The sequence below is a fragment of the Candidatus Enterococcus leclercqii genome, assembly GCF_009933135.1.
Lineage (GTDB): Bacteria > Bacillota > Bacilli > Lactobacillales > Enterococcaceae > Enterococcus_C > Enterococcus_C leclercqii.
Genome location: NZ_MAEH01000006.1, coordinates 57672 through 114903, shown reverse-complemented (window position 1 = coordinate 114903; position 57232 = coordinate 57672). Strand labels below are relative to the sequence as shown.

Genomic DNA, 57232 nt, shown 5'->3' with positions numbered 1-57232 from the left:
CGAACCCCGTTTTCCGCTTTTAATGTCCCACTCACGCCGGGGTGGCGGAACTGGCAGACGCACAGGACTTAAAATCCTGCGGTGAGTGATCACCGTACCGGTTCGATTCCGGTTCTCGGCATTAATTTTATTATGCGCCCATAGCTCAACTGGATAGAGTGTTTGACTACGGATCAAAAGGTTAGGGGTTCGACTCCTCTTGGGCGCGTATTATATCGGGAAGTAGCTCAGCTTGGTAGAGCACTTGGTTTGGGACCAAGGGGTCGCAGGTTCGAATCCTGTCTTCCCGATCAAATTTCAAAAGGGGCCTTAGCTCAGCTGGGAGAGCGCCTGCTTTGCACGCAGGAGGTCAGCGGTTCGATCCCGCTAGGCTCCATATCATTTAAATAAATGATTTTTTCGCGGTGTAGCTCAGCTGGCTAGAGCGTCCGGTTCATACCCGGGAGGTCGGGGGTTCGATCCCCTTCGCCGCGATTTTTTCGAGCCTGGACCTTTAGCTCAGTTGGTTAGAGCAGACGGCTCATAACCGTCCGGTCGTAGGTTCGAGTCCTACAAGGTCCATCAGGATCATAGGTAGGCATTCGGAGGATTACCCAAGTCCGGCTGAAGGGAACGGTCTTGAAAACCGTCAGGCGGGTAAAACCGTGCAAGGGTTCGAATCCCTTATCCTCCTTAGTTGAATAGAATATTATTGTTCAACCCTTTTATTATCGCGGGATGGAGCAGTCTGGTAGCTCGTCGGGCTCATAACCCGAAGGTCGTAGGTTCAAATCCTGCTCCCGCAATTAAAAACTAAATATGGTCCCGTAGTGTAGTGGTTATCACGCCTGCCTGTCACGCAGGAGATCGCGGGTTCGAGTCCCGTCGGGACCGCCACGCGGGTGTAGTTTAGTGGTAAAACCACAGCCTTCCAAGCTGTTGTCGCGAGTTCGATTCTCGTCACCCGCTTTTAGTTTTTATATGGGCCTATAGCTCAGCTGGTTAGAGCGCACGCCTGATAAGCGTGAGGTCGATGGTTCGAGTCCATTTAGGCCCATTAAAATCAAAATAGCATTTTTGGTTTTGGGGAAGTACTCAAGTGGCTGAAGAGGCGCCCCTGCTAAGGGTGTAGATCGGGAAACCGGTGCGAGGGTTCAAATCCCTCCTTCTCCGTTTTGCTGGTCCGTTGGTCAAGTGGTTAAGACACCGCCCTTTCACGGCGGTAACACGGGTTCGAATCCCGTACGGATCATTTTTTGTTTTACCGGAGGATTACCCAAGTCCGGCTGAAGGGAACGGTCTTGAAAACCGTCAGGCGGGTAAAACCGTGCAAGGGTTCGAATCCCTTATCCTCCTTAGTTGAATATTTTCAACCTTTTTATTATCGCGGGATGGAGCAGTCTGGTAGCTCGTCGGGCTCATAACCCGAAGGTCGTAGGTTCAAATCCTGCTCCCGCAATTGAACTACACTGGTCCCGTAGTGTAGTGGTTATCACGCCTGCCTGTCACGCAGGAGATCGCGGGTTCGAGTCCCGTCGGGACCGTTGCAGTTTTATGGCTCGGTAGCTCAGTTGGTAGAGCAATGGATTGAAGCTCCATGTGTCGGCAGTTCGATTCTGTCCCGCGCCATTTTTTTACGGGCCTATAGCTCAGCTGGTTAGAGCGCACGCCTGATAAGCGTGAGGTCGATGGTTCGAGTCCATTTAGGCCCATTAAAAGAATAATATACGGTCCGTTGGTCAAGTGGTTAAGACACCGCCCTTTCACGGCGGTAACACGGGTTCGAATCCCGTACGGATCATGAGATACTCATTTGAGTATCTTATTTTTTTTGCGTTTTTTTTGGACGAGAATTGAAACTTTTATGGTACATAGATTGTCTAATAAGTATATACGGATGGGATGAAACGATTTGTAAAAGTAGAGAAGTAAGGCAGACGAAGGAGTAAATGGATGAAGGACAGGGAGATTCGATGGGTCAAAAAGGCAAAAAACGGGAATCGACGCGCGTTAAATAAGTTGATGAAGTACCATTATAAAAGTATCTACTTGTTGGCTTACAGTTATGTAAAGAACGAGTCGGATGCGCTTGATGTGGTACAAGATGCTTCTTTGAAGGCAGTAGGTCGATTAGTTCAGCTGCAGCAGGAGGAATACTTTTCAACTTGGCTGAATCGAATCGTAATTAATGAAGCAAAATATTTATTAGTAAGACGTAGAAGAGAACAGGATCGAGTTGTAGCTGATGAAAATATGATGGAGAATATTGCTGGAATGACTACCGTATCAAAAACGGATCCTGAATTACTGAAAACTATACATCAGTTAGAAGACAGGTATGAAGAAGTACTGATGTTGTTCTATTTTAATGATCTGTCGATTAAAGAAATTGCCTGTCTACTGGAGATTAACGAAAATACTGTGAAGACACGGTTGGTACGAGGCAGGGCACAATTAAAATTGCAATTGACAATTTCAGGATATGAAAGGTAGGAGATGATATGAAGGAACAGGATTTGAAGCGTGACTTGCTAGTGGAGCGACAAAAAGTGAAAATTCCTAAAAAGGCAATTTTTCATGCAATAGATGAAGGGATTCAACAGGCCAAACCAGACATATCTAAAAGATTTAGTATTCAAATAGTGGCTGCCGTTGTATTAGTTGGGATAATCGGTACTGGAATCTCTGGAGTAGCAGACGGATTATTTGCGAAAGAAGAGCATCCGATGGAAGTCGTAAGGTTTTACGATGGAATGTCTATATCACCGGAGAAAAATGACAGAGCAAAAGCGTTTGTTATGGAGAAAGGGATCGGGTACTGGGCAAATGGAGAAAAGTCGGTAGAAGCAGATCCAAAAGAGGAAGATATCCTAATTGAACCGGGGATTTATGATGTGAGTTTATCGGAAGGGGAAATTGGCGAAGCAATGGGTAGAGGTGTATTACTTCCGGGAGAAACATATTCTGGATACTTTTTTGGAGAAGGTAATTATGGGGAAGTTGTCTGGGGGGATGCGTCATTACAATTTACACCTGCTGTTTTTGAGCCATTAGAAAAAATTGGAGAACAGTATGTATTGAAAAATAAATTTGGAGAGTTTGAAGTAGGAGCAGCAATCGAACCAGGAATCTATCAAGTTGACGTTGAAGATGCATCGGCTTTTTCAATGGGATGGAGCGTATCTGTCTTCACAGAACATACGATGAAAAATGGTGATACCTTCAGTGATGGGGCCACATTTTCCCAAAAAGAGTTTGGTGGACGTGTCATAGAGTTGAGGGTGGGGGCTTTGCTGAGGATTGCAAGAAAATATCAGTCAGAAGATAAGTCTGAAACTGCTTCTTTAAGCGGAAATTATGAAGGAGTTCCCCCTCAAGTAAAAATAACTATGAAATTAATTGAAGAAGAATAAAATGTAGTGAAATAGTAAAAGTAGCTTTTTTGACAAAGAAATATAGAGAAAAAATTTTATCGATCCTTTCGAAAAAACTGAAATAGTATCGTTGAATCAGTTGGCTTTTTTGAAAAATGCAACTAAAACTATCTGATACCGATAGTTTTTCTGTCTTAAATTTTTTGAAATTTTCATGAGACATTCAGGGAGAAAGCAAGCAAGTTACCTGAAAATCTGTTATACTGTCAATCGTTGCAAGTTCCCGATAGGATTCGTTATTCGAAGATGCCTTGTAACCGAAAAAAACAACATGCTGCTTGCTTCATTTCGACAAGACTGTGAACAAGTATGCTATGTAGGGGGAATCATCATGACAGAAAGACATTTATTTACTTCGGAATCTGTCTCCGAAGGCCATCCGGATAAGGTGGCAGACCAAATCAGCGATGCAATTTTGGATGCGTTGCTGGAAAAAGATCCTTATGCTCGTGTGGCGTGTGAGACCTCCGTTACCACTGGTTTAGTCCTGGTATTCGGAGAAATTTCTACAACGGCTTACGTGGATATCCAAAAGATCGTGCGTAAAACCATCAATGAGATTGGCTATACTCGGGCCAAATTTGGCTTTGATGGCGACACGGTAGCTGTGTTAGTGGCGATTGATGAGCAATCACCTGATATTGCGCAAGGGGTGGACGTGGCTTTAGAAGCGCGGGAAGAAAAGAAAGATCCATTGGATGAGATTGGAGCTGGTGACCAGGGGCTGATGTTCGGCTTTGCCTGCGATGAAACTCCTGAGCTGATGCCGTTACCGATTTCACTGAGTCATAAATTAGTTCGTCGTCTGGCAGAACTGCGTAAGACGAAAGAACTCGCTTATTTGCGACCAGATGCTAAGTCACAGGTCACAGTGGAATATGATGAAAATGGTCAGCCGCAGCGAGTGGACACGGTAGTTATTAGTACGCAACATGACGATGCTACGGACAATGAGACGATTCGCCATGATGTTATTGAAAAAGTCATCAAAGCCGTGATTCCAGCGACACTTCTGGATGAAGAAACTAAGTACTATATCAATCCTACTGGCCGCTTTGTGATTGGTGGACCACAAGGAGATGCCGGTTTGACAGGCCGTAAAATCATTGTAGATACTTACGGTGGTTATGCTCGTCATGGCGGGGGCGCATTTTCTGGTAAGGATGCAACGAAGGTTGACCGTTCTGCGAGTTATGCTGCTCGTTATATCGCAAAAAACATCGTTGCAGCCGGTTTGGCGAAAAAGGCAGAAGTTCAACTGGCCTATGCGATTGGTGTGGCGCAGCCAGTGTCTATTTCCATCGATACGTTTGGAACAGGGACGGTAGCCAATGATAAATTGGTGGCAGCTGTTCGTGAAAACTTCGATCTGCGCCCAGCGGGAATCATCGAAATGCTGAACCTACGTCGCCCAATTTACAAGCAAACTGCGGCGTATGGACATTTTGGTCGTACAGATATCGACTTACCTTGGGAAGCAACGGACAAAGTTGACGACCTGTTGGCAAGTGTGAAGGAGTAACCGAGGCGACCTCTGTGAGTCAGTCAGGCACTTAACCTGATTGGCAGCAGAGGTCTCTTTTTATGCTGTTTTGCAGCTTTTCAGCTGGCGACTAAAATGAAACCTAATGATGAGTAAGACAAGAGCAAGCGGTAAACTCAAAATGAGTGATGCCTGCTGTTTTTGACATGATTTTACGAAAAAATAAATGACTCGCTAATGAAGAACAAAAAAGGAGCTTAAAATGACGACGAAACAAACAAATGTAAAACTGGTAACGGCAGCCGTTTTTGTTGCCACCTTTATGACGGCTGTGGAAGGAACGATTGTGACAACTGCGATGCCAACCATTGTAGGTTCACTTCACGGCATTGAAATTATGAACTGGGTATTTTCTATCTACTTGTTGACGAATGCGATGTTGACTCCAATTTATGGCAAATTGGCGGACCGAATCGGCCGAAAACCGATTTTTATTTTCGGGACCCTCTTGTTTATTATCGGATCTGCCTTGTGCGGCTTTTCAGATACGATGCTGACTTTAATCATTGCTCGGGGAATTCAAGGGATGGGGGCCGGCGCAATGATGCCGGTGGCGCTGACGATTATCGGCGATCTCTACTCTATGGAAAAGCGTGCGCGAGTGCTGGGGTTAAACAGCACTGCTTGGGGGATTGCCAGCGTGATTGGTCCTTTGGCCGGCGGAATTATCGTGGATACGGTGGGGTGGCATTGGATCTTCTTTATCAATGTACCTATCGGAATTGTATTGATTTGGATGATCTGGCAATTTTTAGTAGAACCTCAGCGGCAAACTCAGCAAAGTACTGGGAAATTCTCTGAATCTGAAATAACCGGTGATCCTGCTAGCGGCGGGAGTTCAACAGCGGCTTCCGTTGCGAACAAGCCGATGGATATTGCCGGCAGCTTCTTTTTGATGTTGACGCTTTTGGCACTGCTTTTGGCGTTCCAATTTCTAGGGGACAATGGTTTTGATCTAACTGTGGGACTGTTACTTGCCGGTTTTGCAATTGGGCTCTTTTTGTTTATCTTTACTGAAAAGCGCGCAGCAGATCCGGTAATCAGCTTGGAGCTGTTTACCAGTCGTTTGTTTGTAGTAGTGAACCTAGTGGCAGCTTTGGGGAGCGGCTTTTTGATGGCAGTGGATGTCTATATTCCCATGTGGATGCAAGGCGTCTTGGGGCTGCCAGCAGGAATCGGCGGGCTGGTGTTGGCTCCATTATCGGTTTTGTGGATGGTCGGTTCCTTTTTAGCGGGACGCTGGTTGGTTCAGCATACGGTGAAAAAGGTATTGCTGATAGGCTTGAGTATCACATTAGTCGGCGGGGCCAGTCTCTTTTTGATTCCGATGGCTGCAAGCTGGCTGTGGTTTTTTGTGATTTCGACAATTTTGGGAATCGGCTTGGGGGCAGTCACAGTGACTTGTACTGTCAGCGCCCAAAGCAGCGTATCCCACGATCAATTGGGGGTTGCGACGTCGTTTAATACATTGGCCCGCACTATTGGCCAGACGATTATGGTTTCTGTTTTTGGGATCCTGATGAACGGAATCACCAAAGCTCAGTTAGCACAAGCCAGTTTGACCAATGACCCGGATATCATGAACAAATTGGTAAATCCGCAAACGGCAAAATTACTGCCGACGGAACAACTTGAACCGCTACGAAAGATCTTGTTTGCCGGATTACATGGTGTTTTCGGTGGAGCATTATGTCTGATTGTGTTGGCACTGATATTGACTGTCGTGATTCGTGACAAATCTGCTACAATAGAAGGTAGAGAAATCTGAGTTGCTGTTGCTTTAAGGAAAATAAAAGCGGCAATTGACGGGAAAACTCAGACCATAAAGGAAATGCTGATCGGCGGCTGCTACCGGATAAAAGGCGCAAGGTCGGAGAAACGGGGATGAAAATGGCATTTTTACAAGTGAATTGTTATTCCAATGTGTTGGAGATGCAGGTCATGTTGAATGTGATCTTACCGCAACAAACGAAAAAGCGGATTGGTACCGATTCTGTCGGAGCTACCACGGACGTACCGGTTCTCTACCTGCTTCACGGAATGGGAGGTAATCACAGTATCTGGGAACGGCGGACTTCTGTGGAACGCTACGTGGATGAGTTGGGACTGGCAGTAGTGATGCCTTCTACTGATCACGGCTGGTATACGGATACCACCTATGACATGAAGTATTGGACGTATGTTTCTGAAGAACTGCCACAATTGCTGCAAGAATTTTTCCCGCAGCTGAGTATTAAGCGGGAAAAGACCTTTGCTGCCGGATTGTCGATGGGCGGCTATGGTGCAATGAAATTGGGCCTGCGCTGTCCGGAACGCTTTGCTGCTGTTGCCAGCTTATCAGGAGCGCTGGCTTTTACCAATGATCCAGCACCACTGTTGGCTTTACGAGAACGGGCCTATTGGGAAGGTATTTTCGGTCCGCTGGAGGAGCTGGGAAATTCGCCGGAAAATCCTCTGTATTTGCTGTCACAATTGGATCCAGCCAAAGCACCGAAACTGTTTGTAGCTTGCGGGACAGAAGATGATCTTTATCCGGTCAGCGGCTACTTTGCCAAAAAAGCAACGGAAAAAGGCTTTGATGTAACTTACGATGAAGGTCCCGGCATCCATGATTGGAAATTCTGGGATGAATGGTTGCCACGGGTTTTGGCGTGGCTGCCGCTGTAGCATAGCATTTCAATGCTGTGACAGCAATCGTTTTCTAAATGGTGAATGGCAAATATTTCACGAACTAAGCAAGAAAACATATGTCAGCAAATTGTGGCGACAATCCTTGTGTCAAAGTCTGCAGAAGGAACAGTACCATACGTAGGAAGAGAAAAAGTGAATGACACTAACTCAGCTTGATGAAATCATAGAAAGTCTACGTTTGAAATTTTTAACAATGAAAAGAGAAGTCACTTCCATTAAAAACAGTGGAAGTGACTTCTCTTTTGCGTATGACTCACGTTTGGTACTGTCTGCTTCGGAGGAAGGGGACTGGATGCTTGCTACAACCCTTTTCCTACGATTAAAAGCTCAAACTGGCTTGCTTTCGATGCAAAATAGGATAGGTGGTTGATTTTTTTGGTTGATAAACTGGTAATTCAAAACGTTGTACTGTTCCTGTGGCAAGGCTTCGCAGTAAGCTCGCACACTGGCCAATTCTTCGGGGCCACCTGCATGGCCGTAATAACAGACGAGAACAATCCGGCCACGAGGAGCTAAACGCAGCAACAGCGCATCCAATGCCTGTCGGGTCGTAGCCGGTAGTGTAATCACCGACTTGTCACTTTGAGGAAGATACCCCAGGTTGAAGATGGCGGCTTTTATCGGCTGTGTTTCGGGGATATATTGTGACAATGTTTCGTGTCCCCCATGGATCAAGGCAGCTCGATTTGTCAGGCCAGCTGCGGCTAGGCGGGTTACCGTATTTTCTAGGGCTTGGGCCTGTAAATCAAATGCATACACATGACCAGTTCTCCCCACCAATTCTGCTAAAAAACAAGTATCGTGTCCGTTGCCCATAGTAGCGTCAACAGCGATGTCCCCGGGCTGTAAGACCTCTTTCAACAAGGTGTGACTGTAATGGAGTGCTGTAGCCAACATCAGTGGTGCACCTCGATTTTGCTTCGGGTGCTGTTTTCTATAGCAGATCCTAAGAGCATATGTGGACGACCGGAAACCATCTGGATTCCATTACTCTTACGCACATCGTATTTGCCTTGCCAACTGTCTCGTTGTTTTAGTTCTTCATCAATTGCATTCAAAACTTCCCACTTTTTAAGGCTCCATTTTGGACCAATCAGAGAATCCCAGGGGGCATCGCCGGTTAGCCGGTGGATGACCACCTCTGAAGGAATCAATTCCAGCTGATCACAGATAACGGAAACGTATTCTGAACGACTCATCAGCTGCAAGCGCCCCTCTTGGTAATCCCGCAGCATTCGCGTGTTGCGCATCAGATGCAGGAGATGCAGCTTGATTCCCTGAATATCTGAATCGAGAATCGTGCGGCGTACATTTTCCAGCATCATTTCTGGTGTTTCTCCCGGCAGTCCGTTGATTAGGTGGGTACAGACTTGAATATTGTGTTTGCGCAGACGAGTGACTGCATCTAGATAGGTGGGATAATCATGGGCTCGATTGATAAGCTCACTAGTGGTTTCATACGTCGTCTGCAGACCCAATTCTACCCAAAGATAAAGGCGCTGATTTAATTCAGCTAAATAGTCCACGACTTCTGGAGGCAGACAGTCCGGACGCGTCCCAACGGAAAGACCGACGACACCTGGCAAATTGACGACCTGCTCGAAGCGTTCGCGAATGACCTCCACTGGTGCATGAGTATTGGTAAAATTTTGGAAGTAGACGATATATTGATCAACTGCCGGCCATTTTTGATGCATCATGTCGATTTCTTTTTGAAACTGGGAGGAAAGGGGATCTGTCGGTGCAACAATCATGTCGCCGGAGCCGGACACACTGCAAAACGTACAGCCACCACGGGCCACCGTACCGTCACGGTTAGGACAATCAAAGCCACCGTCCACCGGTACTTTGAAGATTTTTCCTCCAAAAGTTTCCCGGTAGGCTTGGTTCAAAGAATAGTAGCGTTTATTTTCTGCAAAAATCATAGTCTGCCTTCTTTCAAATAATGTGTTGCCTTCAGCGCTGTTTCCCTTGAAAGCGCCAAATGAAACGGCGTTCATCAAAAATCGGATAGCTCAAAAGCAACCAGCCGGCTCCCAAACAGAAACCACCTAGGATATCTGATGGGAAATGGACGCCTAGATAGATTCGACTGATCCCAACGCATAAAATCAACATACCACAGGTAACTTGCAACAGCAGGCGTAATGGTTTGTTTTTGATCAGTCCTGGCAGCATCAAAAGGAGTGTCCCCCAGAGGATCATACTGCCGGTGGAGTGACCACTGGGAAAACTGTAACTGGTTTCGGTGACCAGATGCTCCAATGTCGGTCGCTGCCGCATGAAGGCCAGCTTAATCAACGAGTTGCCAATTCCCGCAATCCCGATGACGTTGATTGCCAACCAGAGAGTTTCAGTGTAGCGCCGACGCCAAAGCAAGAGTGCGACAGCAACTACAGCAATTCCGGCGATTACTGGAGGATTGCCTAATTTGGTGACAGTTAGGTAAATAGTGTTCCAGTCAGGATAAGGCCCTCGGATCAATTGAGTGAAGAAGCTATCAAAGCCGCTAAGCCATTGGGGATAAAATTTGACCACGTAGCCTAAAAAGACGAAGACCAACAGAAAACAGCTGCCGGCGAATTGATAGTAGAGTTTATGTTTCATTTACAGGTCCTTTCTTTTACGGACAGTCCCCAAAGGCTGCTGAGAGCTGTCGCGAGTCAGTCAAGAGGTATTATAACACGCCTGATCTGCTTGTGACAGATTGTGGAACAATCGCAAACAAACCCTAAAAAAGCTGGAATTCAACTTGTTGTAATATGATTGTAAAAAAACATTTTTTCCCAAAAGTGTTATTCAATTAATCTGCTGTTTGTGAAGAGAAAGGTAACGGTCCCTTTTTTTATTTTCCCTGATTGATAGAACTGTGTTGTCATTTTATAACTATTGATAACTTATGTTACAGTCAGCTAACAAATGACTTCCATAACTGGTATTATGTTTTCGTTTGCGGTGGGAACAAGGTATACTTAAATCATAAAGATTTTTTAAACATGAAATCAGGCCCACAGCAGCCCAGCCTGCTGCTGGTAATCCTTTGTTTGGCAACCGGTTACTTTTACACAAGCAAAGAAGTCGATGGAAAAGGGTGTTTTTTTTACCCGCAGGATCAAAAATTTTCCCAAGACTTCGTGAAACATTTTCGTGAGGAGGAAAATAATGGAAAACGTTGGACAGTTGGTTTCCCGCAAAGAGCGGCGAAAATTGGAAGAAAAACGGCGGTGGTCCCGTCAAATGAAAAAAGGTACAGCAATTGTAGGCACGACTTTGACTGCCTGCTCACTGGTGGCTCCCTTAGCCCAACCGGTGGAGGCGGAGGCTGCTGTAGCTGGACAGTCGAGTAGAGCAACAAACACTAGTGCATTTATTGCTGAAATTGCAGCCCATGCGCAACCAGTGGCACAAAAAAATGATTTGTATGCTTCTGTTATGATTGCACAAGCCATTGTCGAAAGTGGCTGGGGACAGAGTACCTTGGCCCGAGCACCTTACTATAATCTTTTTGGGATTAAAGGCAGCTATCAGGGACAAAGTGTTTATATGGATACGCAAGAATATTTGAATGGCAAATGGGTCACGATGAAAGAACCATTTCGGGATTACCCTTCTTTCCAACAGTCTTTTGAAGACAATGCGAGTGTGTTACGCAATGTTAAGATTGGCGGCCAGTACTATTATCGTGGAGCTTGGAAGAGCAACTGTTCTTCCTACCGAGATGCTACCGCTTGGTTGACTGGACGTTACGCTACCGCACCTCATTATGCGACAGCACTGAACAATGTCATTGAAAGTTATAATCTGACACGCTTCGACACACCGGCTAGCGGAAGTGCCGGCGGTGGCGCCAGCACCGGCAGCAGTAACAATAATACCGGCAACAATAATAGCAGTGGCGGCTCTTCAAGCTCTTCGACGACTACCAACAGCTACTACACGGTGAAAGCCGGTGATTCGGTATGGTTGATCGCCAATAATCACGGAATTACGATGGCGCAGTTGGTAGAATGGAATGGCATCAAAAATAATCTGATCCATCCGGGCCAAAAACTGATTGTGAAAAAAGGCAGTGGCTCATCTTCCAGCAGCGGTAGCAGCTCTGCAGGAAATAGCACGAGCAAACCTAGTACCTCTAACCCGTCTACCAGCAAACCTTCTACGGGATCGGGTTCAACGACAACTACCGCTAATACGTATTACACAGTGAAAGCCGGTGATTCGGTGTGGTTGATCGCCAATAAATACGGCATCAGTATGTCACAACTGGTTTCTTGGAATGGCATCAAAAATAATTTAATCCATCCAGGCCAAAAGTTGATTGTCAAAAAAGGCAGCGGCTCGTCTTCCAGCAGCTCAACAGGTAGTACGACTAAACCAAGCACGAGTACGAACAATAATACGGGGTCCAGCTCAGGTACAAATACAACTGGAAATACCTATTACACTGTTCGTTCCGGTGATTCTGTCTGGTTTATTGCCAATAAATATGGCATCAGTATGGATCAATTGGTTCAATGGAATGGCATCAAAGACAACTTTATCTATCCTGGTCAAAAGGTCATTGTGAAAAAAGGTAGTGGCTCTGCAGCAACGACTGGAAATACTGGCAGCAATGCAAGTACGACGAAAAGCTATAAAGTCGTCAGTGGCGATTCGCTGTGGGCGATTTCAGAAAAATATGGCATGACTATCAACCAATTGAAGGAACTGAACAATTTGAAGTCTGATATGATTTATGTTGGGCAAACACTGAAAGTTAAATAGTCAAAAAAACCGACATCTCACCAGGTGTCGGTTTTTTTGGTAGGCAGACACCAGCTAATTAATGAGAGCGGTTATCCTAGCTGTTTTTGTAATTACAATCTTGTAAAAAGATTAATAGCAGTGAAGCAGTAAAGTCTGTGGTCCTTTTTTTACGTAGCTAAAGAAATCGGTGATTGAGTTTGCGAAGTTTACTTTTGCCAAAAGGAGAGATTACTTTTGACAAAGTCACGGAATGTTCGTGGCTCTTTCCCCATTACATCGTAAAATCCATGAGTGACCTGCTTGGCTCCGCCTAATCGTGTCATCAAGTACAACATACCCATTACTGTGACATATTCTTGATCTAGTCCACGAACTTCTCGCCAATATTTTTTTGCAAAAGATGGCGTAGGATCCGCATAAGTAATGTTACGTCCCAATTCTTCGGACATAATTTGAGCGACTTCTGGGTAGCTGATTGCTTCTGGACCGGTAACAGAATAAGCTGAGTTTTGATGAAGTGTGGGTTCTTCCAAAACGGTTGCAATCAGCTCACCGATATCTTGTGCATCAATAAAACTGGTGACAGCTTTTTTGACGGGTACTAGAATGCGATCAAAATGTTTTATTTCAAAGGCGTGAACGCCACTGATGTTTTGCATGAAGAAGCTGGGGCGAATATGACAATAAGGAAGTTCTGCAGCCTCAATAAATTTTTCAATCTTATGATGGGGTGGAATTGGATTTTTTTCGACACCTAAGAGAGATAAGAAGGTAACTAAACGAATCTGTCCACTTTGTTTCAGAAATTCGATAAAAGGTTTCAGATCTTCGGGCTTTCCTAGATGGGGTGGGCGCATGATAAAAACACGATCGACCTCTTTTAAAGCTGTTGGAAAGGTAGCAGGATCGGTGAAATCAAAGAAGACGCAATCCGCATCTTCAAGATAACGTTGTTTTAAGGCTTCTTGATTGATATCACCGCAAACAACCGCTTGGCCTTTTTTAATCAAGTGTTGAGCGACATAGCTGCCGACGTTACCTAAAGCACCGGTTACTAAAATTTTTGACATAATGTTTCCTCCAAATGTTTTTTTGCTAAGGGATTAATTCATTTGTTTTGTAATAAAGCGGCGTTGGCTTCTTTTAAGAGTGCCAATAATTCCTTGAATTTTTCAGTACCCAAACTATTCAGTAGTAGTTGCATATCTTTGAAATACTCATCATAAACGGTTTCTGTCAGCTGTGTGGCTGCTGCTGTGGGCTGTAAGATATAACTGCGTTTGTCTTCTGTAGAAGGTTTTTTTTCCAGATAACCAGCAGCTACCAATCGTTTCACCATAGTAGCAATCATCGGTTTCGAAACTTTAAAGTAGTCTGCCGCTTTTAGTGGCGTTACCGGTTCTGTTTCTTTAACGGTATAAATCAATAGCCCAATCTCACTGGAGCGCAGGGGCAGTTCTTTTTTTGCATGAATAGTCAGCCGGCAAAACAAAGAGATGATATCTGCGCCTTGAACAAGTAGTGATTCCTGCATGTACTCAAATCCTTTCTAAATAAAGTTAACTTTATTAACGATATTTTAGTTAATGAGATTAACTTTGTCAAGAGGAAATGAAACAACTCATCTTGCTAAGCAACAGAATTGGGTCAAGGGCATCGAATTGTTTAGTTTCGGGGAAATCTCCTTTGATTTTTCTGGAATTCTCTGTTAGACTATCAGTCAAACAGCATATTGCACATTGACGAGGAGTTAGTAGTAAGTCCCCTGATTCAGAGAGCGCATGGTGGGTGAAAATGCGTACAGGAGCTTGTGAACTGGCCTTGAGTGTTGCTCTTTTGAAAACGCCTATATATTAAGGTGTAAATAGAAAGACACGGTGACGATCGTTAACACGTTTGAGATTTGCCAGAGTTCAAGCTGTTTGTGAGCCTGATTTTGGTGAATAAAAATAGGTGGTACCGCGTTGACAACGTCCTATGAGAGCTGCAAGCTTTCATAGGGCGTTTTTTGCTTTGGAAAGTGAAAATTAAGCAGACATCAGTTTTTACTTCTTGGCAGCTTCCTTGCAGGGACAAGTTTTGATGAAACTTTTCTTAAACGGTTGAAATAATTTGGCAAGCAGTGAGTCGCTGAGTTGTTTTACAGTTTAGCTTGGTTTTAGCTTTAGCGGGTATCCTTAGTTTAATTTTTATTAGCTATCCAGTCGGATTATTCCGGCTTAATTTAAAGGAGGAGACTGTATCGTGTATTACGATCATAAAGAAGTCGAGAAAAAATGGCAGAAATTTTGGGCCGCAAACAACACCTTCGTGACCCACGAAGAAAATGACAAACCGAAATTCTATGCGCTGGACATGTTCCCTTATCCATCAGGGCAAGGACTGCATGTCGGCCATCCAGAAGGGTATACGGCGACAGATATTTTGTCTCGTATGAAACGGGCACAAGGGTACAATGTTTTGCATCCGATGGGCTGGGATGCGTTTGGATTGCCGGCGGAACAATACGCGCTGGATACCGGTAACGATCCGGCAGAATTTACCGAAAAAAATATCCAAACCTTCAAGCGTCAGATCAATTCCCTAGGCTTTAGTTATGACTGGAACCGTGAGCTCAATACCACGGACCCGGAGTATTACAAATGGACACAGTGGATCTTTACGAAGCTGTACGAAAAAGGGCTCGCTTATGAAGCAGAAGTACCCGTAAACTGGGTGCCGGAGTTGGGGACTGTGATCGCCAATGAGGAAGTCATTGACGGCAAGTCTGAACGCGGCGGCTATGATGTTATTCGTAAACCCATGCGTCAGTGGATGCTGAAAATCACCGCCTATGCCGACCGCTTGTTGGATGATCTTGAGTTGGTGGATTGGCCGGACAGCATCAAAGAAATGCAGAAAAACTGGATTGGTCGTTCGGTAGGGGCAAATGTAACCTTCCAAATTGCCGGTACGGATGAAAACTTCACGGTCTTCACTACTCGTCCAGATACGCTGTTTGGAGCAACTTATGCTGTTTTGGCACCAGAGTTGGAACTGGTACAAAAGATTACGACACCGGAACAAAAAGCTGCCGTGGCGGCTTATATTGATGAAGCAGAGAAAAAATCTGATCTGAATCGGACGGATCTGTCCAAAGAAAAAACCGGCGTCTTTACCGGTGCGTATGCAATCAACCCGGTAAATGGCAAAGAAATCCCAATCTGGATTGCGGATTATGTTTTGGCCAGCTACGGAACTGGAGCGATCATGGCAGTGCCAGCCCATGACGAGCGGGACTTCGCCTTTGCTCAAAAATTTGGCTTGGAAATCATGCCTGTACTGGAAGGGGGCGATGTTGCTGTCGCACCGTACACAGAAGATGGCCCACATATCAATTCGGGTTTCCTGGATGGTCTGAACAAAGAAGAGGCGATTGCCAAAATGAATGCCTGGCTGGAAAAAGAAGGTGTCGGTAAAGAAGAAGTCAGCTACCGTCTGCGGGACTGGTTGTTTTCTCGCCAACGTTACTGGGGCGAACCAATCCCAATCATTCACTGGGAAGACGGCACAGTGACCACCGTTCCAGAATCTGAACTGCCGCTGCGTCTGCCAATTACCAAAGACATTAAACCAAGCGGAACCGGGGAATCACCACTGGCTAACATTGAAGAGTGGGTCAATGTCGTAGATCCAGTGACTGGCAAAAAAGGCCGTCGGGAAACCAACACAATGCCGCAATGGGCCGGCAGTTCTTGGTACTACCTGCGTTTTATTGATCCTCATAACAAGAACGAATTGGCCAACTATGAAAAATTGGAACGCTGGCTGCCGGTAGATATTTATATCGGCGGTGCCGAACATGCGGTATTGCACTTGCTGTACGTTCGTTTCTGGCATAAATTTTTGTACGATTTGGGTGTTGTCCCTACGAAAGAACCTTTCCAAAAGCTGTATAACCAGGGGATGATTTTGGGCGGAAACAATGAAAAAATGTCTAAGTCTCGAGGCAATGTCGTCAATCCTGATGATGTAGTAAATCAATACGGTGCCGACACGCTGCGGCTGTATGAAATGTTTATGGGCCCATTGGATGCCTCCATTGCTTGGAGCGAAAATGGTTTGGAAGGCTCTCGGAAATTCCTGGATCGAATCTGGCGCCTAATCGTCGATGAAGATGGCAAGATGCGGGATCGAATCACCAATTTCAACGACGGCAAATTGACTAAGATCTACAATCAAACCGTCAAAAAAGTCACGGAAGATTATGAACAGCTCCATTTCAACACTGCAATCAGTCAATTGATGGTATTTATCAATGAAGCTTACAAAGTTGACGCCTTGCCGTATATTTTTGTGGAAGGCTTTGTGCAGCTTCTGGCACCAATTGCTCCTCACTTTGCAGAAGAGCTCTGGGAAATCTTGGGCAACGAAGGCGGGATCAGCTATGTTCAATGGCCAGCTTATGACGAAGACGCACTGGTAGAAGATGAGATTGAAGTTGTCTTCCAAGTTAACGGTAAAGTCAAAGCCAAAGCGAATATTCCGGCAACAGCTACCAAAGAAGAAATGGAAGAGTTCGCAAAAGGACACGAGTCCGTTGTCGGTCTGTTGGAAGGCAAAACGATTCGTAAAGTGATTGTCGTACCTGGAAAACTAGTAAACATCGTAGCAAACTGATTAAAAAGGCACTGGACTTGTATCAGCGAAAACGGATAGATTTCACTGAAAGTCCCGGATATTAAAAAAAAAGAGACGCAAGCAGCTTTCAAATTGGCTTGCGTCTTTTTTGTGCATGTCATTTACGAGCACCTCTTAATCTTTTATTGCTGAAGTTCCATTGAGAACGGGAACCATAAAAAAGGAAGGACAAAACTCTAGAAAAATTACGATGCGAAGAGGTATCTATCTTGCGGGTCTTTAAGTGATAATAGCAAAATGAGAACGCTCACAATTCTTAAAAAAAGTATGTCATTTTACAAAAAAAGTGCCTTTTGTTTTTGTTTTTCGGCAGAGGGTGGTATGATACGGGTTGTTAAATAATGATTGAACAAAAAAGGGGTAATGAACATGATCACCAAAAAAATCGCAAGTATCGCAGCAATGGGTCTGTTAGCCGTAACTTTAGGCGCCTGCAGCAGCGACAAAACAGCAGACAGCTCAGCTTCCAGCAGTTCAGCAGCTACGACGGAACAAACTTCTACTAGCGCACCAGAAGTTGTTTCTTCTGCTTCTGTAAGTGCGGATCCATCAGTTTTGGAAAAAGCATTGAGTGCTGACGGAAACTGGATTATCGGCGTGACTGGCGATGTAAACTTTGACAAAGATTTGACCGTAACTGGTGAATTCCATGACAAAGGGGAAGCAGCGAACGATATCTACCGTAAATTGGCATTGTATTCTCAAGATGCCGACCGCAAAGTGACTGCTGAATACACAATCACCGTACCTCAATTGGTAGTTGAATCAGAAAATTTGAACATCGTACATGGTACAGTCAAAGGTGATGTCTTGGTCAAAGCAAATGGCTTTGTTCTGGACGGCGCAACAGTAACTGGCAAAGTAACTTTTGAAAAACAAGAATACAAAGATTCTGCTAAACTTGACGAAAACGGCGCCAAAGTCGAAGGCGACGTAACTGTCAGTGAATAAGTATTGAGATAAACCAATCACTTGAGTAATCAGTGAAAAAAGTCCCGCACATTTTATTATGTGTGGGACTTTTTGTGATTGCGAGTAATTTAGGCGCATTCTTAGATCCGATAAAACACTTTATAAGGTCGGCCGACTTTGGTGTAGATTACGTCGCTGCGTATCGCATGATGTTCTTCCAGATAGGTTACATATTTGCGCACTGAGACATGGGAAAGACCAGTTTTTTCGGACAGTTGTTGAATGGTAAACGGTTCTTTGAAGGTGTGAATACCTGTCTTGATTCTTTGCAGGGTATCTGCTGAGAGCCCTTTGTCCAAAAAATTAGCCGCCGCTCCCGGGATCGTTTGCTCGGTAGCTGCTTGTACGAGGCGATCGATGGTTTCTTGCTGCAGATTGTCTTGTTCCAATGCTTGCTGGCGTTGTTGAAACAAGGCGATACTCTGTTGAAAACGTTCGTTTGTAAAGGGCTTGATTAGGTAATCGACTACGCCCAGATGGAGACCTTCTTTGACCGTTTGGGCTTCATTAGCCGCAGTAATCAAAATAACCTCGGTGCCGTGATCAGATTTTCGCAGGCGAGTCAGTAATTCAAGGCCGTTGCCGTCTTTAAGATGGATATCCAGCAAAAGCAAATCCACCACTTTATCTGCCAAAAGATGCTCAGCTTCTCTGATTGATCCGGCGGAATAGATGTTCTGAAATTGCCCTCCTTTTTCCAAATAATTACGATGGATGAATTCCACCATCGGATCATCTTCTACAATTAGGACATTCATTTTGTCACCTCTTTATAATGAGTCAACAGTTGCAACGTAATGACGCTGTGCCGGAGTTCTAAACGAAAATGAGCATCTGCGGTCAGTAGCATTTGCTGAAAATAGTGATTTTCAAAACTGCTTTTAAGCTGAGGATATTCTGTTTGAGGGAGATCGAGAACATAGATTGTCTCCAAAGTCTGATTCTCGTAATGGATTGATAAGCGCAGCTCTTCAGCTGGCACAGTCTGTAATAAAATATGATGGATAAAGCGGTATAAATCAATCAGGCTGCGGGTATCCTGCTCAGTAGCCGCTTCGGGAATCTCGGGTGTAATCTCGATTAGCAGTTGGGTCTTGCGCTCAGAAAACTTCTGTCGCTCACCGATCAAAAAACCAGCAATCTGGGGATTCTGTACTAAAAAGGACAGCCGGTGAGAAAATTCCCGTTCTGGCGTGAGAATATCGTTTAAATAAATTCTCAATTCATCGTAAGCTTTCAAGTCTGCCAAACCATAGACTACATGCAACTTATTCATGAACTCATGCGATTGGGACTGCAAGGCACTGGCATAAGCGGTCGTATTGGCCAATTGATCCATAACAAATAACGACTCGGTGGCGTTGCGCAAAAAGATAATCCAACCGATATGTTTTCCTGAAACGACGATCGGTGCTGCGGAAAATAAGTAATCCTGGCCATTTTGACGATACAGCTGTTCAACATTACGCTCTAAATCAACGGCTTCAGGTCTCAAGACCAGATCTTTCAGAGGATGATCGACGAGGGAGTCCTTGTGTCCGCTATTTTTTCGATATAGATCATTAGCCGCAATATTGGCTAAATTGATCTGGAGCTGCAGGTCTGTGACGACTACCGCATCTTTGGTTTCTTCCAACATGGCATTGCGCTCTTCAAAAAGACGGGAAATCTCCATGGGTTCCAGGTTATGAAGCTGCCTTTTCAAGTAAAAGGCCAGTGCTGAAGCTGCAAGAAATCCAATAGCAATACTGATCAAAAGTGCCAATGTGTAACCTTGACGGGAATTTTTAATGATTGTACTCAATGATTGGACCCGAATTCCCAGTGCAACAACTCCGATTTGTTGATGATTTTCTGAGGGATCGTAGACCGGTACAAATCCTCTCAGCGATTCCCCCAAGGTTCCGGAGCTGACGGAAATATGCTCATGACCGGCTAGTGCCTCTGTTTCATCACCACCGCGAAAGTGCTGTCCAATCAGGCTTTCGTCAGGATGGGTTAAGCGAATCGCAGCCATATTCATGACCACAACAAAGTCCAACCCGTGAATCTGGGCGACTTCATTGGTATAACTTTCCAATGGTTCGTTGGCCTGGTCTGCTTTTAATGCAGCAATTACTTGCGGTTCAATCGCCAGTTGTCTGCCGACAGCTAGCAGCAGGTTTTCTTCCTTGTTTCTGACGAAGCGAGCATTTTGAAAGAGGATCGAGCCGAATAAAACTGCGCTGACTACTAACAGCACTGCGACAAAAGCAAGTGTCAATAAGCTCCATAGTCGTGGCCCCTTTTTCATCGGATTCCCCCCTTTTTTCTCCATCAGTATAGCATAGGCGGTCAGGTAATCTAGGTACTTAAATAAGTTGAGTTGCTTAAATTAGTTAAATAATCTCCGAAAATGTAATCGCTTCCCGTATGCTGTGGATGTAAACAAGACAGCACAGTGACCACGACACTGATGCCGACTTATTCAACAGGAGGGAAAACAGATGGAGAAAAGAATCGCGCCTCATGATGTAACGACAAAAGCGCCAACGGTAAAAGGGGGGAAGACATTTGAGAAGTGGATGCAGATCAAAGTCGGTTCCGTACCATTGCCAGTGTACTTAGCTCTGTCAGCAGTAATTGTTGCGACGGCACTGCTGGAGCAATTGCCGGTGAACATGCTGGGCGGTTTTGCCGTCATCTTGACTTTGGGGTGGTTGCTGGGGACAATTGGTGCAACTATTCCGTTTTTGAAAAATTTTGGTGGACCAGCAATTTTGTCGTTGCTCGTGCCTTCTATATTGGTATTTTTCAACTTGGTTAACCAAAATGTTCTGGATTCTGCCGATATTTTGATGAAGCAGGCCAATTTTCTGTACTTTTATATTGCTTGCTTAGTCTGTGGTAGTATTTTGGGGATGAACCGCAAGATTCTCGTCCAAGGCTTGATGCGGATGATTATTCCTATGATGTTGGGGATGATTTGTGCGATGGGAGTTGGAACGTTGGTGGGTGTGCTTTTGGGATTGGAATGGCAACATACTTTGTTTTTCATCGTCACACCGGTCTTAGCTGGTGGGATTGGGGAAGGAATCTTACCTTTATCGCTAGGTTATAGTGCAATCACCGGCCTGGGCAGCGAACAGCTGGTTGCACAATTGATTCCGGCTACAATCATTGGTAATTTTTTTGCTATCATGTGTACCGCACTGCTCTCTCGCTGGGGTGAAAAGCGTCCAGATCTTTCCGGTGGAGGTCAGTTAGTAAAAATGAGTAATACTGACGATATGGCAGATGCGTTAAAAGATGATTCCGGTGAATTTGATATCAAAAAGATGGGCGCCGGGGTGTTAACCGCCTGCACCTTGTTTATCGCTGGTGGTCTGTTGCAGCACTTAACTGGTTTTCCCGGTCCGGTTCTGATGATTGTTTTGGCGGCCTTTTTGAAATATCTGAACGTGGTACCCGTGGAAACACAGCATGGCTCTAAGCAGCTCTACAAGTTTATTTCCGGCAACTTTACCTTTCCATTGATGGCAGGGCTGGGTTTACTTTATATTCCTTTAAAAGATGTGGTCGGCACCTTGAGTATCCAATACTTTTTGGTGGTCATCAGTGTTGTCTTTACCGTCATTGCTACAGGTTTTGTGGTGGCACGTTTCATGAACATGTATCCGATTGAAGCAGCAATCATTTCTGCGTGTCAAAGCGGAATGGGGGGGACTGGTGATGTGGCAATCTTAAGTACTGCTGATCGTATGAATTTGATGCCGTTTGCCCAAGTTGCGACGCGATTGGGAGGCGCAATCACGGTAATCGCTATGACTGCTATTTTACGGATGATTTTCTGATAAGCAAAAGTAACGATAAAATGAATAAGGAGGCCATAATCATGGCAGAAGATGTAAAAGAATTGGCGTTGCAACAAGCAAAAGCACATGGTGGTAAATTGGAGGTCATTTCCAAAGTACCTATCAATGATCGCCGCGACCTGAGTATTGCTTACACACCGGGAGTTGCCGCAGTGTCTTCCGCGATTGCCGAAGATCGCGCATTGGCATATGAACTGACCACTAAAAAGAATACGGTGGCGGTTATCAGTGACGGCTCTGCTGTTTTAGGATTAGGCAACATCGGTCCAGAGGCTGCAATGCCGGTAATGGAAGGAAAAGCTGCATTGTTCAAACGTTTTGCGGATGTTGATTCGATCCCAATTGTTTTGGATACGCAAGACACCGAAGAAATCATTGCTATCGTCAAAGCTTTGGCGCCGACTTTTGGCGGTGTTAATTTGGAGGATATCAGTGCCCCTCGCTGCTTTGAAATCGAACGTCGTCTGATTGAAGAATGCGATATTCCTGTTTTCCATGATGACCAGCACGGCACAGCAATTGTTGTATTGGCGGCAGTCTTTAACAGTTTGAAGCTGATTGGCAAGTCGTTGGAAGAAGTAAAAATCGTAGTTAACGGTGGCGGTTCGGCAGGCCTGTCGGTGACACGCAAATTTTTAGCTGCTGGTGCGAAAAACGTAGTTGTTGTGGATAAAATCGGTATTTTGAATGAGGAGGACAGTGAGCAATTACCCCCACACCATGCTGAAATCGCAAAACTGACCAACCCAGAACATCTTTCTGGAGATCTGCACACTGCATTGGCAGGTGCCGACATTTTCGTAGGAGTTTCCGCACCGGGAGCGTTGAAACAGGAATGGATCAAGGACATGGCAGACAAACCAGTGATTTTTGCAATGGCTAACCCAACGCCAGAAATCTTCCCCGATGAAGCGTTGGCAGGCGGCGCGTATATTGCCGGTACCGGCCGCAGCGATTTTCCAAACCAAATTAATAACGTTCTGGCGTTTCCAGGGATTTTCCGAGGCGCCTTGGATGCGCGGGCCCGTAAAATTACAGTAGACATGCAAATTGCAGCTGCCAAAGGGATTGCTAGCCTGATTCCAGATGAAGAGTTGAGCACAACCAACATCATTCCCGATGCTTTTCAAGAAGGAGTAGCTAAAGTTGTCGCTGCCGCAGTTCGGGATGCTGTGATGGACAAGGCCTGACCCTTTTCAACAGCCTATGTAAGTTTTTCCAGTAGAGGATTTATGTAAAAAAGATAAAACGCACGACAACCGCGAACAGACGCGATTGTCGTGCGTTTTCAGTTTTAAAAGGACAGTTCACAGCTTCAAAAAACGTGGAATGTCTGCTAGTGACAAGGTTTTTGCGGGTAAGCGGAGTGAGCAGTCAATTTTTCTGGAGTTTTGAGAAGATTTTAAGACGTTACGCAAGACTATATTTTATGGAGAGAAAATGGACTAACTGGAATCAAACAAGCTCATTTCCCCAAACTCTGTCGCCATTTTAGCGGAGTGGTTCCTTTGATTTTTTTGAAAGAGCGAATGAAATAGCTGGGTTCCAAATAGCCGAGAGTGTCGCTGATTTCAGCAATGGACAGTTCAGTGGAAGACAGCAATTCTTCTGCCCAGTGAATTTTCAGCTTGGCATAGATTTGGCTGAAGGGCTCGCCAAATTCTTCCCGCAACAATCGACTCAGATAGGTGGGACTGAGGTTAACCAATTCTGCCAGACTTGCCAAATCTAAGTGTGCGGCTTTGTTGGCAAAAACCGCATCAATGGCCGGCTGCAGTGTCCGATTTTTTGCTTGATAGATGCCGGTATCTGTTAACCGTTTTTCCAAGAGGGATTGGCGGAGATCTTCTCTGACAAATTCTAAGTCGGCGGTATCTTCTGTCGAAGGATACGCGTCATCAGTCTCTCGTTTGGCGATTCGCAAGGTCTGCTTATAGGCTTTGACAAGATAGTCTTTCTTGATGGCTTCGGTGACGATGTATTCGCTTAGTTGTTCCAACATGGCAGCGACTTCAGTTAATTTAGTCAAGGAGAGTCTGGGATAAGCATCAATCAAGTCCTGGTGCTGCGCTTTGAAAGAACGGACATCTTCTCGTTCAGACAGGTTCAATACTTGTTCCAACTGCTCTTGATGATGTTCAGCCATAATTTCACCAGCCATAATTGCCCCGACATAATGATTGTCGACCATGATGGGAATCGCCATATCAATAATGTCAAAATGGCAACGATAAATGAAAGGTTCACCGGTTCGAACCGCCTCGACACCACCGCGGGCATCGCACTTTTCGCAGTAAACAGACAGCTGTGGATGATTACGAGCCAGTCGGCAAAAAGGTTTCACCTGGCTGTGGCGGGTAATCGGTTTGCCACGATAATCCACCAGAATGATGGCTAAGTCAGTCGCAGTCGCGATTTTTTCTTGTAAGATCTCCCACTTGTTCAGATCTAAGACCCGTTCGATATCAAAGCGTTCAGCCATTTGTGCCTCTCCATTCTTGTGCTTTCAATTTCTGCAACGTTCTTTAGTTAGGTTGCACCGCGACATTGTGTTGTCTTCATTATAGAACTTTCCTGTGGGATAACAAATAATTACCATTTTGCAAGATAATCCCATCTAAACAGATAAGAAAGCGTTATCGTAGTGTCATGCTTTTTATCAGCGGGGGGCTTATTATAGCAATGTAATCAGTTGCAGCGCTTTCAGTTGATAGAAAGCTGATGAACAACTGACGAGAAATCCTGATTGCGGCCGCAGACGGGAACAGTGAAGCTCTGTTGATTTGAAAAAAACTGGAGGTTTTTGAAAATGAGAAAAGCATTGATCTTACCAACAAAATATGTGCAAGGCGAAGATGAACTATTGAATCTGGGCTACTTTGTTTCGACATTCGGTCAATCGGCTCTGTTGATCGCCAACCCAGATGATGTTAATCGGGTCCGTCCCCAACTAGATGCAACGGCCAAAAAATTTGGTATCCACTTTGTAGAAGGCGGCTTCAATGGCGAAGTAACTCGTGAAGAAACCAAACGCTTGCAACAAGTCGCAGCCGAAAATCATACCGACTGCATTATTGGTTTAGGGGGCGGCAAAGCTATTGATGCTTCCAAAGTCGTAGCAGAAGGCGAACATTTAATCATTGTGCCGACGATTGCCGCTACTGATGCCCCAACTTCCCATTCTGCTGTACTGTATCATGCAGATGGTTCTTTTGATGATTATGCCTATTTCAAACAAAGCCCTAGTGTGGTCATGGTTGATACCAAAGTCGTTGCCGCAGCGCCGGTTCGTTTTTTGGTAGCCGGGATGGGAGATGCTTTATCCACATATTTTGAAGCTCGCGCGACGCATAATTCATACTCACGGGTCAATGCCAGCTTGCCTATGGGCTCTCGCGAAGGATTGACGGAACCCGCAATTGGGACCTATGCAGCTTTGGCATTGGCTGAACTGTGCTGGACAAATCTAAAGGCAGACGGACTCCAAGCTAAAATTGCCTGTGAAGCCAACTTAGTGACGGAAGCTTTCAACAAGATTATCGAAACCAATATCTTACTTTCCGGTTTAGGTTTTGAAAGTGGCGGCTTGGCAGCGGCTCATGCAATTCATAATGGCATGACGGTGTTGGCAGGCACACACCACTACCTGCATGGTGAAAAAGTTGCTTTTGCCACCATTGTCCAACTGGTAATGGAAGATGCCGCTAAATCAGAGCTTGAAGCTGTCATGGATTTCTGCGCTTCTGTCGGTTTGCCACTGACATTGGCAGATCTGGGTGTGACAGAAATCAGTTTTGAAGAAGCTTTGGCGGTGGCTAAGATCGCCTGCATCCCAGAAGAATCCATCCATTCCATGCCATTTCCAATCTCCGAAGAAGCAGTGGCGAATGCATTGATTGTGGCCGACCGTATCGGTCAGGACTATAAAATTCGTAACGGATTAGCATAAAAGGCGGGCCGGGACGCTCAGATGAGGTCCCGGCTATCCTCGTGAAGCTAAAAAACGACGGCTTTACGTGAAACAAGCTCCCTTCAAAACAGATGAGGTGAAAAAATGAAAAAAAGTATTTTTCTGGTCTCTCACAGCCAACAAATCACAGATGGGATCAAAGAAATGATTCGACAAATGTCACAATCAGCGGATGTTGCCATCTATTCTCTGGGAGGGACAGCCACAGGAGAACTGGGCAGTGATCCTACGAAAATTATCGCCGCTGCCGAAGATGCGCAAGACAGTGATATTTTTTTGGTTTTTGCCGATTTGGGCAGTGCGGTACTTTCCAGTGAGCTGGCCTATGACATGCTGGAACCGGAATTGCAGGCAAAGTATAAATTGGTGGATGCACCGCTGGTAGAAGGCGCTTTTGCCGCTGCGATCACAGCGGGGGTCTCCGATGACTTGGCACATATTTTACAAGAAGCACAAAACGCTGGCCAAAAAGGCTGGTCTTGAACCGACTACTGTAAAGAAAGCAAAAAGACACAAGAGAAAGGCGGATTTTAATGAAAAAGATCATCAATAAACCCGGTGAAATCATCAGTGAAATGCAACAAGGATTGGTGAAGAGCTATCCTTATCTGATTCATCAAGTTGCTGACAGCCGGGTCATCGCTAAAAACAAGCAGCAACCCCAAGTTGGCCTGGTTTCTGGTGGTGGCAGCGGTCATGAACCCGCCCATGCCGGCTTTGTCGGCGACGGAATGCTGAGTGCAGCCGTTTTGGGGGATGTCTTTACTTCACCGACACCCGATCAGATCCAGACGGCAATAGCAGCTGCAGATCAAGGACAGGGCGTTTTATTGATCGTAAAAAATTACACTGGCGATATTTTGAATTTTGAAATGGCCAAAGATTTGGCAGAAATGGAAGATATCCAAGTGGAGATGCTGGTAGTGGACGATGATGTCGCTGTGGAAAACAGTACCTATACAGCTGGCAAGCGGGGCGTGGCCGGAACCGTTCTGGTGCACAAAATCATCGGGGATGCTGCTCGTAATGGTGCCTCCTTGGCAGAGCTGAAGGCATTGGGTGAACAATTACTGCCTGCTATCAAGACCATCGGGGTGGCATTGCGTGGGGCGACTGTCCCAGAAGTAGGCAAACCTGGCTTTGAATTGGCTGAAGATGAAATGGAATTTGGCGTGGGAATCCACGGTGAGCCGGGCTATCGTCGAGAAAAACTGTTGACTTCTCGCGGGATTGCTGAAGAGCTGGTGACCAAACTGCTTTCAAATTATGATCGAAAACCAGAGCAAGTGGCTGTATTGGTGAATGGCATGGGAGCCACACCTTTGATGGAGCAGTTTGTCTTCATGAATGATGTGCAAAATCTTTTAGCAGAAAAAAAGGTGGCTGTTTCTTTTGCCAAAGTGGGCAACTACATGACTTCTTTGGATATGGTGGGCATCAGTTTGACACTGGTGGATCTGCAAGAAGAGAGCTGGCTTTTCGCATTGCAAAGCCCGGTTGAGGTCATCAGTTGGTAATAAGACCATTGATTTTTAGATAGAAAGAACAAAGGAGCGATTGTACCAATGAAAATGACGGTCACAGAATTTCAAGCGTGGCTCGCTGATTTTGGTCAAGCCATCGAAGCAAATAAAGGCTACCTCAGCGAGTTGGACACTCCCATCGGCGACGGAGATCACGGAAACAACATGGCTCGCGGCATGGCTGCCTATGAAGCCGATTTCGCAGCAAAACAGCCGACATCCATTACCGATACCGCCAAAATTCTAGCCATGGCATTGATTTCAAAAGTCGGCGGTGCTTCCGGCCCATTGTACGGCTCAGCCTTTATGGGAATCACCAAAGCCGTCAAAGATATCGTTGAAATCGACAGCCAAGAACAGCTGGGCGAAGTCATGGAACAAGGCTTGCAAATGATTCAGCTGCGAGGGAAAGCTGCAGCCGAGGACAAAACCATGGTGGATGTCTGGCTTCCTGCAGTAGCGGCTTTAAAAAAAGGGCAACTGACGGAGACCGTGGTTCATACAGCGAAAGAACATACCGCTGAACTGGTAGCTAAAAAAGGACGGGCTTCCTATCTGGGAGAACGAGCTATTGGTCACATTGATCCCGGAGCAGCTTCCAGCGAGTTGTTGTTTGTAGCTTTGCTGAAATATTTATAAATTCATTGTGTGGTGATTGTCTAAAAGAATTGAAACAATTACAGAGCGTGCTTTGAGTACAGCGGTTTGTTTTTTGAGCCGCGGCAGTTTGAAAGCTTTTCAAAAAAAGGAGCGAGTAATATGAAAACAAATTTTGATTTTATGATGCCTAGTGTAAACTTTTTTGGTCCTGGTGTTATTGAAAAAATCGGTGATCGGGCACAAATGCTTCACATGACAAAAGTCTTGATCGTAACAGATAGTTTTTTGCGGAACATGGCAAACGGTCCGGTTAAACAGACGGAAGCCAGTCTACAAGCAGCTGGTGTCGACTATGTAATTTTTGATGAAGTGGAACCCAACCCCAAAATCCGCAATGTCAAATCCGGCGTAGCGCTGTACCAAGCGGAAAACTGTGATGCCATCATCACTGTCGGTGGTGGCTCAGCCCATGATTGCGGTAAGGGAATTGGCATTTTGCTGACCAATGGCGACGATCTGACAAAATTGGCAGGTATTGAAACTTTAACAGAGCCGCTCCCACCACTAATGGCGGTAAATACTACCGCCGGAACTGCATCTGAAATTACTCGTCATGCGGTAATCACCAATGAAGAAACGCACTTGAAGTTTGTAGTTGTTTCTTGGCGCAATGTGCCATTAGTTTCATTTAATGATCCCTTGCTGATGTTAGATGTTCCGCAAAAACTCACCGCCGCTACCGGCATGGATGCACTTTGCCACTGTGTAGAATCCTACGTTTCTGAAAACCGTAACCCAATCACTGATGCGCAAGCTGAAAAAGGAATAAAATTGATTAGCCAATACTTGCGTCGTGCTGTTGCAAACGGCCACGATTTGGAGGCGCGTACCAATATGGCCTATGCCTCTTTGTTAGCAGGGATGGCCTTCAACAATGCTGACTTGGGATACGTCCATGCAATGGCCCATCAACTAGGTGGTCAATACGATGCTCCTCACGGTGTTTGTTGCGCAGTACTTATGCCAACAGTTGAACGTTGGAATATGATTGCCAGCCCAGAACGTTTTGCTGATATCGCTGTTTTTCTAGGTGAAAATATCGACGGATTATCTAAAATGGCTGCCGCAGAAAGAGGAATCGCCGCACTGGAACGGATTTCAGAAGACGTGGGGATTCCCGCCAACATCAAATCTATTGGTGCCGATCCTAAAGACTTCCAATTGATGGCAGAAAACGCCTTAAAAGACGGCAATGCTTTCTCCAATCCCCGCAAAGGACGGACAGAAGACATCGTGGCACTGTTTGAAGCGGCTTATAATGCGTGATAACGACTATCAATTGAACGGTGCTGTGCTGTCTGGAGCTAAGTTCTCTAGGCAAAACATGGTTTGGTATTAAAAATGGCTGCCTAAAAAAAGTGCTGCTGGATTTCCTGAATAGCTCAGGAGTCCAGCAGCGCTTTTTTGGATGCTATTTTCCAACAATCAACAAAGAAACTAACCCACTCACAAATACTCAGCAAAAAAGTCTAGGGTTGCCGGCAATGCAGTTTCCCAATACCCTTCGCCGTGGATCGTACCCGCGAGCAGTTTGACCTCAGAAACCACATTAGCTTTTGCCAATGCTTTTTGTAGCATGAGGGCACCACTGATAGGGACCAGTTCGTGTAAGGAATTGGCTAAAAACAGTGGGCCGCTTTGTGGTGAGACCCGGGTCAAGGGTGTTGCTTCTTGTAACAAGGCCGGGTCATCAGCGACATAGTTCAAGACAAACCATTTGTAAAAAGATTCGTTTTGACCGTCTTGATCAATCTGACGGCTTTCGTGTTCATCAAAATGCTGGGTTTGGTTCATGACAGCCGGGACATTTTCGTGGTTTTTCACCCAATCGGCCATGTCGATAATCCCGGACCAAGAAGCAGCAGGAATTCCTCGCTGCAAGGCCAGCTCGATGGACAAATTTCCGCCAGCGGATGCACCGAGGGCAAAAATTGGTCGCTCTTTGGGAAGGCGGCCAGACGCCTTTAACCAGTCGAAGGCCGCTAGTACATCTGTCATTGCTGCCGGATAAATCGCAGCCGGTGCCAGTCGATAATTAGGAGCTGCTACTAGATAGCCTTGAGCAGTGAATTTTTCTGCTAAAAAGGTTTCTTTTTGCTTGTCACCGCGAAACCAACCGCCGCCGTGGAGCAAGAGAATCGTCCCCTTGGTATTTTGTGAGGCGGTGTTGTTTTTTGCAGGTGTTTCAATGGCAAGGGCTGCCTGTTGATCAACACTATTGGCAGGCTTGCTGTCTGCATTTTGTGTCGGCCAATAAAGATCAAGGGTCAGCTGTTGTTCTTTATTATAGAGGATATCTGTTTCACTATTCATGGCTTTCACCTCAAATCAAATCGTTGGGATCGTGGGGCTGTTCCTTAGTAATCTTGGCGATAGCGGTCAAGAGTTCCTCTTTCGCTTTCTCATAGTCTGTCATTTTAGTAGCATACTTGGCATTGAAGCCGTCCAAGCCGTCAAAGGCAAAAGCAGATTCATATTGGTAGACTTTGTCGTAGGCGGTGGTGAATTCTTTCAACAAATCCATTTCATCGGCTAACTGCAATGCCAGCTGGATGACCCGAAAATCTGTATAGGCCAGCTCGAATTGAACGGCCCAGGCTCGCATGAAAGGGTGCTGGTTTTGGATGTGCAAAAAATGCCTCGTGACTGTTGATTGTAAATTTTTCAAAGCACCTTGGACATCAAGCATATTGCTCGTCCCCTTTCTTATTGCAGTTTCAGGAAGATTCCTCGATCTTGCATGGCTTTGACAAAAGTAGGAACTGTTTCGCCACGGTTCCAGTCCCGCTGGAATTCGCAGGCCAACTGTGCAAAACTGGTCAAGTGGGCGCCGGCTTGTTCCACTCGTCGCAATGCAGTTTCGTGGGCGATAACACTGGTGCCGCCAACCGCATCGACTACTGGATAAACGTCATAGCCTTCCTTCAAGGCATCCAATGTGGGAAAGGTCAGACAAGCTTCGGTCCATAACGCACAGATAATGATTTTTTTGCGGCCGGTCGCTTTGACGGCAGCATTGAATTCTTGGTCTTCCCACGCATTGATGGAGGTGCGATCATAGCTGGCAGTGTCTGTAAGCAGCGCCTTCAATTGGGGAATCGTATCTTGGTTGCGGCCGGTAGCCACATTCACTGTGGATAAAATAATCGGTACACCGTAGGATTTCATCAAAGAAGTAACTGCGGCAATACTGTCAATCAACTGGTGGCGATCCATCGAATTGATGGAGTTGATCTGGGTGGGTTGATAATCAATCAAGACAAAAACGCTATTGTCCGGCGAAAGCAGTTCGTCGGTTTGCGGATCACGAGGTGCATAACTAGTCATGAGAAAACATCCTTTCTATTTGCCTTTTACTCTTAAACTATACGCTCACTCATTTTTTTTGGAAAGCGGGGAGACTCAGCGGAGATAGCGTTTACATAAAACAAGAAGGCAGGTGCTAATCAGCAGGTAGCCTAAAAAATGTGGTGTAACAGCAACCATTTTTATATGATTATTAGCCGGTAGCTCAAACAACGTACTGTCTGTTAGAAACTAGTTGTCAACAAATGTACAAAATGAAACCTAGCTTTTTTATAGCTTAAATGTTTATCGAAAGTCATTGGGGAGACCCTAATAATTCAATGGTCGGAAGTATAGACAAGAAATGGAGGGGCGTTTCAGAACTATTTACAAGAATTGAGGAGTTTGGGACTTTTTATCCAAATACGACAATTAACGTCAGTTGAATAAGCAGATTTTCTAGTTGACTTAATTAATCCAGAATTTTTTAGATTTTAGCGTGTTAATCGAATTTAAATAGATACATGGAAAAGCTGTGGTGATTGAAAAAGCAGAGAAGTGATTTTTCACTTCTCTGCTTTCCTTTTTTAGTTATTCGCCGGCTAATACTTTTTGAAGGCTTTCATTGATGATCGCTGCATCTTCGGGATGTTCCATCTCTAAACGATTGGCTTCGAATATGGCGGCAGAGTGAGACGTTTGGACGGATTGCTTCACTGCATCATCATCGATGGAGTCGATGTAATCTTGTTGCTGTTGCCATGCAGCAAGGATGGAATCGTAGTAAGCATCGCTGTCGATTTCACTTTCGGCAGGAGCAACAGGCGCTTCAGCTATGGAATCCGCTTGGAGGTATTCCACTAGATTAGTGGTGTCAAGCGTTGTACCGACTGCATTTTCGGCGAAATTCCGAGTTGCTAAAGAAATCGTTCCTTGATTATTGTAAAACAGGAAGTAGGTGTCGCCAACGATTTGCATGGGATCGGAACTATCCTCAGGTGTGGCTACTTTTACGACAGTATTCACTTTCACTTCCCGTTTTTCGCCAGCATCATTTATGACGGTAATCGTTTTGGTAGGTTCCTCTGCTATGGACGCGGGATAAAAAAACTCGTCTCCTGCGGTGGTAGTGATGTAGAGGCCGTTACCGGTGTTGTTTAAATCTTTGGTGTTTAGCAGGATAGTCACAGGTTGATTTTTTTGTTTCGATTCAAACTCGAGGTGATGAACCGTTTGTTTGCGGCCATCTTGCAAGGTCAATTCTTGTGTGAAATCATCTAAGTTTACGGCGTAAGAAAGTGATTCATCCTGTGTATCACTACTACTCGTTTGTTGAGAAGAAGAGGACTGAACAACGCTCGTTTGTTGAGATGATGAGGACTGAACAACCGTGGTCGAAGTTACGGTTGTTTCAGAGGATTTATCAGTTGAACTGGCATCGGTTTTATTTTGTGAACAACCAGCTAGTGCGAGTACACTAAATAACAATATAGACACTCTTTTCATTAATATCACGCTCCTAAATATTATTAATAATAACACAAAACAACTGGGAAATTTCATTAGTTAATTAAAGTGTGATTATCAAAAAATCCTTAATGATTAACGATATTGAGAACGCCACAGGCTGACAATTGTTAATTGTACTTCTCTCTAATTTGCAAATAGCATAATTATTCGGAAAAAGTGAAGTTGTAGCTAATAAGAAATTGATGAACAAGTGGAAAGATATATCTCTAACAAAAAGCTGTATTAACTTTTTTATTAGGTTATCGATATTTTCGTTGTAAGAAGGTGCCGAAGAGTCGTGGTGATTTAAGAAAACTCGGCAGTAATTATTTTTTTAAGCCCTTTTATTTTGTGCTGTTGCATTTTTGTACACTCTGAAAAATCATGGCTTTTTAAAGGTAGAATGAAAACAAAACTTACTTGAATAAGTAACTTCTAAGGGGGCAGTAGGGTATGGCTGCTGACGAGAAATATATGAAATACGCCATGAAAATTGAGCGAGAAAAGTTTCGAGACACTGCTTTGGCATACGCAGCATTGGATGCAGCAATGATACCTTCAGAAAATACGATGAAATTAGTAAAAGAATATGTAGATGGAAATATTGAAATTGTTGAGATATTAAAACTAGTTATTGAGAAATATCGACGTCTGAGTTAGAAAGCTTGCGAGATACAATGTTGTTTAAGGTGACTGTAGAGAATTAATCTCGAATATATCTAAGTACGATAGATCAAACACAAACATTTTTTTGTTATTTATACTAGGTAGATGTGTTCTGGTATGCGAATTTTTGGTGTGCTTTTTAATGTCTGAACTGCTTAAAATCAATTGAAATTTATTGATATATAGATTCTTAAAAAATATTGGGATTAAGCAACGATCAATCTGTTTTTGTTACTTATAAGCGGAACTGGGTCATGTGTGTAAAGAAAAGTAAATACCACTGATTTGTCTTAATAGAATCAAAGGTAGTCAGCGTTTGAAATTTTAAGCAATGAAAAGCCAAGTCACTTCCACAGTTCTTTAATGGGAGGGACTTGGCTTTTCGTTGTATTTGACGTTTGGTCATATTCACTTTGGGGGAAGACGGCAAAATGATTGGCGCAACCTCTTTGATTGCCTAGTTTAAATTAGCCTCTGATCGGGGAACTGCTATGAATTAAGATTATTTTCCGGCTTCAATTAGACGTTTAGCGATGACGTAGTCCCCATCATAAGGCGTATCCACGCCATTGACTTTCTGTTGGGGATCTTCACCTTTACCCGCTAGCAAGACAACATCTTCAGGACGAGCCAGCTCTAATGCCAAGGTGATGGCTTTTTCTCGATCCATCTCATAGATGATTTCTACCGCCGGATTGTCGATAGCAGCAGCGATTTCTTCTGCGATTGCTTGGGGATCTTCGTATGCCGGATCGTCAGCGGTTAAGACGGCCACATCTGCCAATTCTGCCAGAACAACGCCAAAGTCATGGCGACGGCTGATAGCCTTGTTTCCCGGAGAACCAAGAATGACGATCTGGCGGCCAGCAGGATGAGTTTGCCGAGTATATTCCAAGAAGAGTTTCAGGCTGATGTAGTTGTGGGCATAATCCACGTAGACGACAGCCCCGTTTGCGGTGTGCAACTGCAACATCCGTCCTGGTACACTCACTTCGGCTAAACCTCGATAAGCCGATTCGGTATCCGCCCCCAGTAAAGCTGCAGCTAACAGCGCTGCACAAGCATTGTCCTGATTGAAGTCACCCGGGAGCTTGATGCGGTAATTGCCCGTCATTTTCAAAGGATCAATGCGATTTTCTACAAAAAATTCCCGCTGATCGGTCTCTGAGGTGCTGATCCGATAATCACCGGCACTCCGCCCATAGGTGTATGCAGGAATTGCGGCCAACTGACAGCTTTCCGCGACCAACTGAAAATAATCCATATCAGCGTCTAAAACAGCGACTTTTGAATGATAGATCAATTCTCGCTTGCAATAGAAGTAATCGTCGAAAGTCGGGTGCTCAATAGGGCTGATATGATCCGGCGAGATATTCAAAAAGATCCCCACATCATAGTTTAGTCCATAAACCCGATCCAGTTTGTAAGCTTGAGAAGAGACCTCCATTACCAGATGTGTCATGCCGTTTTCCACTGCTTTTGCCATCATGGCAAATAGATCCAAAGATTCCGGTGTAGTCAGATGTGATTTAAAAAAGTTTTTACCGTCTAGGGTTGTTTCCATGGTAGAAAACATGGCACATTTACCGCCGGTAGTTTCTTGTAAAATTCCGTGGGCAAAATAGGCTGTAGTCGTTTTCCCTTTGGTTCCGGTAAAGGCAGCAATCTTCAATTTTTCTTGAGGATAGTCATAAAAAGCGGCGCTTAAAAGGGCCATCGCTTTACGAATATCTGTGACGATGATTCCACAAGCAGCGGCGACCTCATAGGGTTGTTCTGCCACATAGACCTGTAATCCTTTGGCAATAGCACCAGCCAGATATTCTTCTTTGAAGGCCGCGCCTTTGGCAAAAAACAGCGTCTCACTATCAGCTTTGCGGGAATCGTAAGAAATGGCAGCAAAGGACAACGCCGGCAACTTTGTTTTATCCAAATGCCAGCCATCTGCTAAAATAAATTCTTTCAACAGATGCTGCTGATGCAAAATATTGTAAACTGTCTCCAGGGTCAGAGCCATATCAAAACGCCTCGTTTCGTCAAAATTCTCTGTCTATTATAGCATAAGGAAAAAAAGTACGAAATATGACAGGTGGCCGGTGTTTTCTAGCAGGCTGGACAGCAAAACCAAGTTTACATGAAAAACTGTCCGCAGGTAAAAGCAGTGTGGTTGTAGCCGCTTTTTTATAGAATGCTTTTCATTTTTTTCTCCGGGTAGTTGACAGGAGAACTTCGCGATTTTCTCATCCATATTTCAAAGAGATTAAAAGTTCACAAAATCTGTTGTTTGCTTTGGGGAATATAGTAAAATAAGCTAGTATGTTTAAATTTATGGAGCAGGAGAATCTACATGGCAGAAAATAAGTCCCCGCAACAAACGCTGTCCGCCGAAGAACGGATGGCCCGTGGTTCTACCTGGCTGACGCTGGGGAATGTCGGCTCCCGTCTGTTGGGTGCAATCTATGTCGTTCCTTGGTTTTACTGGCTGGGCAGCGATCAATACCAAGCAAATGCCCTTTTCAATATGGGTTACAATTTTTATGCCCTGTTTCTGATGATTTCTACTGCCGGAATTCCGGCTGCTTTCAGTAAACAGACGGCCCACTATAATTCCCTGAACGAATACGCTACTAGCCGCCGTCTTTTCAAAAATGCGCTAGTGGTGATGGCGATTTTTGGTGCCATTTGTAGCGGGGTAATGTATCTGATGGCGCCTTGGCTAGCTAAGATTTCTGGCGGTGGGACTGAGCTGATTCCGGTGATACGCTCGTTGAGTGTAGCGGTTCTGGTGATTCCTTGTATGAGTGTCATGCGGGGGTATTTCCAAGGACAACACGATATGATGCCTTATGCAATCTCCCAGTTGGCAGAGCAAGTGGCCCGAGTCTTCTATATGCTTTTGGCGACTTTCTTCATCATGAAAGTCGGTTCCGGCAAATATGAAGAAGCAGTCGTTCAATCGACCTTTGCGGCCTTTCTGGGGGCTTTGGCAAGTATCGCACTACTCTTGTACTATCTGCAAAAAAACAGGGTGCGAATGGACTATTTGGTGGAACACAGCGCCAACAATATCAAGTTAGATACGCGTGAACTGATTGTCGAGACGATCAGAGAAGCCATTCCTTTCATCATCATCGGGACCGGCATTACAATCTTCAAAATCGTCGATCAAGTAACTTTTGTACGGACGATGCAAGGATTTACCACCTACTCTGCAGCCCAATTGCAAAAGCTCTTCTCAATTTTCAGTGCCAATCCCGACAAGCTGACAATGGTGGTAATCGGTTTAGCAACGTCGATGGCTTTGACTGGCTTGCCACTAATTACAGAGGCTAAGACATTGAACAAGCAAAAGGAATTGTCGAAGTTGATTTCCAACAATCTACAGTTATTCGCTTTTGTCATGTTTCCAGCGACTTTTGGGATGATGCTGTTGGCGTATCCTTTGAATACCTTGTTCTATGCGCCCAGTGATCTTGGTTCACGGGTGTTGATCGTTGCCTGCATTACCGGTCTATTTTTAGGCTTGTACACAATGACCTCCAGTATGCTGCAGGGAATGTATGAAAATGGCTCAGCAATCATCTTTTTTGCTATTGGACTGTTGGTGAAACTGATTTTCCAATATCCGATGATTCGCGTGTTTGAAGTTTATGGCCCGCTGTATTCTACGATGATCGGGTTTGGCGTGGTGGTTTCTTTGAACTTATGGAAGCTTTACAAAGTGTCCCGCTTTGACCGGGTCTTGACTTCCCGTCGTGTGGTCCTGATCTTTTTGATGAGTCTGGTCATGGTTGTGGCAGCTTTTATTACCCGCCAACTGTTAGGACTATTCCTGAATACCGACAGTAAGCTGCAATCCTTTGTTATGGTGATGGGAGTGGCAGCAGTTGGAGCCGCTGTCTACATCTTTATGGCATTGAAGGTTCGTCTAGCTGACAAACTATTGGGTTCGGCGGCTGCCAAGATTCGCCGCAGACTACATTTAAAATAGATAAAAAGAGAGGGTGACAATCAGCGTGTCACCGTCCTTCGAAGCGAACATGATCAGGTGTGAGCTATAAGCAAATAGAAGCAACTTCCGGTTCTTTAACGGAAGTTGCTTCTATTTTTATCGGCAAACAGGTCAAAGGCTGATGAACTTCTTTTGGTAGGCAGTATCTTAGAGCTGTTAGCTGGCTAGTGTTCAGCAATAATCCTTTTTGAGCAGTTGAAAGTTACCAACTAAGGCTTGCCTTTTTCCGTTAATTCGGCCAGGCGATAGCGGACCATGTTTTTTAGGAGTATTTCCGGTAATGGTTGGTCATAAGGCAGCTGGACAGCTCCTTTGGAAGTTTTGAAAGCTTGTAACTCCTCTTGAAAGGCTGCAATGGGTCCCGGCGTTGGATAAAAGCCCAAATGTTTTTTGGCAGCGGTAAAATGTAGGATATTCTCACCGGCATAAAAAGTGGGCATACCATAGCGAATCCGCTCTTCTGCTGTGGGCAGCAATTCTTTGAGTAAGCGATACAGTTGATTTAATTGAGGCTGTGTTTTTTGTGGAGCGGCGGCAATGTAATCTTCAATGACTGTCATAGGGAAGCTTCCTTTCAAGAATTATCGTTTATTGTATTTTAGCATGGAATTGGCAAGACTTGTTTTTTACGAATCCGCATGACTGCAGGGGAAAAGTAAAGAATAATAGTCTCTATGTTAAATATATATTGCATTTTATTTAGCCTATGCTACACTAGATTTGCGAGGTGGGACTATGAAAAATCTGAAATTAAAAGCCGCTCGGGTGGAAAAAGATTTAACTCAAACGGAACTAGCTGATCGAATTGGTGTCACCCGACAGACGATTGGTGCAATTGAAAAAGGGGATTACAATCCCACAATTAACCTCTGCGTCAAGATCTGCAAAGCTTTAGGGAAGACTTTAGATGAGCTGTTTTGGGAGGAGTAAGAAAATGAAGCAAAAATTTGATGAACGGCAACTGCAGGCGCGGCGTAAAGGCTATGCTGTTGGATTTTGGACAATACTGGCGTTATTGTTTCTCTTGCCGCTTATTGGTGATTTCAGAGGAAAGGAACTGTTTGCAACACAATATAGCATGGGACTGACGACGGCTGTTTTAGGGATCACTGTCACGATTGGCTATTGGATTTTTAAGGATGCTTACTTGAGTGTTACTGAATCAAAGAATTTGGGCCTGAGTGCGTTGGTTATTTTTGTCATAGGACTCCTCTATTTTATGAGATTGTTTTCTTCTGCTGATCCATTTATTGAAAACGGGCAAGTGTCTGCCGATCCAAGTGCTGTAGTGTCAATCATGTGGCTAGGAATAGGAATTTGTCTGCTTATTAAGGCGTTATCAAATTGGTCGGAAGCACGAAAAAGTATTCCCGCTCCTGTATGGGCGATATGTGGACTTTTAATCGTTGTCTTTATTGCTGCGGTTATCCGTAATATGGATAAGCAACTGAATATTGCCGGTATTGCTGTCGGACTGGGTTTGCCTACAATGGTGCTGTTTTTACCGTTTGCTATGGACAAAAAATATCGAAAAGGCCGCTTCTTTCTATTGCTTCTAGGGTTTACTTGGTTTGGTTATTGTACTTTGTATTATCTAATCGGATTTAACAATTATCGTTGGCACTGAGAGTGATAAGCAATAAAACAACAGCTAAAAAGACGATTTAAAAAAACATGATCAAAAGACAGTGTTTGTGGCAAACGCGACAGGGGGAGTGGTACATGAGTAAGCAAAAATTTGATGAACGGCAACTGCAAGCGCGGCGTAAAGGGGTTATGTTAGGCTTTTGGTCGATGATTATCTGCCTGGTTCTAACAGCAGCTATTGAGAGTTTTCGGGGGAAGCCGCTGTTTACCAGTCAGGCTATGCTTTGTTATTGGGTGTTATGGATTGGCTTTATAGTGATGTCTGGCTATCTTATTGTAAAAGATGCGTATCTGGGCGTGAATGAAGGAAAAAACAGCCTTTCACTTAGTCTGTACTGTCTAGGGCTTAGTTTGTCTTTTGTAATAATTATGCCGCTGGATTTCAGCAATTTGTTTGGTGATGGCGAGCTTGTCATTAACCTGCTGTCATTTTTGAATCTCTATTTTCTGGTTATTGGGATCCTCCTCCTTTTTAAATCGTGGCCTGATGGGAAACGATTTTCGGTCAAAAACAATAAGCAGATGATCACAGTTGTAATGATAGAGCTGAGTATCGTTTTGGTGAGTATCGGTTTAAATTGGCACAAAGAGCCGGATCTAAGAAACCTGTTAAGAAACTTTTTGCTGCCGGCTATTATTTTAGCTCTAGGGGTTGGGATGAATCGACGGCAGTATCAGTACTCTAAGTGGATGGTCAGTTTGTTAGGGTTGGTGTGGTTTGGCTATATCTCCTTGTATTATTTGATTGGATTTCACAATGACAATTGGTATTGATCAAGCAAAAAAGTAGACACTGCGTAGGTAGAAAAACTACCTGACAGTGTCTACTTTTTATGAATTGTCTTTGAAATAGGTCCCTAATTGGTCGCTGCCAAAGAAAATCGGCAATAACTCTCCCAGCGTACCGGCAAGCTTGTCACCAGTCAACTGCTCCTTGGGGATCCAAAAAAGAGCATCTTCACCGGAACCGGCTTGTGGTTCTTCGCTGGTGCGGGCATAAAAGAGGCCGGCCAGCTCACGCATCCCTGATTTATCGTTGAGCCACTCGGCAGTTCCTCGTAGCTGAGGGGTGATGGTGAGTCCGCACTCTTCCTTGATCTCACGAATGATGGCGGCAGAGAGTGACTCGAGAGCTTCTACGTGACCACCGGGAAACGTCCATCCAGGCCAGTCGGGTTTTCTACGATCCTGCACCAGAATCTCTCCTTGCTGGTTTTCAATCATACAAATAGTCGTCAGTTCGACGGCAAAGGTTCGTGTCATGGGTCTTCCTGCTTTCTGAACAACACAACTGCCGGCAGTAGCAGTTGATCTCCTGAGGTGTTTTTTGAAGGATTTCTTTTTAGACTGTCAGGTGGGAAAATATCCCGTGGTACAATAGCATAAATGATTATAAAACAAGATTAGGGAGAATGCCAGAGACGAAAAAGCGGTTTATTTCTGTGGCAGCCTTCACCCAAAAGGGATATTCAAGGAGATGATAACTTGTTTACATTGGCAAAGCAGATGATTGCAGAAAAAGAGGTGCGGCGCAAAATCACAATCTTGGAGACGTTAATCAATTCTCCGCTGGTAACTACCAAAGAATTGGCGCAAAAAATGGCGGTTTCTCAGCGAACGGTTTTCAACGATCTCCAGAGTCTCCGGCTGGAACTGCCAAAGGATTGGGAATTGGACTCAGATGGCAGCAACGGTGTTTTTTTGAAGACCAGTGCGACAGAAGGTATTCAAGAAATCTGGGACATTTACATGCAGCAATCCTTGTCAATGGTGGTATTACAAGCCTTATTGTTGAAAAAAAAGATTGCCGTACCGACTTTTTTGAGAGAGCAGGGGCTTTCTTACGATGTTCTCAAGAAGCAGGTAACTAAGATGAACGCTGCATTGCAGAACTTTCAGCTGAAGATTTTATTGGATCGCAGCGAAATTTCTTGGGGCGGTGAGGAAACAGCAATTCGGCTCTTTTATCATCGGCTCCTAGTTCCATTTACCCATCAACACTTCTTTTTTGAGGACTATGGGGTTCATGAAAGTAATTATCACGACTTTCTCAGAGGCTTGCAGCGGCAAGGTTTAGCCGTCACCACCGAGAAGATTTTTGGAATCTGCTGGTTTTTCATCAATACGATCCGAATCAAAGCCGGTTGCCGTGTCGAAACGTTAGCCTACGAAGAAGATGTTTTGTTTGCTGATTATCTGGCCGCTTTAAAAGACTTGTATCGAAAAGAAGGGATCAACCTGTCAGCAGATGAAAGTTTCTTTGCCTTTTTCTGTTTTTTGGAAAGTTGGAGTTATCTGTTGTCACCGGAAGTATCAGAGCTGTTGAGAAAAGCTTACCCTCATCTGTTCAAGTCGGCGAAAGACTTCCTGACAAGGCTAGGTATGCCCTTTAGTATCACACAAGATTCAGAACTACTCGAGGACCTTGTTTTGTTTCAAGTAAAGTATTATGAGTCCAAAACCTTATCGGATAAGTTTTTGATGGAATACGCCGAGGTGTTGACAGTCTGTCGTAGACGCTACCCGCAGCTATTTGAGAGCATTCAAGAAACCTTGGCGACAGAAGGAATGGCGGGGATTGAAAGTGTTTCTGATCATGCAGTCAGCAACCTGGTACTGTTGGTCCAAACAGCACGAGCGCGGCTGAATCCCCAACCAGTTAAAGCCTTTTTAGTCTATCAAGGAGAACCCGCCTGGAAGCAATTTTTATTGCAAGAACTGCAAGATTTGGCGGGAAGGCGAGTAGAGCTGAATGAAATCAGCTTGGAAGAATTGGAAAAAATGACACTTGGCAGTGAAAACATTATTTTGTCGAATTTACCAATTAATTTTGAGTGCAGCGGGCAAACTGTGTATTTATCGACCATTCCAACCGCTAATGAGCTGCAGCAATTTGAAAAATTGGTCCGCAAGCAGTATATATAAACCAATGAGAGAAGACAAAAGTAGACCGTCACTGAAATCTCAATTGCGCTTCTTGCCAGTGCTATATCTGGACTGAAATTAAAACAATTTGTCCGAAGACTCCAGAGCCGGCTGACAGGCCAATCATCGTGGTGCGATGGAATGCTAGTATCGGTGTATAATTAAAAGAAACAGTCACTACCAAACAAAAATTGGTGGTGGCTGTTTCTTTTCATAACTTGCCGGTTTGATACTTGGTCTATAAGGCTATCAGGTGTCACATAGCCATTCTTGCTGATAGCTGAGTCCTGTGACGTTAAGCAGTTCGACTTCGTGTGCGACGAGCCAATGCTTTGACTGCTTTTTTCTCCAACTCTATCAATATAAAGACAAGGGTTGCAGCCAAGAAAACAGCGATATGTTGTGCCGCATTTAAAGAAGCAGTACCAATCATGTTTTGCATGAAAGGTAATAGAAAAAGTGAACCTTGAATGAGCACTAACGCACCTAAGGACAACCAGATAGCTTTATTTTGCAGCAGGCTTTTATTCAATGGCATGTCGGAAAGTTCTCGACAGTTAATCATATAGAAAGCTTGGCTTACAACAATACTTTGTAGTAAGAGTGTTCGTGCAACTTGCGGATCGGTCGCTTGTGAACTCAACAGGTAAGCCGGAATAGTGATTAACAAACTAACAAAGAGAATTCGAAACAGACTATGAGGCGAGAGAATCTTCTCATTTGGGTTTCTCGGTGAGCGTTCCATAATCTCTGGATTAGCCTTTTCAAAGCCCAGTGCATAAGATAATGTGACTGTAGTGACCATGTTGACCCAGAGAATCTGGACGGGTGTCAGTGGCAAGGGTCGATCTGTGAGTAATGCGAAGATGACCAACAGCCCTTGTGCTAGTGAAGTAGGCAGAAAGAAATTGATTGTCTTTTTCAGATTGTCAAAGATGCGACGGCCTTCTTTCACCGCGGCAGCGATTGTGGCAAAATTATCATCCGCTAAGACCATATCTGCTGCTTCTTTTGTGACCTCACTACCTTTGATACCCATGGCAATACCGATATCGGCCTTTTTCAGTGCGGGGGCATCATTGACGCCGTCGCCGGTCATCCCAACGATTTCTCCTTGTTGTTGCAAAGCGGCCACGATTCGCAATTTATGTTCTGGTGTGGTGCGGGCAAAGATGTCGGTTTTTTTGACAGCCTGTTGGAGTTCTTCGTCTGAGAAGTTTTCGATTTCACGGCCTTCCACCACCGTTTCGCTATGTTTTAGACCAATCTGTGCTCCGATGGCACGGGCGGTATCTTTGTGGTCACCAGTAATCATTTTTACGGTGATACCAGCTTGATGGCATTTTGCGATAGCGGCAATCGCTGACTCTTTCGGCGGATCGATGATTCCTGCCAAGCCGCTGATTTTTAAATCAGTAATGTCTTCATGGCGGATTGCCTCAGTATTGATTTCTTTTGCGGCAAAGGCCAATACCCGCTGACCTTGTTTGGCTGCTGCGGTGATTGCCTGCTCCCAGTAGTTCTTTTCCTCTGTTGTGAGGTTTGCTCGATCCAAAAGAACTTCTGGCGCCCCTTTGACAAAAAGCATCAGTTGGTTGTTTACCAAATGGGTGGTTGCCATGTATTTGTAGCGGGAATGAAAGGGCAACTGCTGCAGCTTGGCTAGTTTTGGCACTTGGTACTGGTGGACATGACGCAATACGGCTAATTCAGTGGGGTTTCCTTTGAGATCGCTGACCTTTTGGGTATCGCTTGTCCGTAAATCTTGGCAGTTGTTCATGATCAAGTGCAATAATTCTGATGAAGCTGCGGCATCATTTTTTGACTTTTCCGGTAGAATTACTTGCTTTACGGTCATTTCATTTTTCGTTAGCGTACCTGTTTTATCTGAGCAAATCACTGTCATGGAGCCCAATGTTTCAACGGCGGGCATGCTTTTTACGATGGCTTTTTGGTCTGACATTTCTTTGACACCCAGCGATAAAATCATGGTCAGAACGGCGGGCAAGCCTTCAGGAACGACAGCGACAATCAATGCGATGACCGCTGACAGCAATAGATTGGCTTCCAAGCCGTAGCGTAATGTGGTGAAGAAGACGAGAAAGAGGATGAAGAGCATCAGGCCTTTAAAGATTTGCTGATTCAATTGGTTCATTTTGCGAATTAGTGGCGTCGTTTGTGGTTTAACCGACTGCAAAGCTTTGTTGATTTTGCCGATTTCTGTCTGATCACCGGTAGCAGTTACGATACCTATTGCCGAGCCGGATTGAACCTGCGTCCCGGAAAATGCCAGGTTGAGGCGATCTCCCAGAGCAGCAGAGCTGTCCACAAGGGACGTGCTTTTGGCTACCGGCAGTGATTCACCAGTGAGAACGGCTTCTTCAACGACCAGATCGTGGCTTTCCATTAATCTGACATCTGCCGGTAAAATATCGCCGCTTTGCAAGAGCAGCAGATCCCCAGGAACCAACTCTTCAGCGGCAATCTTCTTTCGATGCCCGTCCATGAGGATATCAGCGGTTTGTGCCATCATCTGTTTCAAGCTGTTCAAGGAACTTTCGGCTTTTCTTTCTTGAAGGTAGCCAATTAACCCGTTAATGACTACCACCGCCAAGATGATGCCCATTTCCACGTAGTCGCCGGTGATTCCTTTTAGTATGGCGGCTGCCATCAAGACGATCATCAGCAAGTCGATAAAGTGTTTGCCGATTTTTTTCCAAAGCGGCTGTGGTGCTTTTTCTTTCAATTTGTTTGCGCCGAATTTTTCCAACCGCTTTTTACGTTGCTTTTGATTAAGTCCTTTGGCAGAGGTATCAAAATGTTTCAATGTTTGTGAGATGGTTTTGTTATGATAGTCCATAGGTTGTCCTCCTAATTGATTGAATGCAGCGACTGGGATGAATCCAAAGGTAACCTTTTAGAGCGTTCCGCTTGATCGCTGCTATGTGATTAGTATAGGAAGTTTTGTGAGACTTGCGTGAGGAACTTTTTCACAGGGGTATGCAAAAAAATCAGCAGCGGGCTATTTGGTATCCGGGAAAAGCCGATTGCTGTCGTGTTATAATGCAGAAAATAGCTGTAACCGATGAGACTATGAGAAAATGCGTAACAGTGTGCTGTGGTTATGGTTCAAAAGAAAAGCGATAGGAGTGATCCGACGACATGCGATTGGATAAATTTTTAGCAGATATGGCTTTGGGCAGCCGCAAAGAGGTCAAAACTTTTATCAAAAAGGGTTTGGTGACAGTCAATGGAACCCTGGTCAAATCCGACAAAACTCAAGTGGAGGAAAACAAAGACGACATTCGCTTTGACGGCGAACCGGTGATCTACCAGAAATATTTCTACTATATGATGAATAAACCGGTTGGCGTGATTTCGGCGACGGTGGATGATTATGAAGAGACGGTAGTGGATCTTTTGGCAGATGAAGACTACCGAGAAGATCTTTTTCCGGTGGGGCGCTTGGACAAAGATACGGAAGGCTTTATGCTATTAGCCAATGACGGCGCGCTGGCCCACCGCCTGTTGTCACCCAAAAAACATGTAGACAAAGAATACTATGCAAAAGTTGACGGCATTATGACAGCAGAAGATGTAACAAAATTTGCCGCCGGACTGACGATTGACGGTGGAGAAAAAACACTACCGGCAGAGTTAACCATTTTATCGGTAGATCAAGAGGCAGCAACTAGTGACATCCGACTGATTCTTCATGAGGGCAAATTCCATCAGGTGAAGCGCATGGTAGCAGCCGTCGGTAAAGAAGTAACTTATCTAAAACGCCTGCGTATCGGAAAATTGGCGTTGGATCCCGCACTGGAACTGGGGGACTATCGACCCTTGACCGCAATCGAAATCACCGCTTTGGAGGACCGCTCATGACCGTCAATGTAGAAGCTTATTTTAAAGAAGTCGATGAAATGCCCTGGGGAAAATTATTTTACCGGCTATTGTGGCAACAGTTGGATCAAGCCGACCTCGGCGCAGTAGAACCGCTGAAGGTACTAGACTTTGGTGCCGGTTTTTGTAAAACGGCTGCGTATCTAGCAGCAGCTGGACATCAAGTGACCGCTTATGAACCCAACCGTGAAATCGCCGCTCATCGCTATCAAACGGCTAACTACCGATTTCTCAGCGGTGATTTTGCTGAGGTGAAAATTCCGCTGCAGCATGAACAATATGATCTGATCTTACTCCATAACGTGTTGGAGTATGTGGAGGATCGCAACGAAATATTGGACTTTTTGTGGAGCTTGTTAGTTCCTGGCGGCCGTTTTTCGCTTGTGAAGCACAACCCCCGTGGCCGTATTATGGTTAACGCGGTGTTGCGGGATGATCCGGCCCAAGCTTTGGCTGAGCTGCAAGGAAAAGCCGGTCAGTCTGTGAATTTCGGAAAAGTCATAGACTATACCAACGAGTGGCTGCTGGACTGGCTGGATGAAAAAGATACTGCGGTTACTGGCGATTATGGGATTCGGATGTTTTATGGACTCTCCCAAAATTCGGAAATCAAATTCACGGAAGACTGGCAGGAAAACATGTTTCGACTGGAAAGTGAGTGTCAAACAGATGCGATTTTTAAAAAGATTGCCATGTTCCGACACTTTTTGTGGATAAAATAAATACGTGTGTTGGCTACACAAAAAATAGCTAAATAAGATCAGCGACTTTTTTCTCCAAGTTGCCGATCTTATTTTGTAGGAGCTGCCATTTTCAACAAAGAAATTCTTAAACACTCTTTAGAAAAAATTTTAGCTTTTGCAACATTCCCGTATTTTTGCAAAATCACTGTAACTTTTGTCGTTTGAAAACCGCTTTTGGCGAAATTTGATATGTAACTGTAAGGCTCTCGTCATCCGCTTCATGATTTCCCGTGCTAAATTGTTCCTACGAAAAAAATAGGAAACGGGGACATTTTTTGAAATTTAAGAAGACAGTATTCATGACACTGGCAACAGCCGCAGCTTTGATGACGACACCAGTATTTGCCTCTGAAACGACAAATAAAATCGCCGATACTAAGAACACTATCACAAAGACTGAAGCAGTTTTAAAAGATAATAAAAATCAGACAGAGGACTTGTCAAAGCGCATAGAACAACAAGCAGCCAATGTTTCAACAACGAAGCAGCGCTCACAAGCAGCCTCTGAAGCTACAAAACAGGCAGCGAAGGAATTGGCGGAGGCCCAAAAGCTGTTAAATACAGCCAATGCGGTCTATCAAACTGCCAACGTCAATTCAGCCGACTATGCGTTAACAACTGCCCGCAAAAAAGAGCTGGAAGAAACTGTACAAGAACTGAATGTACAGCTGGCAGAAAAACGAACGAATGAAGCCGCTAGCCGTACTGCCAGCAATCGCGCCGAAAAGAGCTTCAAAGAGCTGACTGAAAAACAAGAAGACCTGATTGAAAAGACAACAGCCGACCAAAAGAAACTCACCACTAAACAAGAGGAATTGAAAAAATTAGAAGCGCAAAAGCAGCAAGAGGAAAAAGCTGCTGCCGAAAAAGCGAAGCAAGAAGAAGCCGCTGCTTTAAAGGCGGCCGCTGAAGCTGCTGCAAATCAACCACGAGGAATCGATCACTCAGACTCAGGGAATGCTTATTCTTGGGGACAATGTACGTGGTATGTTAAAACGGTGGCGCCTTGGGTAGGCACTTATTGGGGCAATGGGGCTGACTGGGGTTACTCAGCTGCTGCCGATGGCTACCGTGTGGATAGCTCGCCAGAAGCCGGTGCCGTCGTCGTATTCGCCGCCGGACAGCAAGGCGCAAGCGCGCAGTATGGTCATGTGGGCTATGTGGAATCCGTCAACAGTGATGGCACATTTACCTTTTCACAAGGCGGAATGGGCTTTGCTTCGCCCGCGGGTCCTAATTATCAGACGTTAAGCGCAGCAGGTTTGCAGTTTATTCATAAGAACTAATGGTAAGAAATAGCTGATGTTCACTCTTAGTTCAGAAAAATAATAAATCTTATCCTACCGACTTTGCTGAATCCTGCAAGTCGGTAGTTTTTTGTTTAGCAAAAAGAAAGCGCGACTCTCTGACTTGAATTTACTTGACGGCGTGCTTCTGTGGGCGTAAGATGAACTTGTATTCTATATGATATCAAAATGATATCAAATGATGGAGGGCTGAAAAATGGAAAATGAAAAAGTGGTAGTAAAAGAAGCGACCCAAGAAGTTATTTTGAAAGCCAAGAAAGGCATGCCGATTCTAATCTTAAATCTCTTGGGAATCCTCGCGTCTATCGTGCTATTTGTCTGGGGGATTATTTCACTTGAAGATACAGGCGGGGCCTTTGGTGGTATCTTGATGGGTATTGCGATTTTTTATTGGGCATTGCCTGTATGGTTACTGTTTGCCGGATTGAAAATCGTTCATCCGAATGAAGCGCTGGTGATGACCCTATTTGGGAAATATGTCGGTACGTTGAAAGGCGCTGGCTTTTATTTCGTCAATCCTTTCATGATGGCAGTGGCCGTCCCTAAATCAGGAAACAGTGACGTACCGGCAACAGAAGACTCTGAAAGTCTAGCGGGCGTGGCTAAAACAGCAGCTGCCGGACTGGCTAAAAAGCGTCTCTCATTGAAAACCATGGCTCTGAGCAACAACAAACAAAAAATTAATGATAAATTGGGTAACCCGATCATTATTGGAATTGTCGTTATCTGGCGAGTGAAGGATACAGCTAAAGCCATGTTCGATGTCGACAATTACATGGATTACCTGTCCATTCAATCGGATTCAGCACTACGAAATATCGTGCGGCTGTATCCATATGATGCCACCGACGATGAGGATGCCAACGAAAAAAGTCTGCGGGGTTCCAGTCTGGAAGTCAGCCGAAAACTGGCCGAAGAAATCCAAAGTAAGGTGAATGTCGCCGGTATCGAAATCATCGAAGCCAAGATCACCCATCTGGCTTATGCGCCAGAAATCGCAGCAGCAATGTTGCAACGGCAACAGGCTTCTGCTATCGTGGATGCGCGCCAGCTGATTGTAGAAGGTGCGGTCGGAATGGTAGAAATGGCCATCGAAAAACTGAACGAGCACAGCGTTGTCGATCTGGATGAAGAGCGCAAAGCTGCCATGGTCAGCAATCTGATGGTGGTTCTGTGTGGCAATCGGGATGCACAACCAGTGGTCAACAGCGGCTCCTTGTATTAAAATGAAGAGATGACTGAAAAACTCGAGGGCTTCTGAATGTACCACTGAAACCCATTTGCGAGCATTTATTGTCGGAAGCCAGTAAGCAGAACACAGCATCTTGTGAAGTATTTGTAATATTGATAGTGCTGTAACGAAGGCATTGGCTGTTGTCAGCCTTCTAAAAGAGACGTGAGAGCTGTGAAAATGAGTCGGAAAGAGGGGCAGATGACTATGACAGAAAAACCAAAAAAACCGAAAAAACAGCTGCCCCTTCGACTTTCCGGCGAGTTATATGAAGAATTGGCCGGGTGGGCGGAAGATGAGTTTCGTAGTATCAACGGCCAGATTGAGTATCTGTTGACCGAAGCGGTAAAAAAACGTAAAAAAGGAACAAAAGACAACTGACAAGCCAGCTGTAACGATCACTATCGTTGCGACTGGCTTGTTTTTTTGTGGGGATTTCCAGCGATATTCTTGCGGAATAAAAAAAGATCAGCGGCAGATAACACATTGCTGCTGATCTTTTTTTATTTTATCTCTACAAAGCATGTCTAACAGCCAATTGAAGGGCAACTATTATTTACTCAACGAAAATGGATAATCTGCTTTACTGTAGGTTTTCACTGCCGGTACCAAACCTAAACGGTATTGGATTTCGCCACCAGTCAGCAAATCCTCATGGGTGAAGAACATTTCACTGTGTTCGCTGTGGTTGCGCAATACGTCTTGTAGGAACAGGTGTTGCGGCTGATTGTGACCGGCGTCGATTGTCAGAAGTCGGCCGTTTGCCAAATGAATTGTGGCAGTTTCTACTAATGGCATACCGATTACGTACTCACCGGCACCTGACGTCACCGGATAAAAACCAAGGCTATTGAAGATGTACCAAGCAGCCATCGTGCCGTTGTCTTCATCGCCCGGGTAGCCGTTAAAGCCAGTATTGAAGCATTCTTGCAAGGTTTGTTTGATTAATGGCTGTGTCATTTGTGGTTTGCCGATGTAGCTGGCTAGATATGGATAATGGAAGCTTGGTTGATTGGAGATGGCAAATTGACCAAATTCGATGGCGGCCATTTCGCTCATTTCATGGATTTCAAAACCGTAGCCCATCACTTCATAGGCCGGTTCCTGATTGAAAAGCTCTACCAGTTTGGCTTCGAAAGGATCGTTACCGCCATGAGCAGTGATCAACCCTTGGAAATCTTGGAAGACCGAGAAACTGGTTTGCCAAGCGCTGCCTTCTGCGTAGTCTTTCCCCCAACGAGTTGGTAGGAAGTCTTCGCGGAAGTTGCCTTGTTTGTCTTTTGCCCGCATAAAACCAGTCTCTGGATCAAAAATATTGTGGTAATTCAACGCTTGTTTTTGATAGAAGGCTGCGGTCTCGCTGTCGCCGATGACTTCTGCCACCCGGCTGATACAATAATCGCTATACGCGTAATCCAAGGTGTGGTTTACGGATTCGTGATGATCCAATGGTACATAGCCATAGTGCAGGTAATCTGCGGTTCCTTGGCGGCCATAATTGGGATTGTCGCTTTGGATTGTCGCTGATTTTTTCATTGCTTCCAATAATTCGGGCATTAAATCTAGCCGAATACCTTTGGCAGCGGCGTCAGCGATAACTCCATCAATCAGCGTACCAGGCATCAATCCTCGTTCATCTGGTGACAACCATTTTGGCAAAAAGCCGGCATCTCGATAACTGTTCAAAAAACCTTCTAGCATTTCCCCGAGTTTGTCTTGAGCAATCAGGGTGTACAGTGGATAAACCGTTCGGAAAGTATCCCAGAAGCCGTTGTTCGTGTAAAGGACACCGGCTTTAACGCTGCGGCTGAGGGTATCGTAGTGGACGGGCATTGCTTGGTCATCTAGTTCATAAAAGGTTTGTGGGAACAAAAAGCAACGATAAAAGTTATGATAAAAAGTTTCCCGATGCTTGGAATCGTGAGTTGTGATTTTGATTCGTTCCAAGTAGTTGCGCCATTGTTTGCGACTGGCAGTCAGCAGTTCCTCTGGAGTACCATTGACGTCTTGTTTCAGATTGCGACGGGCAAAGGTAAGGTCAATAAATGACGTTCCCAGTTTAGCAGTCAAATGATCAGCTGCGGCGAAATCAAAGCGGATCAAGCCATCTTCACCGGTAATGGTTTCAAGGGCATTACTCAGCGGTGCATCGAATTCCAGCGCAAAATACATTTTAAAATCGGGATCTTCACAGCCGGAAAAGTTGATTAGCCAGCCTTCTGCATGGTGTGTATCGGTGATGGTGAGTTCAAATCGTCCTGGCAGTTGCAGCAAAAGGCCGTTGTCTTTTTGCCGGTAGTCCACGTCCAGTATTGCGCCATACATAGTAGGAATCAAGCGGGAAAAAGCTTGGTAGCGCAATTGCGTAACCGCCAGTTGGGAAGGTTCAAAGATTGCCTCTTCCGGACGATAGGAGCTTTGGGCAGCAAACAGGCTCATTTCTGTTAATGGACCGCTGACTGGAGCCAGCAGCAGATGACTGTAATCGCCCATCCAAGGACTTGGTTGATGGGTCAGCCGGTAACCTTGGAAAGTCCGGTCTTCCGGATGAAACCACCAACTGCCTTTTTGATCGGTCGTCTGAGGTGCAAAGTAGTTCATACCAAAGGGAACTCCGGTATAAGGCAAACAGTTGCCGTGAGAAAAGCTGTGTTGGTTGGCGGTACCAAAACGAGTGTCAATCATTTGTGGATGCATGGTCAATCTCCTTTGTGTGCGTCTTTTAAAATCGCGCAGTGTAATAGATTAAGATATAGTTTTGCAAACAGCCAAAAAAGCGGCTGCATTATGTCAGGATCAAATTAGTTAGCTGTTTCTTAAAAAAGGGGAAGTCGAGTATTTTTCCGTTTTACATCAGTCAGTGGCAAGTCATATACCAGTTTTTTCTTTAGAAAGTACAAAAATCTATCCAAAGACTTCAGTGAGGGCAGATCTGACAATTATCGTGTAGAGTCAGTGGATTTGGCGCGTTGAACGGCGTTTTACCAAGGTGACTGGAATCAATGCGTCAGTGGGAATCGCATTTTGTTGCAGTTGTTCCAACAAAGCACGGCCCGCCGTTGCTCCCAGCTCTTTGAAGTTCTGGGCAACAGTGGTCAGCGGCGGATCTACCAATGCAGCTGCCTGAATGTCGTCAAATCCGATAATGGAGTAATCATCTGGAACGGTTTTACCAGCTTGTCGAATCTGACGCATCGCATCAATGGCCACTAAGTCGTTTTCACAGATCAATGCTGTGATTTCCGGGTGAGCGGCTAAGTAGCGGGTCAGCATTTTGGCATTGGCGGTCTGGTCGTCCATTGATGTGTGGAAGCTCAGACCAGCCTCTTTTAATTCCTGAATATAGCCCAAGTAACGTTGCCGGACGGATTGGGGGTGCTGAACATCCCAAAACAGATAAGCAATGTGGCGATGCCCTTCTGCAATCAGCGCTTTGGTGGCTTGGCGTCCGCCATCCACGTTGTCGGACAAGACCGCAGGATAAGGTAGATCATAGAGCTTTTTATCCAATAAAATCACTGGAAACTGACTGAGGGAAAGTTCCAATAAGAGATCAAGGTATTGATCGATATCGTTGACGTAATAAATCATGCCGTCAAATTCCGCCATGACTTCGGCGGCAGTTTTGTTGGCCAAAAAGTCAAGGGCTACCATCATCACATCAGTGTGGTTTTCCGCCATGACCGGTGCCAAGCCTTCATTAAAGTTGCCTACTGACAAGTCGTTGACAAAGGGTAAAACGAAAAGAATTCGTTTGGGTTTGTCGTTAGCAGCTGTCGAAGTGCTGTTCTCAGAAGTGTGCGCGGCTTTGACAAAACTGCCCTTGCCTCGCACCCGATAAATCAGTCCGTCTTGTTCCAATTCTGTTAAGGCTCGTTTTGAAGTGATCCGAGAAACACTATAACTTTCGGAAAGTTCTTTTTCAGTGGGGAGTTTGGCCCCGGCGGTCAGCTGACCATTTAGGATCTGTTGTTTGAGATCAGTTAAGATCTTCATATATAATGGCAAACTCACTGGCAGGCTCCTTTCTTAAATGATATATCATATTTGTATAATAGCATAGTTCGCCAGAAAAAAATCATTAGAAATTCATTTGAAAGCGTGGACAAACCCGCTGAACCTGTTATAATCACCTTGTATTGATATATCAAATTAGCGAAGGAGCAAAATAATGGCTTATAAAGACATACCAACATCAGTTCAAAAATTCATGGATGACATTACAGCAAAATGTGGGGAAAACCATGCTGACTGGGCAGTGAACTTCAACGCGGCCTTTGCGAATACACTGTTGACTACTGTTAAACGGCACGAAGACGGCACGACTTTCCTTTTGACCGGTGATATTCCGGCAATGTGGTTGCGGGATTCCACTGCACAAGTTCGTCCGTATCTGGTGATTGCTAAAGAAGACGAAGACTTGGCGGCGATGATTTCCGGTCTGGTAAAAAAACAGTTCTTCTATATCAACATCGACCCATACGCGAATGCCTTTAACGAAGAAGACAATGGTGCCGGCCATCAAGATGACCACACAGAAATGAACGGCTGGATCTGGGAACGCAAATACGAAATTGACTCTTTATGCTACCCGGTTCAATTGGCTTACCTGCTTTATAAAAATACAGGTCGCACAGATCAATTCAATGAAGATTTCGTCAACGGTGTGAAAAAGATTCTGCAGGTCTTTGAAACGGAACAAGATCACAATCAATCACCTTATAATTTTGTTCGCGATACTTGGCGGGAAGAAGATACCTTGATCAATGAGGGACGTGGCGCAGCCGTGGCTCCTTGTGGTATGACTTGGTCAGGCTTCCGTCCTTCTGATGACCGCTGTATCTATGGCTATTTGGTTCCTTCCAATATGTTTGCTGTCGTTGCTTTAGGCTACATTGAAGAAATCTTCAGCGGTGTGTTGTCTGATGAAGAAATCGTTGCCCAAGCTGGCAAGCTGAAAACTGAGATTGAAGCGGGTATTCAAGCCCACGGCCGCACGAAAAATGCTGCGGGCGAAGATATTTATGCTTACGAAGTCGACGGCATGGGCAATGCTACGATTCAAGACGACAGCAACGTACCAAACTTGATTTCCGCTCCCTATTTGGGCTACGGAGATATCCATGACGAACGCTATCTGCGGACTCGTAAAACGCTATTAAGTAAAGAAAATCCTTTCTATTATGAAGGAGAATTCGCTAAAGGCATCGGTTCTTCCCACACACCGGAAAACTATGTTTGGCCGATTGCTATGGCGATGGAAGGCATGACTACCGACGACAAGGCAGAAAAAGAACGCATCTTGAACCAGTTGGTAGCTACTGATGCCGGAACACATTTGATGCATGAAGGTTTTGATGTGGACAATCCTGATAATTACACACGGGAATGGTTCTCTTGGGCCAACATGATGTTCTGTGAACTGGTGATGGATTACTTCGACATCCGCGTAGAAAAATAGACAAGTGAACTAGGATAGCTGCTCTGGGCCTTTTTACGAAAGCTTCGGGGTAGCTGCCGCTGATAATGAATGAACAAGACAAGATAAGGGGAAAAGAGCAATGACTAAGAAAAAAGTTTTCATCATCTCCCACAGTCACTGGGATCGGGAATGGTATATGGCTTACGAACAGCATCATATGCGTTTGGTCGAACTGATGGATGATCTGTTGGAACTCTTTGAAACAGATCCAAATTTCCACAGCTTCCATCTGGATGGACAAACCATCATTTTAGACGACTATCTGCAAGTTCGTCCTGAAAAACGGGCAGCTGTCCAAAAAGCAATTGACGAAGGCAAATTGCAAATTGGCCCATTCTACATTTTGCAGGATGATTTTTTGACCAGCTCAGAATCCAACACCCGCAACATGTTGATCGGCATGCAAGAATCCAAAAAATGGGGCACACCGGTAGCATTAGGCTACTTCCCAGATACCTTCGGAAATATGGGGCAAACACCACAAATGATGTTACAAGCCAATTTGAAGGCGGCGGCATACGGTCGTGGTGTGAAGCCAATCGGATTTGATAATGAAGTCTTGGAAGATGATAAGTTCACTTCACAATATTCTGAGATGAATTGGGAAGGCCCTGACAAGAGCCAGATCTTTGGCCTGTTGTTTGCCAACTGGTATTCAAACGGCAACGAAATTCCTGCTGAAGAAGAAGCGGCGAAAAAATTCTGGAACCAAAAATTGGCGGATGCTGAAAAATTTGCATCTACCGGTAATCTGTTGATGATGAACGGGGTGGACCACCAACCGGTTCAAAAAGATGTGACCAAAGCGATTGCATTGGCTAACCAATTGTTCCCAGACTATGAATTTGTCCACTCCAGCTTTATGGAATACTTGGATGCAGTAGAAAATGATCTGCCAGAGGATTTGGGAACGATGTATGGCGAATTAACCAGCCAAGAAACAGATGGTTGGTATACATTGGCTAATACGGCATCTTCTCGTGTGTATTTGAAACAATGGAATACCCGGGTTTCCCGCCAATTGGAAAATATTGCAGAACCATTAGCTACAATGGCTTATGAAGTGACGGGAACTTACCCTCATGATCAATTGGACTATGCTTGGAAAACCTTGATGCAAAACCATCCTCATGACAGTATCTGCGGCTGTTCTGTCGATGAAGTTCACCGGGAAATGATGCCTCGTTTTGAAAAAGCAAACGAAGTCGGTAAATATGTTGCAGACGAAGCGGCAGCGCAATTAACTGCTGCAATTGATACAAGCGCTTTTCCTGAAGGCAGCAAACCATTTGTCGTCTTCAATACAGGGGGCACTGTCCGCAGTGGCTTGGCTACTTTGGAAGTCGAATTGGAGCGCAAGACCTTTGCTGAAGGCGTACCAGGACGTTTGTACAAAGCCTTGAAAGAACTGGCACCGAAAACTTACCATGTAGTCAATCAAAAAGGGGAAGTCGTTGCAGCTGAAATCAGTGCGGAAGACGTTCATTTTGATTATGATCTGCCAAAAGATCGTTTCCGGATTCCTTATATGGAACGCTTCGTGAATGTGGCGGTTGAAGTCAGTGAGTTGGCGCCTTTTAGCTGGGAAACTTTTGCATTGGTAGAAGGACCGGCTCGGACTGCGGGGGATGCTTTGGTGAAAGCTGACGGCCGTATCCTGGAAAATGAATTTGTCAAAGCTGAGATCAAAGCAGATGGTTCCTTGTCTGTACTGGACAAAAAGCTGGCTCGTCAGTTGGACGGCTTGTTGGTCTTTGAAAATATCGGGGATATCGCGAATGAGTATATTTTTAAAGCGCCAGAAGGGGACAAAGCACTGTTGTCAACTGATTTTCCTCACACGGTAGAGATTGTGGAAAACAGTGACCTGCGGGGTGTAGTTCGTTTGAGCAGCCAAATGATGATTCCAGCGTCAGCTGATCACCTGTTGGAAGAAGAACAAAAGGCTGTCATTGATTTCCGTTTCCGTAAAGCAGGCCGATCTGAACAACTGATTCCTTTCACTATCGAAACACTGATCACAATTGATCGTCAAAATGCTGATGTGCAGTTTGAAACAACAGTGGACAATCAAGCCAAAGACCATCGCCTGCGGGCCTTGTTCCCAACGACTTTAGCTGTCAATACCCATGAAGCTGACAGCATTTTTGAAGCGGTGACTCGACCAAACAAAGTATCTTCCCACTGGCAAAACCCAACCAATCCGCAGCATCAACACGCATTTGTCAATTTGCACGATGACAATTTCGGTGTGACAGTGAACAACTATGGATTGAATGAATATGAAATCGTAGAGGATACCATTGCCTTGACACTGTTGCGTTGTACGGGTGAATTAGGTGACTGGGGTTGGTTTGCGACACCAGAAGCGCAGTGCTTGGGTCGCCATACGTTCAATTACGGGATTGCATTCCACGGTGCTCCTGAGACTCGTTACGAAACTTACAAGCGGGCACAAGCCTTGCAAGTA

General features: G+C 44.9%; 45 protein-coding genes, 19 tRNA genes, 4 pseudogenes, 1 riboswitch and 1 other annotated feature (1 of these 70 running past the window's edge). Of the genes and pseudogenes, 50 read left to right on the top strand and 18 right to left on the bottom strand.

Features of this window, described 5'->3' with window-relative positions:
• Positions 1-35: 35 nt before the first annotated feature.
• The 24 genes from BAU14_RS01965 (at position 36) to BAU14_RS01850 (ending at position 7623) form a co-directional block, all read left to right on the top strand.
• Positions 36-121 (top strand) — tRNA-Leu (locus tag BAU14_RS01965).
• 13 nt (positions 122-134) lie between these two features.
• Positions 135-208, top strand: a tRNA-Arg gene (locus tag BAU14_RS01960).
• 8 nt (positions 209-216) lie between these two features.
• Positions 217-290, top strand: a tRNA-Pro gene (locus BAU14_RS01955).
• A 13-nt stretch (positions 291-303) separates the two neighbouring features.
• A tRNA-Ala gene (locus tag BAU14_RS01950) sits at positions 304-376 on the top strand.
• A 24-nt stretch (positions 377-400) separates the two neighbouring features.
• Positions 401-474: transfer RNA gene (locus BAU14_RS01945), tRNA-Met, on the top strand.
• Positions 475-487: 13 nt separating this feature from the next.
• Positions 488-561: transfer RNA gene (locus tag BAU14_RS01940), tRNA-Ile, on the top strand.
• A gap of 22 nt (positions 562-583) precedes the next feature.
• A tRNA-Ser gene (locus tag BAU14_RS01935) sits at positions 584-673 on the top strand.
• 38 nt (positions 674-711) lie between these two features.
• Positions 712-785: transfer RNA gene (locus tag BAU14_RS01930), tRNA-Met, on the top strand.
• A gap of 15 nt (positions 786-800) precedes the next feature.
• A tRNA-Asp gene (locus BAU14_RS01925) sits at positions 801-876 on the top strand.
• Between the two features lies 1 nt (position 877).
• Positions 878-948 (top strand) — tRNA-Gly (locus tag BAU14_RS01920).
• 14 nt (positions 949-962) lie between these two features.
• Positions 963-1036 (top strand) — tRNA-Ile (locus BAU14_RS01915).
• A 28-nt stretch (positions 1037-1064) separates the two neighbouring features.
• Positions 1065-1152 (top strand) — tRNA-Ser (locus BAU14_RS01910).
• Between the two features lie 7 nt (positions 1153-1159).
• Positions 1160-1231: transfer RNA gene (locus tag BAU14_RS01905), tRNA-Glu, on the top strand.
• A 14-nt stretch (positions 1232-1245) separates the two neighbouring features.
• Positions 1246-1335 (top strand) — tRNA-Ser (locus BAU14_RS01900).
• A gap of 29 nt (positions 1336-1364) precedes the next feature.
• A tRNA-Met gene (locus BAU14_RS01895) sits at positions 1365-1438 on the top strand.
• 12 nt (positions 1439-1450) lie between these two features.
• Positions 1451-1523: transfer RNA gene (locus BAU14_RS01890), tRNA-Asp, on the top strand.
• Positions 1524-1535: 12 nt separating this feature from the next.
• Positions 1536-1608 (top strand) — tRNA-Phe (locus BAU14_RS01885).
• A gap of 9 nt (positions 1609-1617) precedes the next feature.
• A tRNA-Ile gene (locus tag BAU14_RS01880) sits at positions 1618-1691 on the top strand.
• A gap of 17 nt (positions 1692-1708) precedes the next feature.
• Positions 1709-1780, top strand: a tRNA-Glu gene (locus BAU14_RS01875).
• 152 nt (positions 1781-1932) lie between these two features.
• Positions 1933-2472 carry a sigma-70 family RNA polymerase sigma factor gene (locus BAU14_RS01870; protein WP_161898394.1) on the top strand — a complete coding sequence of 180 codons (540 nt, stop codon included), beginning with the start codon at positions 1933-1935 and terminating at the stop codon, positions 2470-2472.
• An 8-nt stretch (positions 2473-2480) separates the two neighbouring features.
• A complete protein-coding gene (locus BAU14_RS01865; RefSeq protein ID WP_161898393.1) occupies positions 2481-3392 on the top strand; it encodes a hypothetical protein in 912 nt (303 codons plus the stop codon).
• A 229-nt stretch (positions 3393-3621) separates the two neighbouring features.
• Positions 3622-3747: riboswitch (SMK box riboswitch) on the top strand.
• Entirely contained in the window at positions 3745-4935 is a 1191-nt protein-coding gene (gene metK / locus BAU14_RS01860; protein WP_161898392.1) for a methionine adenosyltransferase, read from the top strand. (Overlaps the previous riboswitch by 3 nt.)
• 223 nt (positions 4936-5158) lie before the next feature.
• On the top strand, positions 5159-6724 hold the full coding sequence (locus BAU14_RS01855) for an MDR family MFS transporter (protein ID WP_161898391.1): 1566 nt from the start codon (positions 5159-5161) through the stop codon (positions 6722-6724).
• Between the two features lie 122 nt (positions 6725-6846).
• Positions 6847-7623, top strand: coding sequence for an alpha/beta hydrolase (locus tag BAU14_RS01850; RefSeq protein ID WP_161898402.1), 777 nt, complete (start codon positions 6847-6849; stop codon positions 7621-7623).
• A gap of 351 nt (positions 7624-7974) precedes the next feature.
• Here the strand turns inward: BAU14_RS01850 and BAU14_RS01845 are convergent, their stop codons facing one another.
• The 3 genes and pseudogenes from BAU14_RS01845 to BAU14_RS01835 all read right to left on the bottom strand — a co-directional run bounded on the left by BAU14_RS01845 (position 7975) and on the right by BAU14_RS01835 (position 10254).
• Positions 7975-8544 carry a class I SAM-dependent methyltransferase gene (locus BAU14_RS01845; protein ID WP_161898390.1) on the bottom strand — a complete coding sequence of 190 codons (570 nt, stop codon included), beginning with the start codon at positions 8542-8544 and terminating at the stop codon, positions 7975-7977.
• Between the two features lie 95 nt (positions 8545-8639).
• Positions 8640-9572 (bottom strand): annotated as a pseudogene (locus tag BAU14_RS01840) (TIGR01212 family radical SAM protein); the annotation flags it as partial.
• Positions 9573-9603: 31 nt separating this feature from the next.
• The gene (locus BAU14_RS01835; RefSeq protein WP_161898388.1) at positions 9604-10254 is read right to left on the bottom strand and encodes a phosphatase PAP2 family protein; all 651 of its coding nucleotides are present in this window, start codon (positions 10252-10254) and stop codon (positions 9604-9606) included.
• Between the two features lie 555 nt (positions 10255-10809).
• Here BAU14_RS01835 and BAU14_RS01830 point away from each other — a divergent pair.
• Positions 10810-12411 carry a LysM peptidoglycan-binding domain-containing protein gene (locus BAU14_RS01830; protein WP_161898387.1) on the top strand — a complete coding sequence of 534 codons (1602 nt, stop codon included), beginning with the start codon at positions 10810-10812 and terminating at the stop codon, positions 12409-12411.
• A 188-nt stretch (positions 12412-12599) separates the two neighbouring features.
• On the opposite strand, the gene BAU14_RS01825 is transcribed toward BAU14_RS01830, so the two are convergent.
• Together BAU14_RS01825 and BAU14_RS01820 are read right to left on the bottom strand one after the other, a co-directional pair.
• Positions 12600-13463, bottom strand: a complete 864-nt coding sequence (locus BAU14_RS01825; RefSeq protein WP_161898386.1) for an NmrA family NAD(P)-binding protein — start codon at positions 13461-13463, stop codon at positions 12600-12602.
• 38 nt (positions 13464-13501) lie between these two features.
• Positions 13502-13927 carry a MarR family winged helix-turn-helix transcriptional regulator gene (locus BAU14_RS01820; RefSeq protein ID WP_161898385.1) on the bottom strand — a complete coding sequence of 142 codons (426 nt, stop codon included), beginning with the start codon at positions 13925-13927 and terminating at the stop codon, positions 13502-13504.
• A gap of 196 nt (positions 13928-14123) precedes the next feature.
• Positions 14124-14374, top strand: a binding site (T-box leader).
• Positions 14375-14637: 263 nt separating this feature from the next.
• On the opposite strand from BAU14_RS01820, the gene leuS reads away from it, so the two are divergent.
• Positions 14638-17052, top strand: coding sequence for a leucine--tRNA ligase (gene leuS / locus BAU14_RS01815; protein ID WP_161898384.1), 2415 nt, complete (start codon positions 14638-14640; stop codon positions 17050-17052).
• A 390-nt stretch (positions 17053-17442) separates the two neighbouring features.
• Positions 17443-18024 (top strand): polymer-forming cytoskeletal protein, encoded by a 582-nt coding sequence (locus BAU14_RS01810; protein ID WP_161898383.1) that lies wholly within the window; start codon positions 17443-17445, stop codon positions 18022-18024.
• Positions 18025-18125: 101 nt separating this feature from the next.
• On the opposite strand, the gene BAU14_RS01805 is transcribed toward BAU14_RS01810, so the two are convergent.
• A complete protein-coding gene (locus tag BAU14_RS01805) occupies positions 18126-18803 on the bottom strand; it encodes a response regulator (RefSeq protein ID WP_161898382.1) in 678 nt (225 codons plus the stop codon).
• Entirely contained in the window at positions 18800-20338 is a 1539-nt protein-coding gene (locus BAU14_RS01800) for a Spo0B domain-containing protein (RefSeq protein ID WP_161898381.1), read from the bottom strand. Before BAU14_RS01800 ends, BAU14_RS01805 begins: the two co-directional genes overlap by 4 nt.
• A 271-nt stretch (positions 20339-20609) precedes the next feature.
• Between BAU14_RS01800 and BAU14_RS01795 the strand changes: the two genes are divergently transcribed.
• Both BAU14_RS01795 and BAU14_RS01790 read left to right on the top strand, forming a co-directional pair.
• Positions 20610-21878, top strand: coding sequence for a 2-hydroxycarboxylate transporter family protein (locus BAU14_RS01795; protein WP_161898401.1), 1269 nt, complete (start codon positions 20610-20612; stop codon positions 21876-21878).
• Between the two features lie 38 nt (positions 21879-21916).
• Positions 21917-23089 carry an NAD(P)-dependent malic enzyme gene (locus BAU14_RS01790; RefSeq protein WP_202622144.1) on the top strand — a complete coding sequence of 391 codons (1173 nt, stop codon included), beginning with the start codon at positions 21917-21919 and terminating at the stop codon, positions 23087-23089.
• A 275-nt stretch (positions 23090-23364) separates the two neighbouring features.
• Here the strand turns inward: BAU14_RS01790 and BAU14_RS01785 are convergent, their stop codons facing one another.
• Entirely contained in the window at positions 23365-24381 is a 1017-nt protein-coding gene (locus BAU14_RS01785) for a PocR ligand-binding domain-containing protein (protein ID WP_161898379.1), read from the bottom strand.
• A gap of 327 nt (positions 24382-24708) precedes the next feature.
• Between BAU14_RS01785 and BAU14_RS01780 the strand changes: the two genes are divergently transcribed.
• The 5 genes from BAU14_RS01780 (at position 24709) to BAU14_RS01760 (ending at position 29318) form a co-directional block, all read left to right on the top strand.
• The gene (locus BAU14_RS01780; RefSeq protein WP_161898378.1) at positions 24709-25848 is read left to right on the top strand and encodes a glycerol dehydrogenase; all 1140 of its coding nucleotides are present in this window, start codon (positions 24709-24711) and stop codon (positions 25846-25848) included.
• A gap of 105 nt (positions 25849-25953) precedes the next feature.
• Positions 25954-26352, top strand: coding sequence for a dihydroxyacetone kinase phosphoryl donor subunit DhaM (gene dhaM / locus BAU14_RS01775; protein ID WP_161898377.1), 399 nt, complete (start codon positions 25954-25956; stop codon positions 26350-26352).
• Positions 26353-26402: 50 nt separating this feature from the next.
• A complete protein-coding gene (gene dhaK, locus BAU14_RS01770; RefSeq protein WP_161898376.1) occupies positions 26403-27386 on the top strand; it encodes a dihydroxyacetone kinase subunit DhaK in 984 nt (327 codons plus the stop codon).
• A gap of 48 nt (positions 27387-27434) precedes the next feature.
• A complete protein-coding gene (dhaL, locus tag BAU14_RS01765; protein WP_161898375.1) occupies positions 27435-28031 on the top strand; it encodes a dihydroxyacetone kinase subunit DhaL in 597 nt (198 codons plus the stop codon).
• Positions 28032-28151: 120 nt separating this feature from the next.
• Positions 28152-29318, top strand: a complete 1167-nt coding sequence (locus BAU14_RS01760; RefSeq protein WP_161898374.1) for an iron-containing alcohol dehydrogenase — start codon at positions 28152-28154, stop codon at positions 29316-29318.
• Positions 29319-29498: 180 nt separating this feature from the next.
• Here BAU14_RS01760 and BAU14_RS01755 read toward each other — a convergent pair whose 3' ends face one another.
• The 4 genes from BAU14_RS01755 to BAU14_RS01740 form a co-directional block, all read right to left on the bottom strand.
• Positions 29499-30365, bottom strand: coding sequence for an alpha/beta hydrolase (locus BAU14_RS01755; RefSeq protein ID WP_161898373.1), 867 nt, complete (start codon positions 30363-30365; stop codon positions 29499-29501).
• Between the two features lie 10 nt (positions 30366-30375).
• Positions 30376-30741, bottom strand: coding sequence for a hypothetical protein (locus BAU14_RS01750; protein ID WP_161898372.1), 366 nt, complete (start codon positions 30739-30741; stop codon positions 30376-30378).
• Between the two features lie 17 nt (positions 30742-30758).
• Positions 30759-31379, bottom strand: a complete 621-nt coding sequence (locus BAU14_RS01745) for a hydrolase (protein ID WP_161898371.1) — start codon at positions 31377-31379, stop codon at positions 30759-30761.
• A gap of 549 nt (positions 31380-31928) precedes the next feature.
• The gene (locus BAU14_RS01740) at positions 31929-32843 is read right to left on the bottom strand and encodes a hypothetical protein (RefSeq protein ID WP_161898370.1); all 915 of its coding nucleotides are present in this window, start codon (positions 32841-32843) and stop codon (positions 31929-31931) included.
• Between the two features lie 456 nt (positions 32844-33299).
• On the opposite strand from BAU14_RS01740, the gene BAU14_RS01735 reads away from it, so the two are divergent.
• Positions 33300-33506 carry a hypothetical protein gene (locus tag BAU14_RS01735; protein ID WP_161898369.1) on the top strand — a complete coding sequence of 69 codons (207 nt, stop codon included), beginning with the start codon at positions 33300-33302 and terminating at the stop codon, positions 33504-33506.
• A gap of 508 nt (positions 33507-34014) precedes the next feature.
• On the opposite strand, the gene BAU14_RS01730 is transcribed toward BAU14_RS01735, so the two are convergent.
• Positions 34015-35529: a UDP-N-acetylmuramoyl-L-alanyl-D-glutamate--L-lysine ligase gene (locus BAU14_RS01730; RefSeq protein ID WP_161898368.1), complete on the bottom strand. Its 1515-nt coding sequence runs from the start codon at positions 35527-35529 to the stop codon at positions 34015-34017.
• A gap of 330 nt (positions 35530-35859) precedes the next feature.
• Here BAU14_RS01730 and BAU14_RS01725 point away from each other — a divergent pair, with 330 nt between their 5' ends.
• Complete coding sequence (locus BAU14_RS01725) at positions 35860-37503, top strand: putative polysaccharide biosynthesis protein (RefSeq protein WP_161898367.1); 1644 nt, start codon at positions 35860-35862, stop codon at positions 37501-37503.
• Positions 37504-37733: 230 nt separating this feature from the next.
• Here BAU14_RS01725 and BAU14_RS01720 read toward each other — a convergent pair whose 3' ends face one another.
• Complete coding sequence (locus BAU14_RS01720; RefSeq protein ID WP_161898366.1) at positions 37734-38084, bottom strand: iron chaperone; 351 nt, start codon at positions 38082-38084, stop codon at positions 37734-37736.
• 175 nt (positions 38085-38259) lie between these two features.
• On the opposite strand from BAU14_RS01720, the gene BAU14_RS01715 reads away from it, so the two are divergent.
• The 3 genes from BAU14_RS01715 to BAU14_RS01705 all read left to right on the top strand — a co-directional run bounded on the left by BAU14_RS01715 (position 38260) and on the right by BAU14_RS01705 (position 39945).
• On the top strand, positions 38260-38454 hold the full coding sequence (locus BAU14_RS01715; RefSeq protein ID WP_161898365.1) for a helix-turn-helix transcriptional regulator: 195 nt from the start codon (positions 38260-38262) through the stop codon (positions 38452-38454).
• A 4-nt stretch (positions 38455-38458) separates the two neighbouring features.
• Positions 38459-39151, top strand: a complete 693-nt coding sequence (locus BAU14_RS01710; protein WP_161898364.1) for a hypothetical protein — start codon at positions 38459-38461, stop codon at positions 39149-39151.
• A 95-nt stretch (positions 39152-39246) separates the two neighbouring features.
• On the top strand, positions 39247-39945 hold the full coding sequence (locus BAU14_RS01705; protein ID WP_161898363.1) for a DUF6773 family protein: 699 nt from the start codon (positions 39247-39249) through the stop codon (positions 39943-39945).
• 57 nt (positions 39946-40002) lie between these two features.
• On the opposite strand, the gene BAU14_RS01700 is transcribed toward BAU14_RS01705, so the two are convergent.
• Entirely contained in the window at positions 40003-40434 is a 432-nt protein-coding gene (locus BAU14_RS01700) for an 8-oxo-dGTP diphosphatase (RefSeq protein ID WP_161898362.1), read from the bottom strand.
• Between the two features lie 243 nt (positions 40435-40677).
• On the opposite strand from BAU14_RS01700, the pseudogene BAU14_RS14520 reads away from it, so the two are divergent.
• The 4 genes and pseudogenes from BAU14_RS14520 to BAU14_RS14505 form a co-directional block, all read left to right on the top strand.
• Positions 40678-40827 (top strand): annotated as a pseudogene (locus tag BAU14_RS14520) (HTH domain-containing protein); the annotation flags it as partial.
• A 55-nt stretch (positions 40828-40882) separates the two neighbouring features.
• Positions 40883-40927: pseudogene (locus BAU14_RS14515) on the top strand (hypothetical protein); the annotation flags it as partial.
• A pseudogene (locus BAU14_RS14510) lies at positions 40909-41136 on the top strand (helix-turn-helix domain-containing protein); the annotation flags it as partial. The pseudogenes BAU14_RS14515 and BAU14_RS14510, both read left to right, overlap by 19 nt.
• A 93-nt stretch (positions 41137-41229) precedes the next feature.
• The gene (locus tag BAU14_RS14505; protein WP_420022070.1) at positions 41230-42096 is read left to right on the top strand and encodes a hypothetical protein; all 867 of its coding nucleotides are present in this window, start codon (positions 41230-41232) and stop codon (positions 42094-42096) included.
• Between the two features lie 295 nt (positions 42097-42391).
• On the opposite strand, the gene BAU14_RS01690 is transcribed toward BAU14_RS14505, so the two are convergent.
• Entirely contained in the window at positions 42392-44956 is a 2565-nt protein-coding gene (locus tag BAU14_RS01690) for an HAD-IC family P-type ATPase (protein ID WP_161898360.1), read from the bottom strand.
• A 302-nt stretch (positions 44957-45258) separates the two neighbouring features.
• Here BAU14_RS01690 and BAU14_RS01685 point away from each other — a divergent pair, with 302 nt between their 5' ends.
• The 5 genes from BAU14_RS01685 (at position 45259) to BAU14_RS01665 (ending at position 49661) form a co-directional block, all read left to right on the top strand.
• Complete coding sequence (locus tag BAU14_RS01685; RefSeq protein WP_161898359.1) at positions 45259-45981, top strand: pseudouridine synthase; 723 nt, start codon at positions 45259-45261, stop codon at positions 45979-45981.
• A complete protein-coding gene (locus tag BAU14_RS01680) occupies positions 45978-46721 on the top strand; it encodes a class I SAM-dependent methyltransferase (protein ID WP_161898358.1) in 744 nt (247 codons plus the stop codon). The genes BAU14_RS01685 and BAU14_RS01680 overlap by 4 nt, the downstream gene beginning before the upstream one ends.
• A 320-nt stretch (positions 46722-47041) precedes the next feature.
• On the top strand, positions 47042-48028 hold the full coding sequence (locus BAU14_RS14500) for a CHAP domain-containing protein (RefSeq protein WP_161898357.1): 987 nt from the start codon (positions 47042-47044) through the stop codon (positions 48026-48028).
• A 217-nt stretch (positions 48029-48245) separates the two neighbouring features.
• Positions 48246-49274 carry an SPFH domain-containing protein gene (locus BAU14_RS01670; RefSeq protein WP_161898356.1) on the top strand — a complete coding sequence of 343 codons (1029 nt, stop codon included), beginning with the start codon at positions 48246-48248 and terminating at the stop codon, positions 49272-49274.
• 213 nt (positions 49275-49487) lie between these two features.
• Positions 49488-49661 carry a ribbon-helix-helix domain-containing protein gene (locus tag BAU14_RS01665; protein WP_161898355.1) on the top strand — a complete coding sequence of 58 codons (174 nt, stop codon included), beginning with the start codon at positions 49488-49490 and terminating at the stop codon, positions 49659-49661.
• Between the two features lie 171 nt (positions 49662-49832).
• Here the strand turns inward: BAU14_RS01665 and BAU14_RS01660 are convergent, their stop codons facing one another.
• On the bottom strand, positions 49833-51977 hold the full coding sequence (locus BAU14_RS01660) for a GH92 family glycosyl hydrolase (protein WP_161898354.1): 2145 nt from the start codon (positions 51975-51977) through the stop codon (positions 49833-49835).
• Positions 51978-52232: 255 nt separating this feature from the next.
• On the bottom strand, positions 52233-53294 hold the full coding sequence (locus tag BAU14_RS01655) for a GntR family transcriptional regulator (protein ID WP_161898353.1): 1062 nt from the start codon (positions 53292-53294) through the stop codon (positions 52233-52235).
• Positions 53295-53451: 157 nt separating this feature from the next.
• Here BAU14_RS01655 and BAU14_RS01650 point away from each other — a divergent pair, with 157 nt between their 5' ends.
• Positions 53452-54741, top strand: coding sequence for a glycoside hydrolase family 125 protein (locus BAU14_RS01650; protein WP_161898352.1), 1290 nt, complete (start codon positions 53452-53454; stop codon positions 54739-54741).
• A 100-nt stretch (positions 54742-54841) separates the two neighbouring features.
• A protein-coding gene (locus tag BAU14_RS01645) for an alpha-mannosidase (RefSeq protein WP_161898351.1) crosses the window boundary here: on the top strand, positions 54842-57232 show its 5' portion. Its footprint extends 291 nt past the window's final position; only the first 2391 of its 2682 coding nucleotides appear in the window; it begins with the start codon at positions 54842-54844; its stop codon lies off the right edge, out of view.

Bases quoted from the DNA above. Each gene is read 5' to 3' on its own strand.
- BAU14_RS01830 (WP_161898387.1), top strand. From the start codon at position 10,810: ATGGAAAACGTTGGACAGTTGGTTTCCCGCAAAGAGCGGCGAAAATTG.
- BAU14_RS01720 (WP_161898366.1), bottom strand. From the start codon at position 38,084: ATGACAGTCATTGAAGATTACATTGCCGCCGCTCCACAAAAAACACAG.
- BAU14_RS01785 (WP_161898379.1), bottom strand. From the start codon at position 24,381: ATGGCTGAACGCTTTGATATCGAACGGGTCTTAGATCTGAACAAGTGG.
- BAU14_RS01780 (WP_161898378.1), top strand. From the start codon at position 24,709: ATGAGAAAAGCATTGATCTTACCAACAAAATATGTGCAAGGCGAAGAT.
- BAU14_RS01835 (WP_161898388.1), bottom strand. From the start codon at position 10,254: ATGAAACATAAACTCTACTATCAATTCGCCGGCAGCTGTTTTCTGTTG.
- BAU14_RS01865 (WP_161898393.1), top strand. From the start codon at position 2,481: ATGAAGGAACAGGATTTGAAGCGTGACTTGCTAGTGGAGCGACAAAAA.
- BAU14_RS01760 (WP_161898374.1), top strand. From the start codon at position 28,152: ATGAAAACAAATTTTGATTTTATGATGCCTAGTGTAAACTTTTTTGGT.
- BAU14_RS01670 (WP_161898356.1), top strand. From the start codon at position 48,246: ATGGAAAATGAAAAAGTGGTAGTAAAAGAAGCGACCCAAGAAGTTATT.
- BAU14_RS01820 (WP_161898385.1), bottom strand. From the start codon at position 13,927: ATGCAGGAATCACTACTTGTTCAAGGCGCAGATATCATCTCTTTGTTT.
- dhaK (WP_161898376.1), top strand. From the start codon at position 26,403: ATGAAAAAGATCATCAATAAACCCGGTGAAATCATCAGTGAAATGCAA.
- BAU14_RS01845 (WP_161898390.1), bottom strand. From the start codon at position 8,544: ATGTTGGCTACAGCACTCCATTACAGTCACACCTTGTTGAAAGAGGTC.
- BAU14_RS01855 (WP_161898391.1), top strand. From the start codon at position 5,159: ATGACGACGAAACAAACAAATGTAAAACTGGTAACGGCAGCCGTTTTT.
- BAU14_RS01710 (WP_161898364.1), top strand. From the start codon at position 38,459: ATGAAGCAAAAATTTGATGAACGGCAACTGCAGGCGCGGCGTAAAGGC.
- BAU14_RS01825 (WP_161898386.1), bottom strand. From the start codon at position 13,463: ATGTCAAAAATTTTAGTAACCGGTGCTTTAGGTAACGTCGGCAGCTAT.
- BAU14_RS01870 (WP_161898394.1), top strand. From the start codon at position 1,933: ATGAAGGACAGGGAGATTCGATGGGTCAAAAAGGCAAAAAACGGGAAT.
- BAU14_RS01660 (WP_161898354.1), bottom strand. From the start codon at position 51,977: ATGCATCCACAAATGATTGACACTCGTTTTGGTACCGCCAACCAACAC.
- metK (WP_161898392.1), top strand. From the start codon at position 3,745: ATGACAGAAAGACATTTATTTACTTCGGAATCTGTCTCCGAAGGCCAT.
- BAU14_RS01800 (WP_161898381.1), bottom strand. From the start codon at position 20,338: ATGAAAAAGGGGCCACGACTATGGAGCTTATTGACACTTGCTTTTGTC.
- BAU14_RS01690 (WP_161898360.1), bottom strand. From the start codon at position 44,956: ATGGACTATCATAACAAAACCATCTCACAAACATTGAAACATTTTGAT.
- BAU14_RS01810 (WP_161898383.1), top strand. From the start codon at position 17,443: ATGATCACCAAAAAAATCGCAAGTATCGCAGCAATGGGTCTGTTAGCC.
- BAU14_RS01805 (WP_161898382.1), bottom strand. From the start codon at position 18,803: ATGAATGTCCTAATTGTAGAAGATGATCCGATGGTGGAATTCATCCAT.
- BAU14_RS01745 (WP_161898371.1), bottom strand. From the start codon at position 31,379: ATGACTAGTTATGCACCTCGTGATCCGCAAACCGACGAACTGCTTTCG.
- BAU14_RS01665 (WP_161898355.1), top strand. From the start codon at position 49,488: ATGACAGAAAAACCAAAAAAACCGAAAAAACAGCTGCCCCTTCGACTT.
- BAU14_RS01735 (WP_161898369.1), top strand. From the start codon at position 33,300: ATGGCTGCTGACGAGAAATATATGAAATACGCCATGAAAATTGAGCGA.
- BAU14_RS14500 (WP_161898357.1), top strand. From the start codon at position 47,042: ATGACACTGGCAACAGCCGCAGCTTTGATGACGACACCAGTATTTGCC.
- BAU14_RS01740 (WP_161898370.1), bottom strand. From the start codon at position 32,843: ATGAAAAGAGTGTCTATATTGTTATTTAGTGTACTCGCACTAGCTGGT.
- BAU14_RS01730 (WP_161898368.1), bottom strand. From the start codon at position 35,529: ATGGCTCTGACCCTGGAGACAGTTTACAATATTTTGCATCAGCAGCAT.
- BAU14_RS01755 (WP_161898373.1), bottom strand. From the start codon at position 30,365: ATGAATAGTGAAACAGATATCCTCTATAATAAAGAACAACAGCTGACC.
- dhaM (WP_161898377.1), top strand. From the start codon at position 25,954: ATGAAAAAAAGTATTTTTCTGGTCTCTCACAGCCAACAAATCACAGAT.
- BAU14_RS01725 (WP_161898367.1), top strand. From the start codon at position 35,860: ATGGCAGAAAATAAGTCCCCGCAACAAACGCTGTCCGCCGAAGAACGG.
- BAU14_RS01700 (WP_161898362.1), bottom strand. From the start codon at position 40,434: ATGACACGAACCTTTGCCGTCGAACTGACGACTATTTGTATGATTGAA.
- BAU14_RS01650 (WP_161898352.1), top strand. From the start codon at position 53,452: ATGGCTTATAAAGACATACCAACATCAGTTCAAAAATTCATGGATGAC.
- BAU14_RS01685 (WP_161898359.1), top strand. From the start codon at position 45,259: ATGCGATTGGATAAATTTTTAGCAGATATGGCTTTGGGCAGCCGCAAA.
- BAU14_RS01715 (WP_161898365.1), top strand. From the start codon at position 38,260: ATGAAAAATCTGAAATTAAAAGCCGCTCGGGTGGAAAAAGATTTAACT.
- dhaL (WP_161898375.1), top strand. From the start codon at position 27,435: ATGAAAATGACGGTCACAGAATTTCAAGCGTGGCTCGCTGATTTTGGT.
- BAU14_RS01705 (WP_161898363.1), top strand. From the start codon at position 39,247: ATGAGTAAGCAAAAATTTGATGAACGGCAACTGCAAGCGCGGCGTAAA.
- BAU14_RS01850 (WP_161898402.1), top strand. From the start codon at position 6,847: ATGGCATTTTTACAAGTGAATTGTTATTCCAATGTGTTGGAGATGCAG.
- BAU14_RS01680 (WP_161898358.1), top strand. From the start codon at position 45,978: ATGACCGTCAATGTAGAAGCTTATTTTAAAGAAGTCGATGAAATGCCC.
- BAU14_RS01750 (WP_161898372.1), bottom strand. From the start codon at position 30,741: ATGCTTGATGTCCAAGGTGCTTTGAAAAATTTACAATCAACAGTCACG.
- BAU14_RS01795 (WP_161898401.1), top strand. From the start codon at position 20,610: ATGCAGATCAAAGTCGGTTCCGTACCATTGCCAGTGTACTTAGCTCTG.